50 protein-coding genes, 3 tRNA genes and 1 pseudogene (1 of these 54 only partly in view) are annotated in these 56,007 nt (G+C 66.6%); 24 read left to right on the top strand and 30 right to left on the bottom strand.

Annotated features, from left to right (window positions below; translation table 11 throughout):
- Positions 1 to 1,885, bottom strand: partial view of an alpha-1,4-glucan--maltose-1-phosphate maltosyltransferase gene (locus VXJ37_RS19290; RefSeq protein ID WP_331324643.1) — the 5' portion only. It extends 158 nt beyond the left edge of the window; 1,885 of the gene's 2,043 nt are visible here — the first part of the coding sequence; it begins with the start codon at positions 1,883 to 1,885; the stop codon falls past the left edge of the window.
- A gap of 191 nt (positions 1,886 to 2,076) precedes the next feature.
- Between VXJ37_RS19290 and glgP the strand changes: the two genes are divergently transcribed.
- Both glgP and VXJ37_RS19280 read left to right on the top strand, forming a co-directional pair.
- On the top strand, positions 2,077 to 4,695 hold the full coding sequence (gene glgP / locus VXJ37_RS19285; protein WP_331324638.1) for an alpha-glucan family phosphorylase: 2,619 nt from the start codon (positions 2,077 to 2,079) through the stop codon (positions 4,693 to 4,695).
- A gap of 12 nt (positions 4,696 to 4,707) precedes the next feature.
- The gene (locus VXJ37_RS19280; protein ID WP_331324637.1) at positions 4,708 to 4,968 is read left to right on the top strand and encodes a hypothetical protein; all 261 of its coding nucleotides are present in this window, start codon (positions 4,708 to 4,710) and stop codon (positions 4,966 to 4,968) included.
- 15 nt (positions 4,969 to 4,983) lie between these two features.
- Here the strand turns inward: VXJ37_RS19280 and VXJ37_RS19275 are convergent, their stop codons facing one another.
- The 8 genes from VXJ37_RS19275 to VXJ37_RS19240 all read right to left on the bottom strand — a co-directional run bounded on the left by VXJ37_RS19275 (position 4,984) and on the right by VXJ37_RS19240 (position 12,484).
- Entirely contained in the window at positions 4,984 to 5,340 is a 357-nt protein-coding gene (locus VXJ37_RS19275; protein WP_331324636.1) for a barstar family protein, read from the bottom strand.
- Positions 5,341 to 5,346: 6 nt separating this feature from the next.
- Positions 5,347 to 5,835, bottom strand: coding sequence for a ribonuclease domain-containing protein (locus tag VXJ37_RS19270; RefSeq protein WP_331324635.1), 489 nt, complete (start codon positions 5,833 to 5,835; stop codon positions 5,347 to 5,349).
- Positions 5,836 to 7,941, bottom strand: a complete 2,106-nt coding sequence (gene glgX, locus VXJ37_RS19265) for a glycogen debranching protein GlgX (RefSeq protein ID WP_331324634.1) — start codon at positions 7,939 to 7,941, stop codon at positions 5,836 to 5,838.
- Positions 7,942 to 8,032: 91 nt separating this feature from the next.
- Complete coding sequence (gene rlmB, locus VXJ37_RS19260) at positions 8,033 to 9,022, bottom strand: 23S rRNA (guanosine(2251)-2'-O)-methyltransferase RlmB (RefSeq protein WP_331324633.1); 990 nt, start codon at positions 9,020 to 9,022, stop codon at positions 8,033 to 8,035.
- Positions 9,023 to 9,113: 91 nt separating this feature from the next.
- Positions 9,114 to 10,580 (bottom strand): cysteine--tRNA ligase, encoded by a 1,467-nt coding sequence (gene cysS / locus VXJ37_RS19255; protein WP_331324632.1) that lies wholly within the window; start codon positions 10,578 to 10,580, stop codon positions 9,114 to 9,116.
- A gap of 9 nt (positions 10,581 to 10,589) precedes the next feature.
- Entirely contained in the window at positions 10,590 to 11,102 is a 513-nt protein-coding gene (ispF, locus tag VXJ37_RS19250; protein ID WP_331324631.1) for a 2-C-methyl-D-erythritol 2,4-cyclodiphosphate synthase, read from the bottom strand.
- Positions 11,099 to 11,881, bottom strand: coding sequence for a 2-C-methyl-D-erythritol 4-phosphate cytidylyltransferase (gene ispD / locus VXJ37_RS19245; RefSeq protein ID WP_331324630.1), 783 nt, complete (start codon positions 11,879 to 11,881; stop codon positions 11,099 to 11,101). The genes ispF and ispD overlap by 4 nt, the downstream gene beginning before the upstream one ends.
- A gap of 120 nt (positions 11,882 to 12,001) precedes the next feature.
- Complete coding sequence (locus VXJ37_RS19240; RefSeq protein ID WP_011690592.1) at positions 12,002 to 12,484, bottom strand: CarD family transcriptional regulator; 483 nt, start codon at positions 12,482 to 12,484, stop codon at positions 12,002 to 12,004.
- 271 nt (positions 12,485 to 12,755) lie between these two features.
- On the opposite strand from VXJ37_RS19240, the gene VXJ37_RS19235 reads away from it, so the two are divergent.
- The gene (locus VXJ37_RS19235) at positions 12,756 to 13,331 is read left to right on the top strand and encodes a hypothetical protein (protein WP_331324642.1); all 576 of its coding nucleotides are present in this window, start codon (positions 12,756 to 12,758) and stop codon (positions 13,329 to 13,331) included.
- A gap of 85 nt (positions 13,332 to 13,416) precedes the next feature.
- Here the strand turns inward: VXJ37_RS19235 and VXJ37_RS19230 are convergent, their stop codons facing one another.
- Both VXJ37_RS19230 and VXJ37_RS19225 read right to left on the bottom strand, forming a co-directional pair.
- On the bottom strand, positions 13,417 to 14,097 hold the full coding sequence (locus tag VXJ37_RS19230; RefSeq protein ID WP_141943665.1) for a response regulator transcription factor: 681 nt from the start codon (positions 14,095 to 14,097) through the stop codon (positions 13,417 to 13,419).
- The gene (locus tag VXJ37_RS19225) at positions 14,094 to 15,353 is read right to left on the bottom strand and encodes a sensor histidine kinase (protein ID WP_331324641.1); all 1,260 of its coding nucleotides are present in this window, start codon (positions 15,351 to 15,353) and stop codon (positions 14,094 to 14,096) included. The genes VXJ37_RS19230 and VXJ37_RS19225 overlap by 4 nt, the downstream gene beginning before the upstream one ends.
- A 205-nt stretch (positions 15,354 to 15,558) precedes the next feature.
- Between VXJ37_RS19225 and phoU the strand changes: the two genes are divergently transcribed.
- Positions 15,559 to 16,221, top strand: coding sequence for a phosphate signaling complex protein PhoU (gene phoU, locus VXJ37_RS19220; RefSeq protein WP_141943667.1), 663 nt, complete (start codon positions 15,559 to 15,561; stop codon positions 16,219 to 16,221).
- Positions 16,222 to 16,293: 72 nt separating this feature from the next.
- Here phoU and VXJ37_RS19215 read toward each other — a convergent pair.
- Positions 16,294 to 16,380, bottom strand: a pseudogene (locus VXJ37_RS19215) (phosphoglyceromutase); the annotation flags it as partial.
- A gap of 39 nt (positions 16,381 to 16,419) precedes the next feature.
- Positions 16,420 to 17,166 carry a phosphoglyceromutase gene (locus tag VXJ37_RS19210; protein WP_331324629.1) on the bottom strand — a complete coding sequence of 249 codons (747 nt, stop codon included), beginning with the start codon at positions 17,164 to 17,166 and terminating at the stop codon, positions 16,420 to 16,422.
- A gap of 109 nt (positions 17,167 to 17,275) precedes the next feature.
- Here VXJ37_RS19210 and VXJ37_RS19205 point away from each other — a divergent pair, with 109 nt between their 5' ends.
- Positions 17,276 to 18,121 (top strand): class I SAM-dependent methyltransferase, encoded by an 846-nt coding sequence (locus tag VXJ37_RS19205; RefSeq protein WP_331324628.1) that lies wholly within the window; start codon positions 17,276 to 17,278, stop codon positions 18,119 to 18,121.
- Between the two features lie 40 nt (positions 18,122 to 18,161).
- On the opposite strand, the gene VXJ37_RS19200 is transcribed toward VXJ37_RS19205, so the two are convergent.
- Both VXJ37_RS19200 and VXJ37_RS19195 read right to left on the bottom strand, forming a co-directional pair.
- A complete protein-coding gene (locus VXJ37_RS19200) occupies positions 18,162 to 18,515 on the bottom strand; it encodes a DUF2516 family protein (RefSeq protein WP_331324627.1) in 354 nt (117 codons plus the stop codon).
- 9 nt (positions 18,516 to 18,524) lie between these two features.
- Positions 18,525 to 19,715, bottom strand: coding sequence for a trans-sulfuration enzyme family protein (locus tag VXJ37_RS19195; protein WP_331324626.1), 1,191 nt, complete (start codon positions 19,713 to 19,715; stop codon positions 18,525 to 18,527).
- A gap of 133 nt (positions 19,716 to 19,848) precedes the next feature.
- On the opposite strand from VXJ37_RS19195, the gene tmk reads away from it, so the two are divergent.
- From tmk to VXJ37_RS19175, 4 genes are all read left to right on the top strand, one after another.
- Positions 19,849 to 20,556, top strand: coding sequence for a dTMP kinase (gene tmk, locus VXJ37_RS19190; RefSeq protein ID WP_331324625.1), 708 nt, complete (start codon positions 19,849 to 19,851; stop codon positions 20,554 to 20,556).
- A complete protein-coding gene (locus VXJ37_RS19185) occupies positions 20,553 to 21,716 on the top strand; it encodes a DNA polymerase III subunit delta' (RefSeq protein ID WP_331324624.1) in 1,164 nt (387 codons plus the stop codon). The genes tmk and VXJ37_RS19185 overlap by 4 nt, the downstream gene beginning before the upstream one ends.
- A complete protein-coding gene (locus VXJ37_RS19180; protein ID WP_331324623.1) occupies positions 21,713 to 23,281 on the top strand; it encodes an alpha/beta hydrolase in 1,569 nt (522 codons plus the stop codon). Before VXJ37_RS19185 ends, VXJ37_RS19180 begins: the two co-directional genes overlap by 4 nt.
- A gap of 106 nt (positions 23,282 to 23,387) precedes the next feature.
- Positions 23,388 to 23,460, top strand: a tRNA-Thr gene (locus VXJ37_RS19175).
- Positions 23,461 to 23,702: 242 nt separating this feature from the next.
- On the opposite strand, the gene VXJ37_RS19170 is transcribed toward VXJ37_RS19175, so the two are convergent.
- Positions 23,703 to 24,941: a coiled-coil domain-containing protein gene (locus VXJ37_RS19170; protein WP_331324622.1), complete on the bottom strand. Its 1,239-nt coding sequence runs from the start codon at positions 24,939 to 24,941 to the stop codon at positions 23,703 to 23,705.
- Positions 24,942 to 25,208: 267 nt separating this feature from the next.
- Here VXJ37_RS19170 and VXJ37_RS19165 point away from each other — a divergent pair, with 267 nt between their 5' ends.
- Positions 25,209 to 25,382: a CsbD family protein gene (locus VXJ37_RS19165; RefSeq protein ID WP_307309882.1), complete on the top strand. Its 174-nt coding sequence runs from the start codon at positions 25,209 to 25,211 to the stop codon at positions 25,380 to 25,382.
- Between the two features lie 302 nt (positions 25,383 to 25,684).
- Complete coding sequence (locus VXJ37_RS19160) at positions 25,685 to 25,825, top strand: hypothetical protein (RefSeq protein WP_331324621.1); 141 nt, start codon at positions 25,685 to 25,687, stop codon at positions 25,823 to 25,825.
- Between the two features lie 92 nt (positions 25,826 to 25,917).
- Here the strand turns inward: VXJ37_RS19160 and VXJ37_RS19155 are convergent, their stop codons facing one another.
- A complete protein-coding gene (locus VXJ37_RS19155) occupies positions 25,918 to 26,853 on the bottom strand; it encodes an FUSC family protein (protein ID WP_331324620.1) in 936 nt (311 codons plus the stop codon).
- 308 nt (positions 26,854 to 27,161) lie between these two features.
- Complete coding sequence (locus VXJ37_RS19150) at positions 27,162 to 27,374, bottom strand: hypothetical protein (RefSeq protein WP_331324619.1); 213 nt, start codon at positions 27,372 to 27,374, stop codon at positions 27,162 to 27,164.
- Positions 27,375 to 27,693: 319 nt separating this feature from the next.
- Here VXJ37_RS19150 and VXJ37_RS19145 point away from each other — a divergent pair, with 319 nt between their 5' ends.
- Positions 27,694 to 28,680, top strand: a complete 987-nt coding sequence (locus VXJ37_RS19145) for a polysaccharide deacetylase family protein (protein WP_331324618.1) — start codon at positions 27,694 to 27,696, stop codon at positions 28,678 to 28,680.
- Positions 28,681 to 28,802: 122 nt separating this feature from the next.
- The gene (locus VXJ37_RS19140) at positions 28,803 to 29,441 is read left to right on the top strand and encodes a hypothetical protein (RefSeq protein ID WP_331324617.1); all 639 of its coding nucleotides are present in this window, start codon (positions 28,803 to 28,805) and stop codon (positions 29,439 to 29,441) included.
- Between the two features lie 55 nt (positions 29,442 to 29,496).
- Here the strand turns inward: VXJ37_RS19140 and VXJ37_RS19135 are convergent, their stop codons facing one another.
- Positions 29,497 to 30,738 (bottom strand): NAD(P)/FAD-dependent oxidoreductase, encoded by a 1,242-nt coding sequence (locus VXJ37_RS19135; RefSeq protein ID WP_331324616.1) that lies wholly within the window; start codon positions 30,736 to 30,738, stop codon positions 29,497 to 29,499.
- 128 nt (positions 30,739 to 30,866) lie between these two features.
- Here VXJ37_RS19135 and VXJ37_RS19130 point away from each other — a divergent pair, with 128 nt between their 5' ends.
- The 3 genes from VXJ37_RS19130 (at position 30,867) to VXJ37_RS19120 (ending at position 33,306) form a co-directional block, all read left to right on the top strand.
- Positions 30,867 to 31,880 (top strand): hypothetical protein, encoded by a 1,014-nt coding sequence (locus VXJ37_RS19130; RefSeq protein ID WP_331324615.1) that lies wholly within the window; start codon positions 30,867 to 30,869, stop codon positions 31,878 to 31,880.
- Between the two features lie 64 nt (positions 31,881 to 31,944).
- Entirely contained in the window at positions 31,945 to 33,039 is a 1,095-nt protein-coding gene (locus tag VXJ37_RS19125; RefSeq protein WP_331324614.1) for a hypothetical protein, read from the top strand.
- Between the two features lie 81 nt (positions 33,040 to 33,120).
- Positions 33,121 to 33,306, top strand: coding sequence for a hypothetical protein (locus tag VXJ37_RS19120; RefSeq protein WP_331324613.1), 186 nt, complete (start codon positions 33,121 to 33,123; stop codon positions 33,304 to 33,306).
- Between the two features lie 139 nt (positions 33,307 to 33,445).
- On the opposite strand, the gene VXJ37_RS19115 is transcribed toward VXJ37_RS19120, so the two are convergent.
- From VXJ37_RS19115 to VXJ37_RS19075, 9 genes are all read right to left on the bottom strand, one after another.
- Complete coding sequence (locus tag VXJ37_RS19115; protein ID WP_307309399.1) at positions 33,446 to 34,291, bottom strand: aldo/keto reductase; 846 nt, start codon at positions 34,289 to 34,291, stop codon at positions 33,446 to 33,448.
- Between the two features lie 107 nt (positions 34,292 to 34,398).
- A complete protein-coding gene (locus VXJ37_RS19110; protein WP_331324612.1) occupies positions 34,399 to 34,851 on the bottom strand; it encodes a hypothetical protein in 453 nt (150 codons plus the stop codon).
- A 7-nt stretch (positions 34,852 to 34,858) separates the two neighbouring features.
- On the bottom strand, positions 34,859 to 35,485 hold the full coding sequence (locus tag VXJ37_RS19105) for a bacterial proteasome activator family protein (RefSeq protein ID WP_331324611.1): 627 nt from the start codon (positions 35,483 to 35,485) through the stop codon (positions 34,859 to 34,861).
- Positions 35,486 to 35,563: 78 nt separating this feature from the next.
- Positions 35,564 to 35,767 carry a YbdD/YjiX family protein gene (locus VXJ37_RS19100; protein WP_331324610.1) on the bottom strand — a complete coding sequence of 68 codons (204 nt, stop codon included), beginning with the start codon at positions 35,765 to 35,767 and terminating at the stop codon, positions 35,564 to 35,566.
- Positions 35,767 to 38,064, bottom strand: coding sequence for a carbon starvation CstA family protein (locus VXJ37_RS19095; RefSeq protein WP_331324609.1), 2,298 nt, complete (start codon positions 38,062 to 38,064; stop codon positions 35,767 to 35,769). The genes VXJ37_RS19100 and VXJ37_RS19095 overlap by 1 nt, the downstream gene beginning before the upstream one ends.
- Positions 38,065 to 38,210: 146 nt before the next feature.
- Positions 38,211 to 41,066 carry a hypothetical protein gene (locus tag VXJ37_RS19090; protein ID WP_331324608.1) on the bottom strand — a complete coding sequence of 952 codons (2,856 nt, stop codon included), beginning with the start codon at positions 41,064 to 41,066 and terminating at the stop codon, positions 38,211 to 38,213.
- Entirely contained in the window at positions 41,066 to 41,803 is a 738-nt protein-coding gene (locus VXJ37_RS19085) for an ABC transporter ATP-binding protein (protein WP_331324607.1), read from the bottom strand. The genes VXJ37_RS19090 and VXJ37_RS19085 overlap by 1 nt, the downstream gene beginning before the upstream one ends.
- Positions 41,800 to 42,402: a PadR family transcriptional regulator gene (locus tag VXJ37_RS19080; protein ID WP_331324606.1), complete on the bottom strand. Its 603-nt coding sequence runs from the start codon at positions 42,400 to 42,402 to the stop codon at positions 41,800 to 41,802. The genes VXJ37_RS19085 and VXJ37_RS19080 overlap by 4 nt, the downstream gene beginning before the upstream one ends.
- Positions 42,403 to 42,523: 121 nt before the next feature.
- Positions 42,524 to 43,507: an NAD(P)H-quinone oxidoreductase gene (locus tag VXJ37_RS19075; RefSeq protein WP_331324604.1), complete on the bottom strand. Its 984-nt coding sequence runs from the start codon at positions 43,505 to 43,507 to the stop codon at positions 42,524 to 42,526.
- A 109-nt stretch (positions 43,508 to 43,616) separates the two neighbouring features.
- On the opposite strand from VXJ37_RS19075, the gene VXJ37_RS19070 reads away from it, so the two are divergent.
- Positions 43,617 to 43,704 (top strand) — tRNA-Ser (locus VXJ37_RS19070).
- A gap of 187 nt (positions 43,705 to 43,891) precedes the next feature.
- Here the strand turns inward: VXJ37_RS19070 and VXJ37_RS19065 are convergent.
- Positions 43,892 to 45,823 (bottom strand): FAD/NAD(P)-binding protein, encoded by a 1,932-nt coding sequence (locus VXJ37_RS19065; RefSeq protein WP_331324603.1) that lies wholly within the window; start codon positions 45,821 to 45,823, stop codon positions 43,892 to 43,894.
- 85 nt (positions 45,824 to 45,908) lie between these two features.
- On the opposite strand from VXJ37_RS19065, the gene VXJ37_RS19060 reads away from it, so the two are divergent.
- The 3 genes from VXJ37_RS19060 to VXJ37_RS19050 all read left to right on the top strand — a co-directional run bounded on the left by VXJ37_RS19060 (position 45,909) and on the right by VXJ37_RS19050 (position 50,005).
- Entirely contained in the window at positions 45,909 to 48,158 is a 2,250-nt protein-coding gene (locus tag VXJ37_RS19060) for a prolyl oligopeptidase family serine peptidase (protein WP_331324602.1), read from the top strand.
- Positions 48,159 to 48,273: 115 nt separating this feature from the next.
- A tRNA-Ser gene (locus VXJ37_RS19055) sits at positions 48,274 to 48,362 on the top strand.
- Positions 48,363 to 48,478: 116 nt separating this feature from the next.
- Complete coding sequence (locus tag VXJ37_RS19050) at positions 48,479 to 50,005, top strand: MFS transporter (protein WP_331324601.1); 1,527 nt, start codon at positions 48,479 to 48,481, stop codon at positions 50,003 to 50,005.
- Here VXJ37_RS19050 and VXJ37_RS19045 read toward each other — a convergent pair.
- Positions 49,929 to 52,130 (bottom strand): RecQ family ATP-dependent DNA helicase, encoded by a 2,202-nt coding sequence (locus VXJ37_RS19045; protein WP_331324600.1) that lies wholly within the window; start codon positions 52,128 to 52,130, stop codon positions 49,929 to 49,931. The genes VXJ37_RS19050 and VXJ37_RS19045 overlap by 77 nt on opposite strands.
- 150 nt (positions 52,131 to 52,280) lie before the next feature.
- On the opposite strand from VXJ37_RS19045, the gene VXJ37_RS19040 reads away from it, so the two are divergent.
- The 4 genes from VXJ37_RS19040 to VXJ37_RS19025 all read left to right on the top strand — a co-directional run bounded on the left by VXJ37_RS19040 (position 52,281) and on the right by VXJ37_RS19025 (position 55,966).
- A complete protein-coding gene (locus VXJ37_RS19040) occupies positions 52,281 to 53,699 on the top strand; it encodes a phosphomannomutase/phosphoglucomutase (protein ID WP_331324599.1) in 1,419 nt (472 codons plus the stop codon).
- A gap of 6 nt (positions 53,700 to 53,705) precedes the next feature.
- Positions 53,706 to 54,203: a hypothetical protein gene (locus VXJ37_RS19035; RefSeq protein ID WP_331324598.1), complete on the top strand. Its 498-nt coding sequence runs from the start codon at positions 53,706 to 53,708 to the stop codon at positions 54,201 to 54,203.
- Positions 54,204 to 54,218: 15 nt separating this feature from the next.
- Positions 54,219 to 54,668, top strand: a complete 450-nt coding sequence (locus tag VXJ37_RS19030; RefSeq protein WP_331324597.1) for an RrF2 family transcriptional regulator — start codon at positions 54,219 to 54,221, stop codon at positions 54,666 to 54,668.
- Between the two features lie 137 nt (positions 54,669 to 54,805).
- On the top strand, positions 54,806 to 55,966 hold the full coding sequence (locus VXJ37_RS19025; protein WP_331324596.1) for a globin domain-containing protein: 1,161 nt from the start codon (positions 54,806 to 54,808) through the stop codon (positions 55,964 to 55,966).
- The last annotated feature ends 41 nt before the right edge of the window (positions 55,967 to 56,007 follow it).

Here is a 56,007-nt window from a genome sequence, read left to right as displayed (position 1 = left end):
GGGCTGCCAGGTCCAGCGCCACGCTGCATTCCTTGGTGACGTGCGGGTCCACGTTGACCACCACGATGATGGTGTCCTTCGACCCGTCGGGAAGGGTCTTGTGCTTGGAGTAGACCACGGTGGACTCATCGGTGCTCTGGTGGACGGTCAGGTTCTGCAGGTCCAGCAGCGCGGGATGGTCGCGCCGGATGTGGTTCAGCCGGGTGATGTAGGGGGCCAGCGAGCGTCCGGATTCGGCCGCCGCATCCCAGTCACGGGCCTTGTATTCGAATTTTTCGTTGTCGATGTACTCCTCGGCGCCCGGCCGGGCAACGTGCTCGTAGAGTTCGTAGCCGGCATACACGCCCCAGAGCGGGCTTCCGGTGGAGGCCAGCACGGCGCGGATCCGGAATGCAGCAGGTCCCCCGTACTGCAGGTATTCCGTGAGGATGTCCGGGGTGTTGACGAAGAAATTGGGGCGGAAGAACGCCGGGGATTCGTGGCTGACTTCATCGAAGTACGCCTCGATCTCCTTCTTGGTATTGCGCCACGTGAAGTACGTGTAGGACTGCTGGAAGCCCGCGCGGCCCAGCGCGTGCATCATGGCCGGCCGGGTGAAGGCTTCGGCGAGGAACACCACGCCGGGGACCGCTTTGTTCACTTCCGCGATAAGCCATTCCCAGAACCAGACGGGCTTGGTGTGCGGGTTATCCACGCGGAAAATCTTTACGCCATGGCTGACCCACAGCAACACAATCCGCAGAATTTCCTGGGAAAGGCCTTCCGGGTCATTGTCGAAATTGAGCGGAAAAATGTCCTGGTACTTCTTTGGCGGGTTTTCCGCATAGGCAATGCTGCCGTCAACCCGCGTGGTGAACCATTCCGGGTGCGACTGCACCCAGGGGTGGTCCGGGGCTGCCTGCAGTGCCAGGTCCAGTGCGACTTCCAGGCCAAGCTCATTGGCCCGGGCCACGAAGGCGTCAAAGTCCTCGAAGGTACCGAGGTCGGGGTGGATGGCGTCGTGGCCGCCTTCCTTGGCGCCAATGGCCCAGGGTGAACCAGGATCGTTGGGTCCGGCCACCAGGGTGTTGTTGGGCCCCTTGCGGTGCTGGACGCCGATGGGATGGATGGGCGGCATGTACAGCACGTCGAAGCCCATGGCGGCCACGGCGTCGAGGCGTTTTGCCGCAGTCCGGAAGTTTCCCGACGTCCAGGCCCCGGTGTTGTGGTCCTTCACGGCGCCTTCCGAGCGGGGGAAGAACTCGTACCAGGCACCGCGGCCCGCGCGGTCCCGCTCCACCAGCAGGGGGAACTTCCGGGACACGGTCACCAGTTCACGGATTGGCTGGCGCGCAACGATGTCCGCGATCTCCTGGCTGAAGCCGGCCGCGAGCCGCTCCTCCGTGCTGCGGGACTGGTCACCGAGTACCTCCGCCGCGTGCCGCAGGGCTGCCCGGTCCACTTCGTCACGGAAGTCCTCGGCGGACGCTTCACCGAGCAGCTTGGCGCCCTCGGCGAGCATCAGTTCGACGTCGATGCCGGCGTCGATCTTTACCTCCGCGTTGTGGTGCCAGGTGCCGTAGCGGTCGTGCCAGGCCTCGATGGCAAAGGACCAGTTGCCGGTTTCCGACGGCGTGAGCACGCCTTCCCAGCGGTCCGTCCCCATGCCGCGTACCCCGCGGGGCGGCGCGAGCCGCACGCGCTGGCGCTCGGCGCCGGAGGGGTCCAGCAGCACTGCGCTGACGCCGAGCTGGTCGTGCCCCTCCCGGAAGGCCGTGGCGCCTACCACGATGCCCTCGCCGGGCACCGCCTTGGCCGGAAACTTGCCGTCCTCGACGACGGGCTGCACGGCGGTGATGGGGAAACGCCCGAACTGCAGGCCCTCGGTGATACGGCGCTGGGGCATTTTGGTGGATGCGGCACTGGTTCCTGAGTTAGTCGTCACAGGCTCGACGTTAGCGAGAAATGACCAGGATTGCTAAGCCTGCTCAGTAAATTCGGCGTGCCGCCGCCGAATTTCTTCATGCCCCTGTCATTTACCCAAAAGAAACCGAAAGCTGGTTCCGGCCGCGCATGTTGTGGATTAGTGTGACGCAGGTGAAGGCAATCCGCAGGTTTACGGTCCGTACAGTCCTCCCCGAGCCCATCCGGCCCCTGGCCAGGCTTGCAAGCAACTTGCGGTGGTCGTGGCACCGCCCCACCCGGGAGCTCTTCGCCGCACTGAACCCGCGGCTCTGGGAGGAAAGCGGGCAGGACCCCATCGGTTTCCTTGGCATGGTCAGCCGTGAAGAGTTCCAGCAGCTGGCCGCTGACCAGACGGTGGTGGACAGGGTGCGCGCGGCCGAAGACGACCTTGACCGGTACCTCGAGGAGCCGCGGTGGTACCAAAGCCTGGGCGCGGACGCCCCCGCCGCCATCGCATATTTCTCGCCTGAATTTGGTATCACCGAGGTCCTCCCCCAGTACTCGGGGGGCCTGGGCATCCTGGCCGGCGACCACCTCAAGGCAGCCTCGGACCTGGGCGTTCCCCTGATCGGTGTGGGGCTGCTGTACCAGGCCGGATACTTCAAGCAGTCGCTCTCCAGGGATGCGTGGCAGCAGGAAACCTATCCCGTCCTGGACCCGGACGGGCTGCCGCTCACCCTGCTCCGCGAGCCGTCCCCCGACGGCAACGGCAAGGCCCTGGAGATCTCCCTCCCGCTGCCCAACGGCAGGCGCCTGCTGGCGCACATCTGGCGTGCCGACGTCGGACGTGTTCCCCTGCTGCTCCTTGACTCCAATGTCCCCGGTAACGACGACGCCGCGCGCAGCATCACAGACCGCCTGTACGGCGGCGGCGGGGACCACCGGCTGCAACAGGAGCTGCTGCTGGGCATGGGCGGGGTAAAGGCCCTTCGTGCCTTCCAGAAACTGACGGGCTCTGCAGCGCCGGAGGTGTTCCACACCAATGAAGGGCACGCCGGATTCCTTGGGATCGAGCGCATCCAGGAACTGATGTCCGGGGAGCAGGCCCTGACGTTCGATGAAGCCCTTGCTGCCGGGCGCTCCTCCACGGTGTTCACCACCCACACCCCGGTTCCCGCAGGCATCGACAGGTTCGAGATCAACCAGATCAACCACTTCTTCCAGGCCGGACTGGCGCCGGACGTGCCGCTCGACCGGATCCTGGAACTGGGCAGGGAGAACTACGCGGACGGCAACCCCTCCGTGTTCAACATGGCGGTCATGGGCCTGCGGCTGGCCCAGCGGGCCAACGGCGTGGCCAAACTCCACGGGGAAGTGTCCCGCGGAATGTTCTCGGCGCTGTGGCCGGGGTTCGACCACTCGGAGGTTCCCATCACGTCGGTGACCAACGGCGTCCACGTGCCCACGTGGGTGGACAGCCGCATCTCCAAGCTGGCCCGCGACCAGTTCGGCAGCGAGGCGGAAGCACTGGGCAAGTGGGACCTCGCGTACAACGTCAGCGACGCCGACGTGTGGGCGCTGCGGCGGGAAATGCGGGCAGCCCTGGTGGAAGACGTCCGGCGCAGGCTGCGCGCGGCATGGAAGAAGCGCGGTGCCGCGGATGCTGAGCTTGGCTGGACGGACAATGTCCTGGACCCGGATGTGCTGACCATCGGGTTCGCCCGCCGCGTCCCCACCTACAAGCGCCTCACCCTGATGCTGCGCGAGCCGGCCCGGCTCAAGGCACTGCTCCTGCACAAGGACCACCCCATCCAGCTGGTCATCGCCGGCAAGTCCCACCCTGCCGACGACGCCGGCAAGAAAATGATCCAGGACCTGGTGCGTTTCTCGGATGATCCGGAGATCAGGCACCGCATCGCATTCCTGCCGAACTACGACATCGCCATGGCGCGGACCCTGTTCCCGGGCTGCGACGTCTGGCTGAACAACCCGTTGCGGCCTTTGGAGGCCTGCGGAACCTCGGGCATGAAGGCGGCGCTCAACGGGTCGCTTAACCTGTCCGTCCTGGACGGCTGGTGGGATGAAATGTACGACGGCGAGAACGGCTGGGCCATTCCCACCGCCAACAACGACGCCTCGCCCGAAGAACGCGACGACATCGAGGCGGCCGCACTTTATGAGCTGCTCGAAACGCAGGTGGCGCCCCGCTTCTACGGAAGCACGGTGTCCGAAGGCGCAGGCTCTGCCGGGCCGTCCACCATCAAGAACGAGACGGTGCCGACGCACTGGGTGTCCATGATCAAGCACACCCTCTCCCACCTCGGACCGGCCGTCTCCGCGGAACGCATGCTTCGCGACTACGTGAACATCCTGTACCGCCCCGCTGCGGAAGCGGGCCGCAATGCCACCGCCAACTCGTACGCTCAGGCACGCGCCCTGGCCTTCTGGTCGGCGAAGGTCCGCGGCGCGTGGCCCCAGGTGCACGTGGAACACGTGGATTCGGTGGGCGTGTCCGAGGATCCGCAGATCGGCGACACACTGCAGGTCAACGCCTACGTGGCGCTGAACGCCCTTACCCCTGAGGACGTCTGCGTCGAGGTGGCCTACGGCCGGGCCGAAGAGAACGACGCGCTGGCGGACATCACCATGATGGAGCTGCAGGTGAAGGAGGACCTCGGCAACGGACGCCATTTGTTCAGCGGTTCCCTGGTGATCGACCGCTCCGGACCGTTTGGCTACACGGTCCGCGTCCTGCCACGGCATGAAGCCCTTGCCTCAAAAGCGGAGCTGGGACTGATCGTCAACGCTTAGCCCGCGCGTCCGATGGGTAAGGCTCCTGGCAGGCAACGCAGGAACCGAAACCCGGAGCTGATCGCCAATGCCTGGGACCAGGCCTTCGCGGCGGACTGCCCCGTGGTGATCGACGTGCTGACCGACCCCGGCGTTCCACTGCTTCCGCCGTTCCCCGCGGGGCGGCAGAAGGCGGAGAGCATGCGCAAGGACCTGGCAGCGGAGGACGACGGCGGCAGGGCCTCGGCGCTGCTGGACACGTACGTCTCACACGAGGAGGGTCGGGAGGCGTAACGGCGGCCTGTTGCCTTAGAGCAGCACAGCGGTCACGGTAAGGTCCTTGCCCGCGTATCGTTCTGCGTCCTGCAGGATTTCACAGATGATGCCGAACGACCTGTCGGTGCGGAACGGGGCGGCAACCTGCCACAGGACCGTGACGGGCGGGTTGCCGTTCTCCGTGATGCTGTCCGCGAAGTCGTGGAGCGAGTCATTCAGGGCGTCGAGGTTCACCCCGTAGTGCTCCGGGAAGCTGAGGACCTCACCGAAAGTTTCCAGGACTGCGCGCTTGCTGTCCGCCGGGGGGACCACCACGCTGCGGCGTCCGGCGTCGGCCACCTGTTCCTGCAGTTCTTCCAGGGTCCAGGTGTCGCCGGAAAAGATCTTCATGGGGTGCTAGCTGCCTTCCGCTATGTACTTGAACGTTGTGTAGTGGTCTCCGGTGTAATACTTTTCCCCGCCGTTGCCCGCGACGATCCGGCGCGCACCCCGGTCCCCCTCCCCGGGAGTGGGCACCGTGTACTCGCGGTAGTAGCCCCGGTCGCGGACGGGCAGGACACGCTCCAGGTTGCCGAACACCTGGTCATCCTGGCTGTACTGGTACGGGCCGCCGGCGCGGATCAGCGCCAGCACCCGGCGTGCCTCGGCCGGAAGCGCCGATTCCCGGATCTCCGGCAGGCCGGACGGGTTGGCCGCCCGGTGGGGGCCGGACTGCTTCGACGGCGCGGACGTTGCCGCACCGCCCGGAGCGGCCGTGGCACCCGAAGCCGTTCCCGGCGTCGTACTTTCCGTCTGGCCGCCCAGCAGCCCGGCACCGCCGAACGCCACTATGGCCAGCACCACCAGGGTGGTGAGGATCAAGGGCAGGATGGAACGGTTGCGCATTTACGTCCGATAGATGCTGATGGAGTTCGCCTCGGCAAGGTCCGTTTCGCCCGAGGCCACCTGGATGCCCTGCCGCTGCTTGTGATGCGGTGACGTGGTGAGCCGAAGCTCGAACAGGCTGGGCGCCTGCCTGCCGGCATCCGGGAGGGTGACCCGCACGTCCGTGGCACTGCCATTCACCACCACCAGGCCGGCAAGATCCCCGCCGTCGTCGCCGAGCAGGAGCTGCATGACGCGGTGATGGGGATCGTTCCAGCGTTCCGCCGACATGGGCTCGCCGTGCTGGTCGAACCAGTAGAGGTAGGACTGCTCATCGCGGACGGGGAAGTCGTGCGGCTGGGCCGCCAGGAATTCCTTGCGCAACCGGATGTACCTCTTGGTGCTGCGCAGCATCTCGTGTGCCTCCGCCGTCAGCGTCCAGTCCAGCCACGTCATGGGGTTGTCCTGGCAGTACGCGTTGTTGTTCCCCTGCTGCGTCCTCGCCAACTCATCCCCGGCAGTAATCATGGGGACTCCCAGCGACACCATCATCGATGCCATCAGGTTGCGCCTCGACTGGGCGCGCCGTGCCAGGATGGCCCCGTTCTCCGTCGGGCCCTCCACGCCGTGGTTATAGCTGCGGTTGTCCCCGTGCCCGTCCCTGTTCTCTTCGCCGTTGTCCTCGTTGTGCTTGCGGTCGAAGGACACGAGGTCGTTCATGGTGAAGCCGTCATGGGCGGTGACGAAGTTGACCGACGCCAGGCGCGAGCGGCCGGATCCCTGGAAGAGGCTGGCGGAACCGGACAGGGCGTCCGCAAGCCTGGCCATGGTCCCGCCGTGTCCGCCGGACTCAATCGCAGCCCTGTCCGCGAGCCAGAAGGTGCGCACTGCATCCCGGAAGTGGTCATTCCAGTCCACCCACCCGGGCGGGAAGCGGCCGGTCTGCCAGCCGTCATAACCGATGTCCCAAGGCTCGGCGATCAGCTTGACCCCGGACAACACGGGGTCCGCGGCAACGGCCTTGAGGAAGGGGTGGTGGGGGTCGAACTCGTTTGCGGCGTTCCGGCAGAGCGTGACGGCAAGGTCAAACCGGAAACCGTCGATGTGGAACTCGTCCACCCAGTACCGCAGCGAGTCAGTGACCAGCTGGACCACCCGCTGGTCAGCGAAGTTCAGTGAGTTGCCGCAGCCGGTGGTGTCGATGAGCTTTCCATGGCCGTCAACCCGGTAGTACGTGTCTGCCCCGAGGCCCTTGAAATTCAGGACCGGCCCATCCGCTCCACCCTCCGCCGTATGGTTGTAGACGACGTCGAGGATCACTTCCAGCCCGGCCGCGTGCAGGGCTTTCACCATGGCCTTGAACTCGTCCTGCACGGCCTGCGCGCCGGCTTCCTGGGCAGCACGCGTGGCGTAACCGGGGTGCGGGGCAAAGAAGGCAGCGGTGTTGTAGCCCCAGTAGTTGTTAAGCCCCAGGTCCTGCAGGTGCGGCTCGTCAATGTGGAAGTGCACGGGCAGCAGCTGGACGGACGTAATGCCCAGGCCGGTGAGATGCTCCACCACGGCAGGATGGGCCAGGCCGGTGTAGGTACCCCTCAGTTCTTCGGGGACGTCGGGATGCAGCATGCTCTGGCCCCGGACGTGAGCTTCGTAGACGATGGTGTTGCGCCAGGGCAGGCGCGGCCGCTCATCCGTGCCCCAATTGAAGTCGTTGGCCGTCCGGACGCTGGTGAGGAGTCCGTCGCGCTGCTCCACTCCCCTGCCGTAGGGATCCAGGAGCAGGGGCCTGGCGGCGGACCCGCTGCCATTGGCCGCCTGGACGACAGGCGGCAACGCCAGGTTGTCCCGGGACGGGCGGAAGCCGTAGCGGGATCCGTAGGGCAGGTCCTCCACGATCCCGTGGTGCACGCCGTTTGTGATGTTCGCCAGGGTCTGGGCCTGCCACTTCCCGCCGGGAGGGCAATAGACGATGTCCAGGCTGGACACGGCAGGCGCCAGGCAGGCAACGTTTGCCCGGCCGCCGGCGTGGTGACGCGTGCCCCCTGAATCAGCGCGCGGGACGCTAACACCGAGGGGAACGGCCGAGGAGGCGTCCATGGTGGATGCGGTGTCGAAAAGCGGCATGACCATCACCTAAATAGTATCGGTCAGCGGCACTTGACCTGCCCGTTCGCCCCTGCGGCGCCGGAAAACCTGCCCGGAATGCCGGGCGCTCCAGCTTCTAGCGGGCGGCGCGCTGGCGCGAAACCTCATACAGCGAAATGCCAACGGCCATAGAGGCGTTCAGCGACTCCATGGCTGAATCGATGGGAATGGAGACGATCTGGTCGCAGTTTTCCCGGACCAGGCGGCTGAGGCCTTTCCCTTCGGAACCCACCACGATGCACACCGGTTCGGTGGCCAGGGTGAGGTCCGGCAGCGAAACGTCGCCGTCGCCGTCGAGTCCCAGCACGAAGATGCCCATGTTCTTGAACTGCTTCAGGGCGTTGTTCAGGTTGGAGGCACGGGCCACGGGCACGCGGACCGCCGCGCCGGCGCTGGTCTTCCAGGCCGCCGCGGTGACGCCCACTGAGCGGCGCTCCGGAACGATGACGCCGTGGCCGCTGAAGGCGGAAACGGAGCGGATGATGGCACCGAGGTTGCGGGGGTCCGTGATGCCGTCCAGGGCGACGAACAGAGGGGCGTTGGCGATGTGCCCCTTCTTCCACTTCTCCACGGTTTCCTCGGCCAGTTCGTAGGCGTCCTGGTACTCATAGGGCGGAATCTGCAGCACCAGGCCCTGGTGCACGGCGTCGTCCGTCATGCGGTCAAGTTCAGGCTTGCCGGTTTCAAGCAGCGGGATGCCGCGTTCGGCGGCCAGCTTCAGTGATTCCTTGACGCGGTCGTCCATCTCAATGCGGATGGCAACGTGCAGGGCTTTGGCGGGGATGCCCGCGCGCAGCGCCTCCACGACCGAGTTGCGTCCGGTGACCACTTCCTCCGTGGCACGCCCCTTGGGGCCGGATTTGGCGGCGCCGGCACTCCGGGCGCCGGTACCGCGCTTGGCGGCAGAGCGTTCAGCAAGCTGCCTGGCCTTGTGCGCTTTGTGGTAAACGCGGTCCTCCGCCTTGGGCGTGGGGCCCTTGCCCTCGAGGGCCTTGCGGCCATGGCCACCGGTACCGACGGTTGGGCCCTTCTTCGCTTTAACCGATCGGCGACCATTGTTGGCCATGATGTTCCACCCTTGATTGTGCTGACTGAGTCTGCCTACCAGTCTACTGACCCGAAAAAAATCGCGAAGGCAGCAGCCCGTTCAGCCGGGTTCAGTCCCGCTTGAGGCTCCAAGTGGCGCCGTCCGGGCCGTCTTCCACCACGACGCCGGCCTGGTTGAGGGTGTCGCGGATCGCGTCGGAAGCTGCCCAGTCCTTTTCCGCCCGCGCGGCGGCGCGGGCGGCCAACTGGGCCTCCACGAGGACACCCAGCGCCTCGGCTTCACGGGTGCTCACAGCGTCGGAGCCCGCTACGGCGTTCAGCCCCAGGGCGTCGGTCATGAGGATGACTGCGTGCAGCGCGTTCCGTGCGGCGTCATCGTCCCCTTCCGCGAGGGCGGTGTTGCCCGCGCGGACCGTCTCGTGCAGGGCGGCCAGGGCGCGGGGGACGTTCAGGTCGTCGTCCATGGCTTCGCAGAATGCCTGCACGTTTCCGTTGGAGGATCCAAAGCTTCCGGCGACGAACCCGAAGTCGGTGCCAAACCGGGCGGCAGCCTTGGCCAGGAAGCCGTCGATGCGTTCCACAGCGGCAGCCGCCTCCTGCAGCGAGGTGGGCCGGTAGTCCAGCACTGAGCGGTAGTGCGCCTGGCCCAGGTAGTAGCGGACCACGCGGGGCGGTGCCAGCTCCAGCATTTCCGTCGGACTGATGGTGTTGCCGATGGACTTGGACATTTTTTCGCCCTGATAGGTCACCATGCCGTTGTGCATCCAGAAGTTGGCGAACGGGTGCCCGGCCGCCTGCGACTGCGCCATCTCGTTTTCATGGTGCGGGAAGCGCAGGTCCAGGCCGCCACCGTGGATATCGAAGGCGGTTCCGAGGTATTTGGTGACCATCGCGGAGCACTCAAGGTGCCAGCCGGGCCGGCCCGCGCCCCAGGGTGAGGTCCAGCTGGCGGTGGCAGGCTCGCCTTCCTTGGAACCCTTCCACAGCGCAAAGTCGCGGGGGTCCTTCTTTCCCCGGGGATCGGCGTCGGGCGCCGCCTGCATGTCGTCGATGTTCTGCCGGGTCAGCGCGCCGTACCTGTCCCAGGAGCGCACATCGAAATAGACGTCCCCCGAATCGTCCAGGGCGGGGTACGCGTGGCCGCGGTCGATCAGCTGCTGGATCAGGGCGTGCATCTCCGGGATGTGTCCGGTTGCCCTGGGTTCGTAGGTGGGGCGGGAAACACCCAGGGTGTCGTAGGCCTTAAGGAACTCGCGTTCGTAGCGGTACGCCAGCGCCCACCACTCTTCGCGGGGCACCTCGCCGGATTCCGGGGTGAAGTCCGGCGCGAAGGAGGCCTCGGACTTGGCCAGGATCTTGTCGTCGATGTCCGTCACGTTCCGGACCACCGTGACGCGCAGGCCCCGGAATTGCAGCCAGCGGGTGAGCTGGTCGAAGGCGATGGCGGAACGGATGTGGCCCACGTGCGGCATGCCCTGCACGGTGGCCCCGCAGTAATACAGGCTGACCTTGCCCTCTTCGATGGGAACGAAGTTCCGGACTTCGGCGGAGGCTGTGTCATAGAAGCGCAGGGTCACCGCTCCAGACTAGCCGATGGGTTCGGGGTGCCGCGGGTACACCAGGGCGGTGGCCATCGCCGAAATGCCCTCACCGCGTCCGGTGAATCCCAGGCCGTCGCTGGTAGTGGCGGTGACGCTTACCGGTGCGCCTGCAGCATCCGAAAGGACATCCTGCGATTCTTCCCGCCGTGGACCGAACTTGGGCCGGTTGGCCACGAACTGGACCGCCACGTTGCCGATCTCGAAACCGGCCGCCCGGACGATCCTTGCTGCTTCGGCGAGGAGGGTGGTGCCGGAAGCGCCGGCGAATTCCGGACGGTCGGTACCAAAGTGCGTGCCAAGGTCACCAACGCCGGCTGCGGAAAACAAGGCATCTGCCGCTGCGTGCGCCACGGCGTCGCCGTCCGAATGGCCGGCCAGGCCCCGTTCTCCGGGCCACAGGAGGCCACCGAGCCAGAGCGGGCGCGGCGCATCCTCCGGCGCAAAGGCATGGACATCGATTCCGACTCCCGTGCGCGGAAGGGACACCTCCGGGCTCATCCCTCCACCCACCTGGCGCCGAGGGGGCCCTCCAGGAGCCCTTCGGCGAAGATCAGGTCCAGGGGCGTGGTGATCTTCAAGGATTGCGTCGATCCCCGGACCGCATACACCGGCGTGCCCAGCACTTCCACAAGCATGGCGTCATCCGTGACGGCGGCCGCCTGCTCCTGGTCCATGGCCTGCGCCGCCTGATGCGCCTGCACAAGAGTTTGGACGGCGAACCCTTGCGGCGTCTGCACCGCGCGCAGTTCTTCACGGCGGGCCGTGCCGGTGACAACTTCGGGGGCCAAGGCGGCGCTGTTCCCCGCCGTCGGGGATACCGTCTTGATGGTGTCCACCACGGGAAGCACGGGGATGACGGCAGCGGCACCGGCCGCGAGGGCGTCAGACACCCGGTGGAAGACGGATTCGGGGGTCAACGCGCGGGCGGCGTCGTGGACCAGCACCGCTTCGATGCCCTCCATGAGCCCGGCGATGCCAGCACGGACTGAATCGGCCCGGGTTGATCCGCCGTCGACAAGTGTCAGGAGGGGACCGCCGTCGGCAAGTTCCTCGCGGAAGTCGTCACATAACCGACGCAGTCCCTGGTCGCCGGCGGGCAGCGCCACGCAGACTTGGCTGGCGATGCCTGACGCGACAATTCCCCGCAGGGCATGCATCAGGATCGGTTCGCCCCCGAGCGGCACCGCGGCCTTGGGCATGCCATAGCCAAGGCGTTGCCCTGAACCGGCAGCCACGAGGATGACGGCCGCAACCAGGCGTGGAGGTGTATCACTCATGCGGACAAGCCTACGACGCCGGCACTCAGGTTGAGTGCCCGCGACACTGCAGGGTTGCAGCCAGGGAATCCGGGCAAAAAGAAGCCCCGGCGGCACTTGCGTGCTGCCGGGGCTCAATTCTTAGGAAGCCAGGACCTCGTCGAGAACGCTTGCAGCCTTCTCCTCGTCGGTCTTTTCAGCCAGCGCCAGTTCTGAAATCAGAATCTGGCGGGCCTTGGCCAGCATACGCTTCTCGCCTGCGGAAAGGCCCCGATCGTGATCCCGGCGCCACAGGTCGCGAACAACCTCTGCAACCTTGATGACGTCACCGGAAGCAAGCTTCTCCAGGTTTGCCTTGTACCTGCGTGACCAGTTGGTGGGTTCCTCGGTGAACTCGGCGCGAAGCACATCAAACACGTGCTCCAGGCCTTCCTTGCCCACTACGTCCCGGACCCCAACAAGGTCAACGTTCTCTGCTGGAACTTCAATGGTCAGATCACCCTGGGCCACCTTGAGCTTGAGATACATTTTCTCTTCGCCCTTGATGGTGCGCATCTTGATTTCTTCAATCTTCGCAGCACCGTGGTGAGGGTAAACTACTGTCTCGCCGACCTCAAATACCATGTGGACATTTCCCCTTTCCCGCAGACCAGTTTATCACGATTCAGGCATATGACCGGCCGGAGAAAGGTCCCGCAACCGCGAAAATACGCGGGAAAATGGCCCAATCCACCCCCTCCACCCCCTTGACGGATGCTCGGATTAGTGCATCAGGTGAGCGCTCCCACGTGGGTTGTGACGGCACCGAATCCTCGTTTGGGGCTCTTTACGGATAGGCTATGGCTGAAAAAGACTTCAAATTTCTTGAGGAGTACGTGACGTGCGTTCCACTGCGATGAACCGGGCCCAGCGCGGCAAACTGGCACTGACGGCGGCTGCCCTTGGCGCCAGCCTGCTGACCGCGGGCTGTGGTTACATCACGCCCCAGCAGACCAGCCACCAGTACTCCGCCTCGGACGGCATCCGGACGGACCTCGGGCCCCTGCAGCTTCGGAACATCCTCATCGTCTCCAACGGCGAAGACGAGCCAGGCCGCCTGATCGGTGCCGTCTACAACTCCTCCTCGAAGGACGTCACGCTCACGGTCAATGGCGCAAAGGGCTCGCAGACCCAGGTCCCGGTAAAGGCCAACTCCTACACCCTGCTCAATGACAAGGCCGATGCCGCCATCCTGAGCACCACCGGCGGCAAGCCCGGCTCCATGGTGGACGTCAAGATCACCGAGAACGGCACCAACGTCAGCAACACGGTCAAGGTTCCCGTCCTGGACGCCACCTTGAAGGAGTACAAGGACTACGTGCCTACCCCCAGCGCCTCGGCAACGGCCACGCCGTCGTCGTCCGCTTCTGCAAGCGCAGGCGCAACCTCGAGCGCCAGCGCAACGGCCTCGGCTACCGCAACAGGCCGCTAAAGCCAGCACGGTCCGCAGGGACACAGCAAAAAGGGAGGAGCCGCCGGCTCCTCCCTTTTTGCTGTGTCCGTTCTCCGCTGCCGGTTTACGGCTCGAACTTGTACCCCAGGCCGCGGACGGTAACCAGGTAGCGGGGAGCGGATGGATCCGGTTCAATCTTGCCGCGCAGGCGCTTGACGTGGACGTCCAGGGTCTTGGTGTCGCCCACGTAATCGGAACCCCACACCCGGTCGATCAGCTGGCCGCGGGTGAGCACGCGGCCCGAGTTCCGGAGCAGCATCTCCAAGAGCTCAAACTCCTTCAAAGGAAGCAGGACCTGCTCGCCGTCCACACTCACCACGTGGCGCTCAATGTCCATGCGGACCGGGCCCGCCTGGACCGTTGAAGAGACCAGCTCCTCCGGCTCGCCCTGGCGCCGCAGCACGGCCCGGACCCTGGCCACCAGCTCACGGGAGGAGTACGGCTTGGTCACGTAGTCATCGGCGCCCAGCTCCAGGCCCACGACTTTGTCGATCTCGGAGTCCTTCGCGGTCAGCATGATCACGGGAACGCTCGACCGCTGGCGCAGCTGGCGGCATACCTCCGTGCCGGACAGGCCCGGGAGCTGCAGGTCGAGCAAAACCAGGTCGGCCCCGTTGCGGTCGAACTCGGTGATGGCGTCGAGGCCGTTGTCCACTACCTCAACCTCGAACCCTTCCTTGCCCAGCAAATACGACAAGGGGTCGCTGAACGATTCCTCGTCCTCCACAATCAAGATCCTGCTCAAGCGTTAGCTCCTTGTTCTGTAGCGCCCGGTTCTGTTGCACCGGCGGCGCGGGGTACCTGGGTAAGAGTTGGCGGGTTGGGTGTCTCCCGCGCGGCCAGCGCCGCCGCTTCCGCAGCCTGGGGGGCGGCGTCGTTGTCCTGCCCTTCCATCTCGGGCAGCCGGAGGGTGAAGGTGGACCCCTGCCCCGGCTGGGACCACAGCGTCACCTCGCCGCCGTGGTTGGAGGCCACATGCTTGACGATGCTCAGCCCCAGGCCAGTGCCGCCGGTGTGGCGGGACCGGGCGGCATCCACCCGGTAGAAACGTTCGAAGACGCGCTCCTGGTCCTCGGGGCTAAGCCCCTCCCCCTGGTCGGTCACAGAGATGGAGACCAGGCCTTCCCGGGACCGCACCCCGATTCCCACCCGGGTGTTGGCCGGTGAATAGCGGATCGCGTTGTCGATCAGGTTCCGCAGCGCGGTCACCAGCAGGTCCTGGTCGCCGAATACCTTGCCGTCGGTGCGCCCGCCCACCACGATGCTGATGTTCTTGCTCTCCGCGGGAAGCTGGGACCGGTCGACGGCTTCTGCGATGACGGCATTGATGTCCACGGGACCGCCCTGCTGGGTGACGCTGGCACCCTGCAGGCGGGAAAGTTCGATGATGTCCTGGACCAGAGCGGCGAGCCTGGCGGACTCCTTGTGCATGCGCTTGGCGAAGCGGCGGACGGCTTCCGCGTCATCCGCCGAGGATTCGAGTGCCTCCGCCAGCAGGGAGATGGCGCCCACCGGGGTCTTCAGTTCGTGCGATACGTTGGCGACGAAGTCGTTGCGGATCTCTTCGGTCCGCGTAATCTCCGTACGGTCATCGGCCAGGAGGAGGATGTATTCCTCGCCAAGCATGGCCGCCCTGACCTGGACGATGATGGTGCCCTGCCCCAGCGGACCCCGGGGAAGCTCCAGCTGCTTTTCCAGGATGACTCCGTCGCGCCGGACACCGGCGGTCATGTCCAGGAGTTCCTTGTGCACTACGGTATGGCCACGGACCAGGCCGTACGCATACGCTGCGGGACTGGCACGGACCACGCCGTCGACGTCGTCCAGCACCACAAAGGCGCGCCCGACGACGGCCAGCACCTCCGCGGCGCCCGCCGGCAGGGCGGGTTCTCCGGCGTCCACGTCCAGCAACTCGCGCTGCTTCTCGCTGACCCGGTAGGCAAGCACGCCGAAGGTGCCAAGCGCCAGGCCGATAAGGCCGGCAACCAGACCAATGAGCATAGGATCCACAGCTCCACTTTATGCTCATGGCTGCCGCGTCCCGCCGCCCAGGGGTGCTTCCGGGAAACGGTTCAACTAACGTTCATCTGTGTGGGCATAATCGTTTACCGGGCGATGGCAAAGTGTGTGGTTAGAGCGCCCAACGGCGACACGATTCCTGCTGCCCTGGAGCGGCCGGCGGGAGTTCCAAGGAAAGGACGCCTACGTGCGTAAGGTTTTTCAGGAAGAGCTCACCCAGGTCGGTGACCAGTTGGTGGAGATTTCCCGGCTCGTCAGCGAAGCGATGGACAAGGCCACCACCTCATTCCAGGTGGCGGACGTGGACCTCGCCCAGGATGTCATCGCCGCCGATGCGCGCATTGACTTCCTGCAGAACAGCCTTGATGAGCGGGCCATCGACATTCTGGCGCTGCAGGGTCCCGTCGCCAGCGACCTGCGCATGATCGTGGGTTCCCTCCGGATGAGCGCGTCCCTGGAGCGGATGGGCGACCTGGCGCGCCACATCGCCCAGCTCGCCCGCCTCCGCTACCCGTCCACCGTGATTCCGGCGTCCATGACGGAGACCTTCAACAAGATGGCCGAACTGGACCAGGAGATCGCCGACAAGCTCACGGTCCTGCTGGAAAGCCGCGACCTTGAGGTAGCCCGGGACATCCTGAAGGCCAATACGGCCATCAACGATCTGCACCTGAGCGTCTTCAAAGCCATCGCTGCTCCCGAATGGTCTGAGTCCCCCGCCACCACCGTGGACGTGGCCCTCGCAAGCCGCTACTTCGAGCGCTTCGCAGACCATGGCGTTTCCGTCGCCCAGAAGGTGACCTACCTTGTCACCGGTGCGTGGCAGCCGAACGCCACCGAGCACAGCTGATCCCACTTCGGGTAAAACGACGGCGGGCTGGTCACCCAAGGTGACCAGCCCGCCGTCGTACGTGTTTAAGCCTTACTTCTTGCCCTGGTTGGCAACTGCAAGGATGGCCTGCTCGGCAGCCTCGGGATCGAGGTAGGTGCCGCCGGGCTTGACGGGCTGGNCCCGGGCCCCCCCCCCGCCGTCGTACGTGTTTAAGCCTTACTTCTTGCCCTGGTTGGCAACTGCAAGGATGGCCTGCTCGGCAGCCTCGGGATCGAGGTAGGTGCCGCCGGGCTTGACGGGCTGGAAGTCCTCATCCAGTTCGTAGACCAGCGGGATGCCGGTGGGGATGTTCAGGCCGGCGATCGCCTCGTCACTGATGCCGTCGAGGTGCTTCACCAGCGCACGGAGCGAGTTGCCGTGGGCCGTGACCAGGACGGTCTTGCCGGCCTTGAGGTCTTCCTTGATGTCCGATTCCCAGTACGGGAGGAGGCGCACCAGGACGTCCTTCAGGCACTCGGTGCGCGGGAGGGCGTCCCCCAGGTCCGCATAACGGGGGTCATGGGCCTGCGAGAACTCGGAGTCATCGGACAGGGGCGGCGGCGGGGTGTCGTAGGACCGGCGCCATTCCATGAACTGCGCTTCACCGTATTCGGCCAGGGTCTGGGCTTTGTCCTTGCCCTGCAGAGCACCGTAGTGGCGTTCGTTCAGGCGCCAGTCACGCTTGACCGGGATCCAGCCGCGGTCGGCTTTGTCCAGGGCAATGTTGGCGGTGTTGATGGCCCGCTTCAGCAGGGAGGTGTAAAGGATGTCCGGCAGGATGTTGTTCTCCACCAGCAGTTCACCACCACGCGCTGCTTCCGCGCGCCCCTGGTCGTTCAGGTCGACGTCCACCCAGCCGGTGAACAGGTTCTTTGCGTTCCATTCGCTGTGGCCGTGGCGCAGCAGAATCAGCTTGTAAGTCATGATTTTCATCCTAGCCGAGCAGTGTTGCCGGGCGCCCAGCGTTACAAGGCCGGGCGTTCCAGGACCCTGCGGTGGCGGCCCTTCCCCGCCCTGGCGATAGGGTGGGGCGGTGGTTCAAAAGGCTGAACGGGTCAACGCCCCGCAACTTTCCGGCAGGACATCCGATGCCAGGCACGGGCGGCCGGTGGGCAACGTAACCCGCGGCACCACCAATCCCAACCGCATGCGCCGGGTGGACCGCTGGCTGACCGGACCCCAGGCCTGGCGGCTGCGCCGGGCATCAGACCCACTGGTTGTGGACCTGGGCTACGGCGCAACGCCGGCCACCGCCGTCGAACTTCATGAAAGGCTCGCCGTGATCCGCCCCGACGTCAGGGTCTGCGGAATCGAAATCGAGCCTGAGCGGGTCCGTGCGGCACTTCCGCTGCAGCGGCCCGGACTGACTTTCCACGTGGGCGGCTTCGAACTGCCCGTCCCGGGGCGCCCTGTGGTGGTCCGGGCCTTCAATGTCCTGCGTCAGTATGAGGAGGCCGATGTTTCCGGCATCTGGCGGCTGGTGCAGGACCGGCTGGCCCCTGACGGGCTGTTCGTCGACGGTACGTGCGACGAGATCGGGCGGCGCGTGACCTGGGTTGCGCTCGACCAGGACCGGCCGTTGTCCCTGGGCATAGCGGTCCGGTTCGGGAGCTTCGACCTGCCGTCAGCCGTGGCCGAACGGCTTCCCAAGGCACTGATCCACCGCAACGTCCCCGGTGAACGGATTCACGCTTTCATGCAGGCAATGGACCGTGCGTGGCTTGAGAGTGCGCCGCTTGCATCCTTTGGCAACAGGCAGCGCTGGGTGGGCATGTGCCGGAGCCTGCGCGACGCCGGGTGGCCCATCCAGGACGGTCCGGCCCGTTGGCGGCTTGGCGAGCTGACGGTGGGTTGGGAGTCTGTGGCGCCCCGCGATTAGCCGTTCCCGTGCCCGGGTGTTTCCACGTCGCCGGCGGGGATCACCAGGGGCCGTAGGGGCCCATGTTGCGGCTGCCGCCGCGGCCTGCGTCCTTTACGGCCGGCCGGACATCGGCAAGGTAGACGGAGGCGGCAACCACTGCCGCCAGCCCGAACAGGCCGAGGGTGCTGAAGAGGCCTCCGCCGGCCCCGAACAACGAAATGACGCCAACCAATGCCGAAGCGCCGGTGAGGGCGAGCCAGAACGTCTTGGTCCGCTTGCCGGTGGCTTCGAAGGCGTTTGGCTTGTGCCGGGCACAGTCCACAAACGCCCACAGCTCAAGCGCCAGGGCCACGAGGCCGAGGATGAAGAACACTGCCTGTTCTACGTACGCAATGATTATTCGACCGTCCACAAGCCCAGCCTAGCCGTCCAGCGTGTCCAGCGCCTGTTTCAGGTCGGCCCACAGGTCCTCAACGTTTTCCACGCCAACGCTCAGGCGCACCAGGTTCTCCGGCACGCTGGCGGGTTCGGCCGAATGCCGGCGCCGGCGTTCGATCAGGGACTCGACGCCGCCCAGGGACGTGGCGGGCAGCCAGAGGTCAAGCGCCTGCACCAGTTTGTCGGCGGCGTCGGCCCCGCCCAGGCCTGCCGCACGGGCCACCTGGACGCAGATGATGGAGCCGAACCCCTTCATCTGCTTCTTGGCGCGGATGTGCCCGGGATCGGTGCTGAGGCCCGGGAAGCGGATGGATTCGATGGCGGGGTGCGCGGCAAGGCGTTCGGCCAGGACCATGGATGACTCCTGGGACCGCTCCACCCGCAGCGCGAGGGTCCGCAGCCCGCGCAGCGCCAGCCACGCTTCGAAGGGACCGGCGATGGCGCCATGGATGATTCGGTGGTGGAGCAGGGCGGCGCGGATTTCCGGGTTGGAGGTGACCAGCGCGCCGAGGACGACGTCGGAGTGCCCGGCCAGATACTTGGTCACCGAATGGAGGACCACGTCGGATCCGAGCAGCAGGGGTTGCTGCACCAAGGGTGTGGAGAAGGTGTTGTCTGTGACGACAACCGCACCTGCGGCGTGTGCTGCCGCTGCCACGGCCGTCATGTCGGCGATGCCCAGCATGGGGTTGGTAGGGCTCTCCAGCCAGAGCATGGACGCGGCTTTGCCCGACGGGCCGCCGGGAGCGAGTGCTTCCTTGACGGCGCCGGTATCGGCGATGTCCACGGTCCGGAGCTCGATGAAGCCCTTTTGGGCGAGTTCCGAGGCCATCACCAGGGAACCGGAATAGCTGTGATTGGGCATGACCAGCACGCCGCCGGCAGGAATCAGGGACAGCGCCGAACTGACCGCCGCCAGGCCAGAGGCGTAAAGCAGGCCGGGCAGCGCGGACCCTTCCAGCTGGCCCAGCGCCTCTTCGAAGGGATCCCAGGTGGGGTTGGAGTACCGGCCGTACCCCCGGTCGCCGTCGCCGAGCGGCCCCGTACCGAAGTAGGTGGAGGAAAGGGTAATGGGCGGATTGACCGGCTGATCCCTTTCGCGCGGCGGACGCCCGGCCGCCACCACCACAGTCTCGGGTGAAAGGGACGCGGCCTGGTGCTCGGAAAGACTCATGGTCAAAAGATTACTGTTCCTGCCGATTAGGCCGGAAAGCAGTGTCGCTTTGTGGACGCCTGTACATCCACCCGTCCTGCACAGGGTATGCACCAAGGCCAAAAATGTCGCTATGCCTCGGTAGGCTTGAGAAGTGAACAAACAGAAGGCCGGGGTATTCATCGCATTCGAAGGTGGCGATGGCGCCGGCAAGTCCACCCAGGCGGCCCGGCTCGGGGCAGCACTGGAGTCCCGCGGCTACACCGTGCTCCGCACCCGGGAGCCCGGCGGCACCCCTGTTGGCGAAAAACTGCGCTCGCTGGTGCTGGACCACGGCAACGGCGAGATCGATGCCCACACCGAAGCCCTCATCTTTGCCGCTTCCCGCGCGGCCCACGCCACCCAGGTGATCCGCCCGGCACTGGCCCGCGGCGAGATCGTCCTGACAGACCGGTACATCGACTCCTCCGTGGCGTATCAGGGCGCGGGCCGCGGCCTCGGCCAGGACGCAGTGCAGTCGCTCAATGAGTGGGCCACCTCGGGCCTCCAGCCACACCTTACGGTCCTCCTTGACGTTGATCCGCAGTTGGGGCGGCGGCGCCGCACTGCCGGGCCATCGGCCGAAGACCGCCTCGAGTCGGAGGCGGACGAATTCCACACCCGCATCCGCGACGCTTTCCTCGACCTCGCAGCGGACCGCCCTGCCTCATACCTGGTTCTCCCTGCCCAGCTGCCGGTTGATGAGCTGGCGGGGCGAATCCTCGCCCGGGTTGATGTCCTGCTTGGTACCCCTGCCCCGGCGGAAGGGAAGGAAACTGCACTGGCAGTGCCCGAAGCCGGCGTCAAGGGCAGCAGGCCATGACCGTCTGGGATGACCTTCAGGGCCAGCCCGCCGTCGTCGAGCAGCTGCGCCAGGCCGCCGGCGGCGACAGCCTCACCCACGCCTGGCTGTTTACCGGGCCGCCCGGTTCCGGCCGCTCAAACGCCGCCAAAGCCTTCGCAGCGGCGCTGAACTGCGACCAGGAGGACGTGGGCCTGCGCGGGTGCGGACAGTGCCACGCCTGCCATACGATCCTGGGCGAAACGCACTCGGACGTGACCTTCGTACGTACCGAAAAAGTCACCATCACCATTGACGAGGCCAGGGAACTGGTGGCCGCAGCCGGGAACCGGCCGTCGTCAGGGCGCTGGCGGATTATCGTGGTGGAGGACGCGGACCGCATGGCCGAACGCACCACCAACGTGCTGCTCAAGGCCATCGAGGAACCCACGCCCCGGACCGTGTGGATGCTGTGCGCGCCCTCCCCTGCCGATGTCCTGGTCACCATCCGGTCCCGCTGCCGCAGCGTCGCCCTGCGGCTGCCGCCTGCCGCCGACGTCGCCGCACTCCTGGTCCGGCGCGACGGTGTTGACCCTGCCCTGGCGGAGCAGGCGGCCCGGGCAGCGCAAAGCCACGTGGGCATTGCCCGCCGGCTGGCGCGGGATCCCGCAGCAAGGGAACGGCGGCTGGAGACAGTCCGCTTTCCGCTGGGACTGCGCGGTGTCACGGCTGCGGTCATGATGGCGGACAAGCTGGTCAAGATCGCCACTGCGGAGGCCAACAGCTCCAATGAGGAACGGGACGCCGCAGAGAAGGCCGCGCTGTTGGCCACCCTCGGGGCACCGGAGTCCGGAACGCTGCCGCCAGCCATGCGCAGCCAGGTGAAGCAGCTTGAGGACGACCAGAAGCGGCGGGCCAAGAGGTCCATCACGGACTCGTTGGACCGCACGCTCACGGACCTGCTGTCCTTCTACCGGGACGTGCTGATCATCCAACTCGGGAATGCGGTGGAATTGGTCAACCTTGAACTGAGGAGCGAGCTGGAGGAATTCGCGGCCCGCAGCACCGCTGAGACAACGCTGGCCCGCATGGACGCCATCAACAAGGCCCGTGAACGCATCACCACCACCAACGTAGCCCCGCTGCTGACCATTGAGTCCATGGCGGCCAGCCTGATCCAGCCTTCCAAGGAGACCCGATGACTGCCCGCCCCCTGCCCGCGCCAGCCAGGCCAATTGCGGTCACAGTCCGCGCCCTCGGTGCCATGGTCCTGGCTATGGTCCTGGCCTCATGCAGCCTGCTCAACAGCGGCGACAAGAACCCGCCGCAAGCGGCCACCGCCAAGGCCGACCCCTCCATCGTCGCGTCCGCGCCAGCCGGCCTGGAAAAGTTCTACTCCCAGGAGGTCGTGTGGCAGCCCTGTGAGGGGGAATTCCAGTGCGCCAAGGTGACCGTCCCCATGGACTACGCCAACCCCGGCGGTGACACCATCCAACTTGCCGCGCTGCGGGCACCCAGCACGGGCAAGAAGACCGGCAGCCTCTTGGTTAATCCCGGCGGTCCGGGCGCATCCGGGTACGACTTTGTCAAGGACGCGGCGTCAACCCATTTTTCCGCTGCCGTCCGCAACGCCTACGACCTTGTGGGATTCGATCCGCGCGGCGTGAAGCGGTCCGCTCCCGTCACCTGCATGACAGACGCGGAACGTGATGCCGCCCGCGCGAAGATCTATGACCTCCAGACCGACTCCGGACTGGCAGCGGCCCTGGCGGACAACAAGGCAATCGCCGCCCAGTGCGCTGCACAGACGGGCCCCGTGCTGGGACACATCGACACCGTGAGCGCAGCCAAAGACCTTGATGTGCTCCGCGCCGTGGTGAACGACACCAAGCTGAACTACCTGGGCTACTCCTATGGCACGTTCCTGGGTTCCACCTACGCCTCGCTCTTTCCGGACAATGTGGGCCGGATGGTCCTCGACGGAGCCCTCGATCCGTCGATCAGTAATGAGGACCTGACCAGCGGGCAGGCCCGCGCGTTCGAGAAAGCACTCCACAGCTACGTGGCCAACTGCCAGCAGCAGGGCAAGTGCCCCCTGAGTGGGGATGTGGACTCCGGAGTACAGCAGATCCGGGATCTCATCGCCGCCATCGAGCAGACACCCCGCACCGCGAAAGACGGGCGCCTGGTAAATGCCACCATGTTCGTCAGCGGGCTCATCACCCCGCTTTACAACGACCAGAGCTGGCCCGCCCTCACCCAGGCACTTGAGGCTGCGATGTCCGGAGACGTCAGCCTCATGCTCCGGCTTGCCGATCTTGGGGCAGACCGCGGGCCCGACGGAAAGTACACGTCCAATTCGACGTTCGCGTTCAACGCGATTAACTGCCTTGACTACCCCATGGTCTCCGACACCGCAGGCATGCGTGCCGAAGAAAAGCGGCTGGAACAGGACTCCCCCACCCTCGGCTACTACTTCGCCTACGGCGGGACCACCTGCGCTGACTGGCCCTACAAGAATGTGCGTACGCCCGCTCCTGTGGAATACAGCGGAAGTTCACCCATCGTGGTCGTCGGCACTACGGGTGATCCAGCCACCCCTGTCGACTGGGCGGCGTCGCTGCGCAAGCAGTTGGGGAATGCGTCGCTGCTGACCTGGCGGGGTGAAGGGCATACCGCTTACGGGCGGGCCAACAGCTGCCTGGAGGACGCGGTGGACAACTACCTGGTTGGCGGCAAAGTTCCGGCCGACAACACGGTCTGCTGACCACTCCAACGGCTTGCGCCGGCCTCATTTTGACCGGGGCGAGGAGACTCTATTAGAGTTGACTCTTGCATGAAGGGACCGGCTCCGCCGGGAAACTTCATGCGGTGCTTCCTTAGCTCAGTCGGTAGAGCGTTTCACTCGTAATGAAAAGGTCATCAGTTCGATTCTGATAGGAAGCTCGGGATAAACCCCGGACAGCCCCTTGTTTTAGGGGTTTCCGGGGTTTTTCGCTGGTTAACGGGCGGCCTTCAAATGAAGGCTGGACGCACTTACGGCACCGTTTCGCCTCCCTTCGCTCGCCGTTTCCATTGCGATGTGCCCGCGAATGCCATGCCCTGGATAGTTCCAGGCCACGGGAAGAATTTACCTTCGATACCGTGGCTCGGTCTCTCCTTAAGCCTCGGGCACGGAAGAGCTCAGCTCAGTACCAGTTGTTGGACACTTCGTGATCCCAGGCTCCGCACGGGGAGCCATACCGCGCCGCGATGTATCCAAGCCCCCAGTTGATCTGGGTGCGGTAGCTGGTCAGCCAATCAGCTCCGGTGGACGAATACTTCTCCGGCGGAAGGGCCTGGGCGACACCGTAAGCTCCACTCGAGGGGTTTGTTGCGTTAGTCATCCAGCTCGATTCCTGATTCCACAGCTTGAGCAGGCAGGTCATTTGGTCCCCGCCCCACCCGTGCGCACCTAACTGGCTGGAAGCGTAAGCCTGTGCACCAGCGGGATCATTGACCGCCCCGCCGGGAATGTTCGGCAGCAGCACGTCTTCCTGGGGGCGGACCGGGGACGGGGCAGCGGACTTGGCGGCCTCGGCCGCCGCTGCGGCTGCTGCTGCCGCCGCTTCTTCTGCTGCACGCTGGCGGGCGGCCTGCTGGGCCTCATAGGCGGCCTCGGCCTCGACCCCGGCACGGTAGTTCTCTTCAACGGCGGCGCTGGTGTCTTTCAAGGTGGCCAGCTGTGCATTGAGGGTGTCACTATGCGCCGTTTCCTCGGCCACCTTCTGCTGCGCGTCCCGTTGCGCGTCCTGTGCGGCAACAAGTTTTGATTGGGCGTCGTCGGCAAGCCGCTGGTTCTCCGCCTGCACCACCGCCTGCTGCGCATCCAGGGACGAGGCAACCGCCTCCGCAGCGCGCGAATTAGCGTAGAGATCGGTGGTCCGCTGGGTGACGATCTGCAGGACGTCCAGCCTCTGCAGCCCGTCCGGGCTCTGCAAGGTATTCATCACCGTCAGGGGTCCCAGGTCGTCTCCGCCTGACATGTAGTCCTGGGCCGCCAAGGCTCCTGCTTGCCGCTTCAGCTTTGCTGCAATTGCATGCGCCGTGTCTGTCTTGTCCTTGAGGGCGTTCAGTTTCGCGGTGGAGGCATCAAGATCATTGCGAGCCAGGGCGTAGGCCTGCCCCGCCTTGACCGCAGCGGCCCCGAGCGCGGAAGCCTGCTGCTCCAGTCCATTCAAAAGGTCGTTGATTTTTTGGATCTCGGCACTCTTGGCGTCGGCATTGTCTCTGGCGGCCTGGACGTCGGCCCACGAAGGGTAGCCGGAGGGCGGCCCATCGTCTGCGCTGGCCGTCGGCACGGCAGTGACCGCCAGCAGAGCGGCGGCCGTCAATGCCGCACAGATCTTGCTGGCGGATACTTTGCGCGTGAGTGTGAATCTGGGCATATCCCTCTGAGCCTACTGGGTTACCCAATCACAGCTGGTACCGTCCCGGGGTGTCGTACCCCGGGAGGCCCTCCCGATCACCGGCATTATCGCTGCCTGTACCCATCCTGGGCACCGGCAGGGGTACTTGGGGTGGCATATGAATAGCAGCAGCGACTTGTACTGCCGGCGGCCAAATCACCCCAGGGACTTGCATTCCAATTCCTAAGCATGCTTAGTATGGGTATAGCCGAATGCGAACGGCTACCAACCAGAGGAGGAAACACCATGGGATTGGGCGACAAGATTCAGAACGCCGCCGAGAAGGCCGGCGGCAAGGGCAAGGAAGCGGCCGGCAGCGCCACGGGCGATGAAAGCCTGAAGGCCGAAGGCCAGGCCGACCAGGCCAAGGGCGACGTGAAGCAGGCCGGCGAAAAGGTCAAGGACGCCTTCAAGGACTAACAGGCATACCGGGAAAGGCGCGCTCAGCGAACGGGGCGCGCCTTTTTCGTGCCCGGCTTCCGACAGCCAGCTGGCTGGGCTACGATCCCATCAACCTTGGAAGCGGCCGGGGTTGAACTGTTTGGGGGAACAAAGTGAAACGCTCCACCGGCTTTGGGCACATCCGGCACGGGAGACGGGCAGTAGGACTGGGCGTCGCGGCTTTATTGGCTTCGGCAACACTTTCGGGGTGTACAACAGCCTCTTCCATCCAGGCGAGCCCCTCAGCAGCACCGGTCAGTCCGCTCCCCATCTTCGGCCTCATGAGCGCCGTCTTCGCGATCCTCACCGTCGCGCTAGGTGTCCTGGCGGCATATGCCCTGGTCCTGCTCATCATGTTCCTGCGGCTGCGTATCGCCGAACTCAGGCGGGCGGCGCCGCCCAAGCACAGGCCCCAGGACTGACGGCTGCCACGACGCGGATCAGGCGCCGGCCACGAACCCCGAATGGGCGCAGCTGTACCGCCAGGGTATTCCTGCCTCTGATTCCTCTTCGGTCAGCTCGACCGCAGCCTGCCACGGCCAAGGAGGAGGACGGCGACCACCATGCCGATGACGGCGCCGATCAATGTTTCAAGTCCGCGGTCCATGATCAGGGTGCCCGGATCCATCGGGTGCGCCAGGAATGTCATTATCAAAATCAGGGGTGTGAAGAACACCAATGCCAGGCCGTAGTGCCGGGTCATGAACAGCTCGGAGGGGAACTGCAACGCGGCAACGCATACCACCAGAAGCACTGCGGCCGGGTGTTGGTACAGGATCAGCGCCGTTACGCCAAGGCCCAGGAACGTCCCCAGGATGCGATTGAGTCCACGACGGATACGGCCGGCAAAGTCTGCGCCGGCAAGGGGTACAGCAGCGGCAGCCATAGCCCAATACCCATGGCCGTCACCGGTGAGTTGTCCAGCGGCGCCGGCCGCACCGACCGCCAGGATGTAGGCCAGGGCGTGAAGCAAGGCTACGCGCAGCCTTGCCCCTCGCAGCACCGGCACAACCCGCCGGACCCCGGCCTCCCAGGACGGCCGTCGACGCGCCCAGCCGGCGAAACCGACCGCAACCGAGAACGCAGCGGCTACTGCTGCCACCGCGACAACGTCCAGCACCGGGGCTATCGGCGGAACTGACGCGCAGGCACCGAGGGCGAAGATGCAAAAGAAAGGGCCGACGGGTTTCAGGTTTGCCCGGTCCGCCGCCAAGGACGCGACCCCGGCGGCCAGTGGCTCAACGGCCAGGAGTCCCAGCGGACCGGCATGCGTTGCTGAAAGCACAGCCCCCACCGTGACCCCGGAGACGAGCAGGACTGCAGCCGTCAACTGGTGGAAGAGGCGCAGCTGGTGGCGTTCATCCCTTCCGTACATTCCAGTGAAGGCGCCGAAGACTGCGTAGATGGAAAGGTCCGGGCGCCCCATGGCCAGCAGGACTATCAAAGGCACCGCGACGCTGACCCCGACCCGGAGCGCCGCAAGATGATCGTTCGTCGCCGGACTGAGTGCAAAGTATTCGCCAGGAAACCTTGCCGCGCGCCGCGCCATACCTCTGCAACTCCTCGCTGTTGGCCGATGACCGGCCCCGCGCGGGCAGCCAATCCGTCAGGTCAAACCTACCCGGGCGCACTCCGGGTTAGACCGTTCCATCGCAAATGTAACCAAGCTCTCCCCCATGACCGCCCGGCCCAGCCGTTTCTCCGTTCGGATGCATGAGCAAAAGTGGCTGGGCGAATACCCGGCCTCTTGGCGCGTGCTCAGACGTTGCGCTCGTTGACCTTTGACCGGATGAAGTCCTGGTCCTCCCGTGAGATCGGCGCCTCTCCGTGGAGGCCGGTGGGAAGGTTTTCGCCTGTCTCTTTCGAGATGACTGCGGTGATTGTCCGCGGGAGTATCTGGCAGCCCGGGTTGTCCATGAACCACTTCCGGGTGGCAGGGTCGAGGTGGCCCCAACGATCTTTGAGATTCATTGCCTGGCACTGTCTCCTTTGCTCTCCTCCCGGGGCCCACAACTCCGGGAGTGGGCGCTCTGCCCGTTCCAACCCACAAGTAAACCCGGCCGGCAATGAGACGCACAGGGGCAAAAGTCCCGGTCTCCACGAACTCCAGTGGTCCTGCACCATCCGCTCAGCGTGCCCACGCAAAACGAACGAGATCCGCGGCGGCGCCCCGGCATCCACAGCGGGCAAGGAATCCCCAAACGGTGGCGAAAAGCCTTTGTTACACACGACGCCCCGGGTTCAGGCCAAGGTTCAGCAAACGGCAAGGCAGCCGGGGTATCCTCCCCACATGACCCCCCGCTTTCAGGCTGCTGTTCGGCGCCCAGACGCAGAACCGCCTGCACCGGGCAACGCACCCAGGCACCTTGGCCAGGACGGCAAAGGACCTGGCCGCAGGGCAGTCCTCCTGGCAGCCGTGCTGACATTATCGTCAGCCGTCCCGGACCTTGAGCCGCACCCACAGCAGGGACCGGAAGCACAGGGAGGAGCGGGGGAATATGACAACACTGCGGTCTCTTCGCCGGTCCTGGATACCGGACCCGACGGCGATTCGCCTGCACCGGCCCGTTCCGCGCCCCCGGCGGCATCGCGGGCGCAGATCGTGGACGCCTTTGGCAAGCGCCCGGCCCGCTACTGGGGCCTGGAAGCCCCCGGCGTTCTCACACGGTTACCAGCCTCACCACAGGGAATCGCCCTCACCTTCGATTTTTGCGGTGGTCCTGGCGGCAGCAGCCTCGACCAGGCACTGCTGGACACCCTGCGCCAGCGCCACATCCCCGCAACGCTCTTTCTGAATTCGCGGTGGATCAGTGCCAACCCCGCCGCGGCCCGGCAGCTGGCAGCCGATCCGCTCTTTGAACTCGCGAACCACGGCACCTCCCATAAGCCGCTGTCCACCACAGGCAACACGGCCTACGGCATCCCGGGCACAAGGAACGCCGGGGAAGTCTATGACGAGGTCATGCCCAATGACGGCGTGCTGGCCGGCATCACCGGCACGCGTCCGCGATACTTCCGGCCCGGCACGGCGTTCATGGATGACGTCGCTGCAGACATCCTGAAGGCATTGGACGTCAAGCCAGTGGGCTTCAGCGTCAACGGCGATGGCGGTGCAACCTACCCGGCCCCGGTCGTCGCCAGGGAAGTGGGAAAGGCCAAGCCCGGAGACGTGGTGATATGCCACGGCAACCATCCCAGCGGCGGAACGGCCGAGGGCGTGAAACAGGCCGTGGACAAGCTGCTGGCGGGAGGAATGTCCTTCACCCACCTGGCCTGAGAACGTCCTGCGGGTCCGGTGGCGGGCCACAGGCTGATCCGATACGTTGAAAGTGAAGCCCTGCCCATCAGCGGTGGATGCCAGGCCACGGTCCTGCTGCTGCCAAACGTTAGGAATTCCCCATGCCGGAACAGCAGAACATCCCAACGACCGGCTGGGTTCCTGCCTGGGCCGATCTCCAGGAACGTCCGGCCGAAGCGGCCAACCACGGGTTCGCCGTCGGGACCGGCGCGGAGCAGTCGTCCGAAGGCCTCGAGTACATAACGGGCTGGCCGGCCCCGGGCGCGGAGGAGCTTGCAGCCAAGGCTGCGGCCGAAGGGATGCGCCTCACCCTGGTTACCGCTGAATCCGGCCTCACGGACGGTCCGGCCCCCGAGGGCCTCACCCCGGTGTCCGAGCTGGTGCTGCTCATGGCCCCCACGGCGGAGCTGATCACGGGTGTGGAGTTGCCCGAGAATGCGCAGGTGGCGCTGGCACCCATGGAGACGTTCGACGCCGTCGAAATCACCCTCTTTGACCGCCCGGTGGCACGGGGGCGCATCCAGGTCCGGGACGATTTCGCGGCGGTGGCCATCGGGGAGCTGCCCGAGGGGCCGGAAAAGGAGACGCTGGAACGGGCGCTCTTCGCGGCCATGGCCGAGGAGGCCTTCATCCACGGCTCAGAGTACCTGCACATGGTGGTCGGGCAGGAGGCCGCGGCGTCCTACAAGGCGTCGGGATGGACGGCGGCGGCCCGGCTGGTGAGTTTCGAAAAGAAATAACGACGGCGGCGGCCCGGCCTCCGCAGCCCGGGCCGCCAGGGCGTCATGGCAGGAACTAGTAGGGCCTGCCCACCACTACCTGCGACGGGCTATGGGTGACGTAGCCGTTTGCCCAGGAGAACAGTGCCCGGACTTTTTGCTGGAAGCCCGGGAGCAGGGCAAGGTGGACTGCCAGCCACGATACGAATGCCAGCGGGCCCTGCAGCTGCAGGCGCCGGCGGCCCAATTCCGCCACCGCTGCTCCGCGGCCCACCATGGCCATGTACCCTTTGTCCCAGTACCGGAAGGGCTCCCGGACGCCGCCGGTCAGGTCCGCGTAAATGTTGCGTGCAGCCCACTTTCCCGACTGCTGGGCCACCGACCCCAGCTGGGGAAGTTTGTTACCGTCGGCATCGGTGATGTTGGCGGAGTCGCCCAGAACGTAGACGCCCTCGAGGTCAGGTGCGGTCAGGTCAGTCTGCACGTCCACACGGCCGCCCCTGCCCTGCTTCAGGCCCGACTCGGTGATGATCCGGCCAGCCTGGAGGCCCCCCGCCCACACAACGATCCGTGCAGGGATGACGGTCCCGTCCTTGAGCGTCACTCCGTCGGTGCGCACTTCACCCACTGGCTGGCCCATATGCAGCTGGACCCCTAGTTTGGTCAGCCGGTCGCGCGCATAGGCCTGCGACTTCTCCGAAAAAGCAGCCAGCACGTTGGGGACCATGTCCACCAGGTGGACATGGCAGCGGGCTGCCAGCCCCGGTGAGAAGTACTTTGGCACGAGGTACTTGACGTTCTCCGCCAGCGCCCCGGCAGTCTCCACGCCGGTGGGGCCTCCTCCCACCACGATCACGTCAGCTTCGGCGGACGGCTCGCGATCGGCCTCGTCCAGGGCTGCGGTGATGGCAGCGCTCAGCCGCGTTGCGTCGGCCACTGAGTACAAAGGATAGGCGTGCTCATCAGCGCCGGGGGTGTTGAAGAAGTTCGGCACCGCCCCCGTGGCGATGACCAGGATCCGCGCGCGGTAACTGGACCCGTCCGCGGTGGTGACCGTCCGGTTGGCCGCGTCAATCGCGGTCGCTTCCGCAGTCAGGACGCGGACGTTATTGATCCTGCGGAACTCCGACCGGAGTGGCCGGGTGACTGCGGAAACACCAATCTGGGATGCAGCCACTTGGTAAAGGAGCGGCTGGAACTGCTGGTAGTTGTTCGCGTCGAGCAGCAGCACCCGGACGCCCTTGCGGCCCAACTCCTCAGCCGCCGTCTTTCCCGCGAAACCGCCGCCAACCACGATGACCTGGTATGAATCGTCCATTCGAGCAACATACCCCTCCCAGCCGGTGAGTAACAGGGGCCCGGGGCGCTGCGCCACCTGGACGTTCACCGGGCTGCAGGCGCGGAAGCCTGCGGGGCCCCCGCCCGGCGGGCACCTAAGATGGCGGCATGGAAGACGAAGCCCTGGCGGACATTGCCGACCGCCTGTATGCCGGGGCGCTGGAGAACTTCGTGTCCGCCCGTGCCGCCGCGGCCAAGGAGGTGGCACGCCGGGACAAGGATTTGGCGGCGGCGGTCCGCGGCCTGCCAAAGCCGTCCGTCGCCGCGTGGGCAGTGAACATGCTTGCACGGCGCCGGCCGGACGTTCTGGCGGGGCTGGGCGAACTCGGGGAACGGATGCGGTCAGCCCAGGACTCGCTTGATGCTCCCGCCCTGCGTGAGCTGGGCCGTGAACGCCGCACCATGCTCGCCGACGCCGTGGACACCGCCCGGTCCGTCGCCCGGGAACAGGGCCGGCCCATCAGCGACACGATGGCTTCCGATGTCGAGGAAACCCTCCGGGCCCTGACGGCAGACCAAGGCGCGGCCAGCGCCGTCGGCAGCGGGTGCCTGTTGAAAGTCCTCTCTGCGGACGGCGTCAATGACGTCGACCTGGAAGGGGCGGTTGCCCTCCCCGGGCTTCCAGCGCCGTCCACGGAAGACGCGGGCACTGCCCGCCGGGCCCCGGGGACAACAGCGCCAAAGACAACTACGTCCAGGGGGCCAGCGGCAAGGGAGCCGTCGGCAAAAACGCGGACGACGGCGGTCCCTGGACCGGAACCGAAACCAGGCAAGCCCCGGCTTGAGGCCGTCCGGCAGACTCCGAGGGCAGCCTCACCGCCAGCGCTGGAACGGGCCAGGGCGGCCCTGGCGCAGGCGCAGGCCGACGAAGGAGAGGCATCCCGGCTGGCCGCTGAACTGCAGGAGCAGGAAGAACAAACCCGCGGCAGGATTGTGGAACTGCAGCAGGAGACCGCGGAGCTGCGCGCCCGGCTCAAGTCAGCGGAAGAAAGCCTGGAGCGCGCCCGCAAGCAGGTCGCGGGCACCTCCGCCGAAGCGAAACAGGCGAAGCGTGCGGCAGAAAAAGCCAGCCGCACAGCCATCCTTGCGCGGGAGAGGGTACTTCGCCTGGACAGGCGGTGAAGTCCCTTGGCTCCGGTCCGGAAACCCTCTCGCCCTGGACGCCGCCCGGATTTACTGTTGACCTATGGATGCCGCAGCAACCCATGCTTTCGCAGTACCACCTGTTTCAGTCCACCGCCCCACAACGGCCGCTGAAGACGTCGTCACCCTCGCGGCCGGTGTCTGGCTCCTGGCCGGCACCTATGTTGACGGCTGGGCCCACAACAACCTCCGCGGGCTCGAGACCTTCTTCACCCCATGGCACGCGATCCTCTACTCGGGCTTTGCAGCCTGTGCCGTATGGATCGCGGCCCTCACCTGGCGCCGGCACGCCCCGGGCACCCCGTGGACGGAAGCCGTTCCCGCCGGATACGGGGCTGCGGTTGCCGGCGTGGCTCTCTTCCTGGCATCCGGGCTGGGTGACTTCGCCTGGCATTCGGCATTCGGTATTGAACAAAACATCAGTGCCCTCTTCAGCCCGTCCCACCTGGGGCTCGCGGCAGGCGGATTCCTCATTCTCGGCGCCCCGTTCTCCGCGGCCTGGAACGCTCCCACGCGGCCATGGCAACAACTCATCCCCGCCGCGGTGAGCGCCATGCTCGCAGGAATGGTTGCAGCGTTCATCCTGCAGGAGTTCGCCGTCTTCGCCCGCCACGGGCTGATCCAGACGTACGCCGCCACAGGAGGGGCACAGCCCACGGTGACCGGCCCGACGTCGTCAAGCATCATGGTCTCGCTGGCAACGTTCCTCGTCTCCACGGTGGCGCTCTTCGTTCCGGTCCTGTTGGTGTCGCTGCGGTGGCGCCTGCACGCCGCGGTACCTGCCGCCATGGTGCTGCTCCCCTCCGCAGCCCTGCAGACCATGGTGGCGCTGCGGGACGCCTGGCTTGTCCCGACAGCCCTCGCCGGTGCCCTCCTGGTGGGCCTGGTGTGGGCTCTGGTGCGTCCGGCTCCCGACCGCCGGGGAAGGATCATGGGCGCCGCAGGCCTCTGCCCCATCGTGTTCTGGGGGCCCTATTTCGCAGGGGTGGCGATCCATGACGGCGCGCTCAGCTTCCCGCCTGAAATCTGGAGCGGAACGCTCGTGTGGACGGGGCTTGGGATGCTCGCCTTGGCTGCGCTCACGCTGAAGGTGCGGGGAACGGCAGTCCCCGGCCCGGCACTTGAAGAGGCCCGCTGATCCAGGCTTTACTGGCCCCCGACATGCCAACACGCGGCCCTGGTTCCACAGAATGTCAGACCCCGGTTGCAGACTGGATTCATGGAAAACCAGGCAGTACAGGAATTTCACGTAACGTACTTTGACGCCGATTGTGGCCGGGCCCGTTCCGAGGTCTTTGAGACGCTGGAGGAGGCGGAGCGCTTCGCCTGCCGCCACTGCCATGGCGAAGACAGCTGGGCCGTGGTGGACGCAATAACCGTGGAGCACATCCGGGCGGCTGCCTGAGCTCTCGCCGGAACGCCCTCCGCGGGTCCAGGACCCTTAACGGCGGTCAGCCTGTGCTGACCGGCGGTGGCCGGCAGCACAGGCTGACGTTGGTTTGGCGGCGTATACCGGCCGGTTGGGCCGGTGCCGCCGTCGCGGCCTAGGCGAAGTCGGAGACCGCGGGATCGGCACCGATGCGGCCTTCGCCGCCGGCGGTCCGGTCCAGGTTGTTGATGGCTTCGACATCCTCGGCGTCCAGGGACACCTCGAGGGCTGCGAAGTTCTCCTTGATGCGTGACTCGGTCACGGACTTGGGAATGACCACGTTGCCGATCGCCAGGTGCCAGGCGATGACTACCTGGGCCGGAGTGGCCTGGTGCTTCTCGGCGATGGATGCGATGGTGGGGTCCTTCAACAGCTCGCCACCCTGCCCCAGCGGGGACCAGGCCTGGGTCAGGATGCCCTTTGAGGCTGCGAACTCACGCAGTTCGCCCTGGTTGAAGTACGGGTGCAGCTCAATCTGGTGGATGGCCGGCACTACGCCCGTTTCGTCGATGATGCGCTGCAGGCCCTCGACGGTGAAGTTGGAGACGCCAATGGACTTCACGCGGCCGCGCTTCTGGAGCTCGATCAGCGCCTTCCAGGTATCAACGTACTTGTCCTGCTTGGGCTGCATCCAGTGGATCAGGTAGAGGTCCAGCGTTTCCAGGCCCAGCCGGTCCATGGATTCCTCGAATGCGGCGAGGGTCGACTCGTATCCCTGGTCCGCGTTCCACAGCTTGGTGGTGATGAAAATCTGCTCCGGCGACAGGCCCGAGCCGGCGATGGCGCGGCCCACGCCGGCCTCGTTGCCATAGATCTTTGCCGTGTCGATGTGGCGGAAGCCGGCTTCGAATGCCTGGCGGACAACCTTTTCAGCCACGTCGTCCTCAACCTGCCACACACCGTAGCCGAGCTGGGGAATCGTGTTTCCGTCGTTGAAAGTCAAGGTAGGTGAAAGAGTCATGACTTCATCCTGCCAAAGCCGCCGGACCCGGCGCTGCCATTTAGGGCCCTGTCAGCCAGGCGCTTAACCCGAAAGTATGCTTCCGAATTGGGAATAATTCGCCGCGGCTAAGCCAACTGGCCACCGCGCAGCTGCCGCTCGGCGTCGTCCACCTGCTGGAAGACGGCCTCGGCACGGCGCCGGACCGACGCCGCACCTACGGGTACGGGTCCAACGGCCAGCCGAAGCATGGCTGCTGCCTCGGCAGTCGTGGCAAGCGAATTGCCCGCCTTGGAGAGGGACCGGTGCACGTCCGCGAGGGCTGCCGGGATGTCCAGGCCGTCGCTGGGTGCCCGCCGCTGGGCCTCCATGCACACCGCCCTGACCCGCTGCAGCAGGGCAGCAAGTTCATTGGCGATCTCCACCAGCTCGGCGTACAGCTGGTCATCCTCCACGCCCTCCAACACCTGGTGGAAGCGGTCCAGGCCGCGGTGGAAGCGGTCGTGGGCGCGGCGCCACAGCCCCTTGCCCAACTCCGCGTCGTCCCTGCGTCCCTGCCTGGCAGCACTGAAAAAGCCCAAGCGGAACCTACAGGTACTGCCCCGGACCGTGGTCCGGCTCGTCACGTTGACCGGACGGGGCAGGTGCGCCCTGCCGTGCGCCGGCGGGGGCACGCTGCGGCTCACCGTTCTCGCCAATCACGACGCCGGGCGCAATCATGGTGCCCGGCGGCAGCTGGCGCAGCTGCATCTGAGCGGCGGCCTGCTGCTGGGCGGCGTGCTGCGCCGCGATGGCCGTCTGGATCCCGTGGAAGAGGCCCTCCAGCCACCCCACCAGCTGGGCCTGGGCAATCCGCAGCTCAGCGTCCGAGGGTGTGGCCTCGTCGGAGAACGGCAGGCTGATCCTGCCGAGTTCTTCGACCAGTTCAGGCGCCAGCCCGTCCTCGAGCTCCTTGATGGAACGCTCATGGATCGCTGCCAGCCGGCCCCGGGCAGCATCGTCGAGCGGCGCGGACTTCACCTCTTCCAGGAGCTGCCGGATCATGGTGCCAATCCGCATCACCTTGGCGGGCTCGTCCACCAGGTCCTGCAGGTTGCTTCCCCTTGGCCTGCCGTCGCTGCCGGTCGGGACCGGTGCCGGCTCCTGGGAATCGTCGACGGGAGTGCCTTCCACCGGGAGGTCCTCAGCTGCCTGAGTGTCTTTGGGATCGCTCATGCGTTCATACTCTCACGGCCCGTCCGGCGCAGGCCCACCCGGAACGCCCTCCGGACGCCTTGTCCGCTGCGGGCTCAATCAGCAGCACCTGCCCTGCGGGGTGCTGTCCTGGCGGTCCGTGCGGTCCCGCCAGAACTCCCGCTCGTTGAGCGGCGCTTCCTGGTGCCCCTCCGCCTTGTGGTGTTCCAGGTACTTGGCGTACGCGTCCGCGCCCATGACGCCGCCAAGGTACCGGGCGAAGCCGCGGAAGCCGTTGGCCACCAGGGCGATGCCGCTGCCCATCAGTGACCGGCCCGTTCCAGGCGGGCGTCCGCCGGTACTTTCTCCCATTCGGCGGCCAGCTCGCGCTCAGCAGTGGTGGGCACCAGCCCGGCCGGGGCAAACACCCGTGACGGAACAAATGGGTCCTCGTTGTCCGTGGTGGCCGTGCCTGCCGCCCTGTCACGGAATGCCTTGGCCGTGGCGAGGATTGCCGTCACGATCACGATGATGCTCAGCACCACGAAGATCACGGACAGCCAGCCCTGGATGGCCGTGTTGCGGACCACTGCCTCCATGGCGGCCACGGTCTTGGCGGTGCCGAACTCGGTCTTGCCGTCAGCCAGGGCCTTGCTGAAGGCTGCGTTGTTGGCGAAGTACCCCACGGCCGGGACGGGCGAGAAGATCTTCTGGTAGCTCGCGGTGATGGTCACCACGGCGGCGAAGGCCAGAGGCAGGGCGACAATCCACAGGTACTTGAAGGTTCCGCGTTTGGCGACGATGGCCAGGACCACTGCCAGCGCGATGGCGGCGAGCAACTGGTTGGCGATGCCGAACAGCGGGAACAGGGTGTTGATTCCGCCCAGCGGATCGGTGACGCCCATCAGCAGCACGGCACCCCAGGCGGCCACCATGACGGCGGTGCAGAGCCAGGCACCGGGACGCCAGGAGGCCTCCTTGAACTTGGGGACGAAGTTGCCGATCGAGTCCTGCAGCATGAACCGCGCAACGCGGGTGCCGGCGTCCACTGCCGTGAGGATGAAGAGCGCCTCGAACATGATGGCGAAGTGGTACCAAAAGCCCATCATGGCCGTCCCGCCCACGAACTGGTGCATGATGTGCGCCAGGCCCACGGCCAGGGTGGGTGCACCGCCGGTGCGGGACACAATGCTCTGCTCCCCCACGTTCGCGGCCGTTTCGCTGAGCAGGCCCGGGGTGATGTTCACGCCGCTGAGGCCCAGGCTGTTGACCCATGTGGCTGCCGTCTCCGCGGTTCCGCCGGTAAGCGCTGCGGGGGCGTTCATGGCGAAATACAGTCCGCGGTCGATCGAGATCGCGGCAACGAGGGCCATGATGGCCACGAAGGATTCCATCAGCATGCCCCCGTAGCCGATGTACCGGGTCTGCCGTTCCTTTTCAATCAGTTTGGGGGTGGTTCCGGAGGAGATCAGGGCGTGGAATCCGGAGAGGGCACCGCAGGCGATGGTGACGAACAGGAAGGGGAACAGGGCGCCGGAGAACACGGGCCCGTTCTCGCGGCCGGCGAATTCGCTGAAGGCCGGGACGGTGATTTCGGGCCGGACCGCAACGATGGCCAGCGCGAGCATCACGATCACACCGATCTTCATGAAGGTGGAGAGGTAGTCGCGCGGGGCCAGGAGCAGCCACACCGGCAGGATGGCGGCGATGAAGCCGTAGATGATCAGGCCCCAGGCGATGGTTACCTTGTCCAGATGGAACACCGCGGCGCCCCATTCAGTGCCGGCAACGGCGCCGCCGCCGATGATGGCTGCCATCAGCAGGACGAAGCCAATGATGGAGACTTCCATGACCTTGCCGGGGCGCAGGTAGCGGAGGTAGACACCCATGAACAGGGCGATGGGGATGGTCATGCCAACGGAGAACACACCCCACGGGCTTTCGCCCAGGGCATTGACGACGACGAGCGCCAGGATGGCCACGATGATCACCATGATGAGCAGGGTGGCGATGAGGGCGGCCGTGCCGCCGATAACGCCGAGTTCCTCCCGGGCCATCTGGCCGAGTGAGCGGCCGCCGCGGCGCATGGAGAAGAACATGACCAGGTAGTCCTGGACGGCGCCGGCGAGGACTACGCCGACAATGATCCAGATGGTGCCGGGGAGGTAGCCCATCTGGGCGGCGATGACCGGGCCGACCAGCGGTCCGGCCCCCGCGATGGCGGCGAAGTGGTGGCCGAAGAGGACATTGCGGTCGGTGCGGACGTAGTCCTTGCCGTCGGCCTTGTACTCGGCCGGGGTGGCGCGGCGGTCGTCAGGCTTGGTGATGTAGCGCTCGATCACCTTGGAGTAGAAGCGGTAGCCGATCAGGTAGGTGCACACTGACGCGAAGACGAACCAGATGGCGTTGACGGTTTCACCGCGGACAATGGCCAGCATGAACCAGGCGACGCCGCCCAGCAGGGCGATCGCGGCCCAGAGGGCGATCTTTGCCGGGGTCCATTTCCGGTCTTCGGCCTCCAGCCTGGCCTCGTCCACAGCGGGTGGCGGAAGATTCGGATCCGTAGCCAGCCCGCCCTCCGCCCAGGATCCGTTGTTCCGTTGGTCAGGCACTCCGGCCATGTCTCCTCCTTGAGAGTTATCCCACTTTTGCTACTGGGCACCCTACCAACGCCCGTTCCTCCTCAGAGGGCCGACGGCGGCGCAGCGCCGGGCCGTGCGGTGAGCGGCAGCGACCCGGCGACGAACGACGGGGCGGAGCTTTCCCGCTACGCCATTCCCCCCCGGGACAGCGGCAGGCGGGCGGGCGTGAAGGCCCAGGCAAGCACCGCGCCGGACACCGGAACGGCCAGCACTAGGGCCAGCAGGTGGAGCCACGGAATTTCCAGGGCTGTGCGCATGTCCGTGGACAGGACCACCAGGACGGCCGGCACCGATCCCGCCAATGCTCCCAGGACGGCTCCGGCGCCACCGATGAAAAGTGCCTGGGACCCGGCCAGGGCCTTGCGCAGCCGCGGCGCGGCGCCCACCCCGGCAAGCGTGGCATGGTCGGCACGGGCGTCGGCCAGGGACAGGCCGGTGGTGATGCCTGCTGCGCTGAACGTGATGAGCGCAGCCACAGCGACGATGGACCATGTGGCCCATTGTGCGTCCCGGGAAATTCCCGGCTCTGCCCGGACGGGAATGCCGGGTTGCCCGTACACCGCAGCCGCGGCAGCGGAGGCCGCATCTGCCTGCGCGTCAGAGGGGTATCCGGCAAGCTGGACCAACAGCCCGGCCGGTGCCGCATGGAGGTCCAGGCGCGCGGCCGTTTCCGCTGAGACAACGCCGTAATAGGGAACGGGGACGGCTGGTTCAAGGACGGCCGCGGCGAGGGAATCCCTCCTGACCGTTTGGTGGACAGAGGCCCGCCCGGCCGCCGACGGCACCTGGGTCCGCACATCCTGCGCCTCCACCGTGACCTTCCCCTCCGTGACGAACACCGGGTTGGTCACCACCATCCCGCCGGCGTCCAGCACAGCCAGCGCTGCCGCGGAGGGTTCACGGCCCAGTACCGCCCGGATGTCGTCCGCGCCGCCCACCAACAGGGCGCGGTCGGACGGTTGTTCCCCCACCAGGGACCCGCGGCATCGCCAGTCACCCGGGTCAGCCATCCGTCCCTGGGGTGTCCGCGGGCACTGGTTGGCTTCCGGCGTGGCCAGGGAGCGCAGAAGGCAGTTGGAGGTTGCCGTCCTGGGAGGCAGGGCCAGGTCGGCAGGTCCGTCCGCGCAGGTGCGGAGGCTTTCCGGGGCCATCAACACGTGCGTCCATTCGACTGTCTCGAGGGCACCGGAGAGTGCGGCGGACAGTGCCTCCGCGTCCACCTGCCGGGACGGTGGCCTGCTGCCATCGGATGACGCCGGCTGGTCCACAGTAAGGGGCAGGTACGCCTGGTTCTGCAGGGCACCCCAGTAATGCGATTGCCGCAGTCCCGCCTGTTGGCTGGCAGACAGCACCAGCGCGGCGCTGGCCAGCGCGGCAGCGGCAAGGACGGCGGCGATGGCAGGAACGCTGCGTCCGCGGTTCCGGGCCGAGTCCCGTGCCGCCATGCGAAGCGACAGTGAGAGCCACTGGGTCCGCGAGGTAAGCCGCTGGATCAGCCAGCCGGTCAGCAGCACCAGGGCGGCTACAGCCAGCACGGCGCCAACGATCAGCATCGTGACCACCAGCGGCAGCAGCTCCGCCTGCCGGTCAGGGTCCGCGGTGGACAGGCCCAGCAGCCGGCCGGCTGCCAGCAGCACGGCCGCAAGCATCAGCACGACGGCGCCCGCGACTGTGGTCCGCCGTCCCTTCGGTGCCGGCGCCCGGCCGGATGTGAGTGCTCCCAGCACCGCCTGCCGTGACACTTGGCGCGCGGGCACCATCGCCGCGAGGGAACAGGCAGCGAGGCCCATGGCCATGGCCCCCGCGGTCAGCAGGAACTCAGGATGCAGGCCTGCGAAGCGGACCGATCCGGTCAGCCGGGCCACATTGACGACGACGGCCGCGGCTGCCACCCCAGCTGCGGCCCCCGCTGCGACAGCGATGCCGCCAAGCCACAGGCCGCCCGCCGTGACGACGGCGCCGATGGTGGAGCTGTCCGCTCCGGCGGAGGCCAGCAACGCCAACTCACGTACCTGGCGCTTGGCTCCGACGGCAAAGGCAGCACCGGCAAGCAAACCGACTTCCAGCAGGGCCAGGGTGCCGATCAGGCCGACGGCGGCATAGACCCCCACGAGCGTCGGAGTATCGTCCCGCGGCCGGGAACCGGGAACGGTGCGCTCCGCAAGGGGTGGGGCGTGCAGCACCACGCTGCGCGAGAGGATGCCCACCCCCTTGCTGTTGGCCTCCTTGGTCTGCTGCCAGGTGACCGGTTCCGGACCCACCAGGTAGTAGGACACGGACTGGTGCGTCAGCGGTCCCTGGGCGAGGTCTGCGGGGACCTGGCTTGCCTGCAGGTACAGGACGCTGTTGCTGTCGGCGGCGCCGGCGTCGCGGAGCGTTCCCACCGGGACAAAGGTTCCTGCCGACGTCGTGAACTCCTGTCCCAGGGTGAGGTGGAAGCGGACCATCAGCCCGGGTGACGCCAGCACCTCAGTCCCGCCGCGCGGCGCCCGGCCGTCCAGGAGGCTGAACTTGCCGGTGAAGGCCGGGTTGAGTGCATCCACCTCCCTGCCCTGCAGTGAAACACGCGCATCGCCCACGCCGGTGGTCAGGGGGAGCATCCGTTGCCTCAGGATCCCGTAACCCGGGGGAACCAGGTCAAGCGGATCGCTGGGCCGGAACGCTGGATCCACACGGCCCGTGCTGGAGGCGACCATGGCGTCGTTCAGCGGGTCCTGAAGGGAATCGGCGCTTGGCACCGGAAGCGCGCTGAACCTGGCCTGCGTGGTGCCCAGCTCGTAACGGACGATCTCTTCCGGTGTCCGCTGGGAGCTCTGGTAGAGGGTGACGGCACCGGTCATGCCGGCCACGGGCAACATGATCAGCAGGATGATGAGGAGGGACCGTCCCTTGTGGCGGCCGATGTCGCGGCGGGCCAGCCGGAGGGCAACGCGGTGGCCGCTCCGGCGCCCTTGGGGCACCGGAGCGAGGTCCAGGGGCATCAGAGGCCGGCCTGCGTGAGGAGCATCGTGGGATCGTGCATGGCCGCTGCCTGGTCGATGACGCGTCCGTCCCTGAGGAAGACCACCCGGTCCGCCCAGGCGGCGTGCCTGGCCTCGTGCGTAACCAGCATGACGGCGGCCCCAGCGTCGGCGCGGGCCCGCAGGACTTCCATCACGCCCTGGCCTGTAGTCGAGTCCAGGGCACCTGTAGGTTCGTCCGCCAGGATCAGCCGCCGCTGGCCAACGATAGCCCGCGCGATGGCGACACGCTGCTGCTGGCCGCCGGACATCTGGTCCATGAACCGGCCCGCGAGCTCCGGAATGCCCACCTGCCGGAGCGCGTCGGCGGCCTGCCGGTGCGCCTTCCTGGCCGAGGTCCCGTCCAGTTCCAGCGGCAACGCCACGTTTTCCGCAGCCGTCAGCGTGGGAACCAGGTTGAAGTCCTGGAAGACGTAGCCGACGGCGCGCCTGCGCAGCCGGGCGAGTTCGTTCAGGCCGAGCCCCGCCAGGGGCGTGGACTCCACGAAAACAGCGCCCGACGTCGGCCGGTCCAGGCCGCCGGCAAGGGCCAGGAGCGAGGACTTGCCGGAGCCCGACGGGCCCATGACAGCAACGAACTCACCCGCACTGATGGCGAGGTCAACGTCGCGGAGGGCGGCCACCGCCGTCGCGCCTTCCCCGTAGGTCCTGCCCACTTTGGCGAGTTCCAGGACCTGTTGCGGCCCCTGCACGCTCATCGGCGGGCATCCGCGTTGAACGGGGCGTCTTCCGAGGCCCCGTTGGACGGCTTCCGGGCTGCGGCGGCGTTGGCCTGGGCCTGCTGGACCATCCGGGCTTCGCAAAGGTCCAGCCAGCGGACTTCGGCCTCCGTCTGGAAGATCAGCGAGTCGAGCACCAACAGCCACGCCGTATCCGCGGCCCGTTGGTTCGCTGCCGTGTCACGGCGGGCCTTGGTGTAGTCCTGCAGTGCGCGGATGGATGCCACGCGCTGGGCCTGGATGATGGCCTGCACGTCCACTCCGGGCAGGGTGACGGCGAGCGCGAGCTTGATGGCGAGCTCGTTGCGTGGCGGGTTGTTCCGCTCCACGGGGGCGGCGAACCAGTTCCGTACCTCGGCCTTGCCGGCGGGGGTAATGCTGTACACCACGTGGCCTTCGCCGTCATCGCCTTCCTTGGCCACCAGGGCATCGCGCTCAAGGCGGTCCAGCGTGGTGTACACCTGCCCGATATTCAGGGGCCAGGTGGCTCCCGTACGGTTCTCGAACTCGACCCGCAGCTGGTAGCCGTAACGCGGCTGGTCCTGCAGCAGGGCGAGGAGGCTGTGGCGAATGGACATGTTGCTCCCCCGGGCTAGTCACTCCGGCATGCACAGGCCCCCAAGACCCGTGCATACCGCGTATATCGAGCCTAGCGCGCAAGACCCGTGAGGGCAATACCGGGTATGCACTTCGGGCTGGTCACATGACCAGAAGGACCTTGCCCACATGGTCGCCGGAGTCGAAGTAGCGGTGGGCTGCCGCCACCTGGTCCAATGGGAAGGTCTTGGCCACCAGCGGCCGGATCCTGCCGTCGGCGACCAACGGCCAGACGGCGTCCCGGACAGCGGCCATGATGGCACCCTTTTCCGCCACGGGCCGGGGCCGCAGGGCTGTGGCCACCACGGCAGCGCGCTTCTTCAGCAGCAGCCCCAGGTCCAACTCCCCCTTGGCGCCGCCCTGCAGTCCAATCACCACGAGGCGTCCGTAATCAGCCAGGGCGTCGATGTTTTGGGCAAGATACTTGGCACCGACCACGTCCAGGATCACATCCGCCCCCTTCCCACCGTTCTGGCGCCGGAGGCTCTCCGGGAAGTCCTCATCCTTGTAATTGATGGCGATGTCCGCGCCGAGGAAGGCCTTGGCGGTGCTGACCTTCTCTTCAGTGCCGGCAGTCGTTGCCACCTTGGCGCCGAACGCCTTGGCGAGCTGGATGGCCATGGTGCCGATGCCTCCGGTGGCCCCATGGATCAGGACCGTCTCGCCAGGCTGAAGCTGCGCGGTCATGATGAGGTTCGAGTACACGGTGGCAGCCACCTCAGGGAGGGACGCCGCGGTGACAAGGTCCACTCCTTCAGGCACCCGCAACACCTGCTCGGCAGGCACCGCCACCTGCGTCGCATACCCGCCGCCGGCCAGCAGGGCGACTACCTTGTCCCCCAGGGAGAAAGGCTTGCTGACGCCCGGGCCGAAACCCGCTATCCGGCCGGACACTTCCAGCCCAGGGACCTCCGACGCGCCGGGCGGCGGTGGATAGAAGCCGCGGCGCTGCTGGACATCGGCCCGGTTCAGGCCGGCCGCCACCACATCGATCAGCACTTCGCCCTGGCCGGGCACCGGAGCATCCACGTCCCGGACCTCCAGCACTTCCGGGCCGCCCGGTTCCGATATGTAGACGGCTTTCATGGACTTCTCCCGTTCGTGATTCAAATCCTGGCTGCAACCAGTGTGCACCGGGCACCGTCCCTGGTCCTGTTTTGTTGCAGGCAAGTGCCTATGAAACACTACTAGCTGAGGAAGGTTGTCCGAGCGGCCGAAGGAGCTGGTCTTGAAAACCAGTGTGCGGTAACCCCGTACCAAGAGTTCGAATCTCTTACCTTCCGCAAGGGAACCCCTGGCAGCCGGCACCGGCCGCCAGGGGTTTTTTGCTTTAAGCTCTCCGGCCGCCGTGTTGCGGCCAGGCCATGGCTGCCTATCAGTCCTGCCTGCGAGGCTAAAACACCGGATGCGCCATCACTTTTGGTTCTTATTCCGCCGGTTTAGGGACCAAAAGTGATGGCGCATCTTTCGTTAAGACCTGTTCAGGATGGCGGCGGCGATCTCGTCGGCATCACGCAACGTGCGCTGGCCGCTGCGGTAAGCGGGGCTTCCGTCCTGGACCGCCTCAGCAGCGATCGCAGTTCCCCATTGGGCGGAAGACAACTGCAGCCCCAGCACAAAGAGGCCTTCGGTAACGGAGCCGTTGGCGGCCACCGGACGGTAGGGGTGGGGTTCTACGTCCAGGCCGGTCGACTCGACGGGGGCACCTTCGGGGGTCATCATGAGCTTGGGCCGCACCAACCCGTCGGACAGCAGCTGCGCCAGTACCGGCGAGTCATTGGCCGAGACCCGGTTGCCTGGTGCCAGTGCTTCCACCATGGCGCGGGCGGACGCCGGCGGGCCCGCGACCCACGGGGAAGAAGCGGTGAATACCCCCGTTTTACGGTCCACCCCAAACTTCGGGTCCGGCCCCACGAAACTCACCACCCCGGCCCGTGCCAGTGCGGCGAGTTGTTCGGACCGCAGCGCCGGGGGTCCGCTGGCCAGGCCCTCCACAAAGGACTCGAACCAGCCACGCAGCCCGGCGACCCACGACTCATCGGTGATGCCGCCGTCGGCCACTGCTGTCTTGAGGACGGCGCGCCCGTGGTGCAGCGCCGCGATGGCCATCTTGACGGGATCGTCCTCCCCCAGGGCGGAGCGGCGTGCATCGTCAAGCAGGAACTCCACCACGGCGGCATCGTGCTCGCGGCGGGAGGCGAAGGACCGGCCCGCCAGCGGAGCCGCCAGTCCAGGCAGGTCAAGCCGGTGGCGGGGGCCAACGTGGATGGCCAGGACGCTTTCCACGCTGTCTTCCCAGTTAACGGAGCTGTGCGCGTGCGGCTGGAGTGCTTCCTCCAGCGCTGCAAGGAATGCCGCAGCGTCAGCCACGGCGCCGGGCTGCGAGCGCACCAGTGTGGAGTAATAGGCCCACAGGGCGTCCCGGTGCAGCAGCGGCCAGAGATCATGGTCGAAGGACGGGCGGATCCCGGTTTTGGCCAGCCGCTCGATGGCCCCCTCGGTGAGGTAGCGCAGGGTGATGGACGAGGCGTAGTAGCCGTTGAGTGCCGCCTTCGCCCGGTACGGCATTCCGCGCCGGGATGCTGCGATGATCAACGGTTCCTGGCCGGAGGGCTCGTATTCGACCCGCCTGCCGTTGGACACGAATTTTCCCCCGCGGCCTTCGGTGAGCTGGCCCATGGTGTCGAAGAAGTTCAGTCCCATCCCGCGGACCAGGACCGGTTCGCCGGCCGGGATGCGGGACCAGTCGACGTCCGCTGGCACGGCAGGGGGAAGGTACTGCAGCCCCAGCTGGGCGGCTGAGGCTTGGAGTCCGCGCTGCTCCGGGTTGAGCCGGGATGGAATGTGTCCCAGTGCCAGCACCACGGAGTTGGCGCGGATGGCTGCTCCGGTGGCCAGGCCGACGTCGAATCCTCCGCTCGCAGCCGGGCGCACGGACAGTGCCGACGTTTCGTGGAAGTCGACTGTGACGCCGCCGGGCGCCTTGCCCAGCAGTTCGTCAAGGGTGCTGCGCAGGTAGCGTCCGTAGAGGGCGCGGCTGGGGAAATCAGTGGCCTCCAGGACCGCCAGTTCCGCCAGTTCCCCGGTGCTGAGCGCGGGCAACGGGTCCCGACGCTGCTTCAGGCGCCACTGGTCGAACGTGGTGCCGGCAACCGGCGCGGGAAGTGACGGGTCCTGGGGAATCAGTGTGGGATAAAAGGACTGGGTGTTCATGAGGAACAACCGGGACTGGTCCGGCTGCCATACATGCCCGGGACCTGCAGGATAGGGATCCACGACGTCGATGTGGAGCCGCACGGAGCGTCCCGCGGCAGCGGCGTGGGCGAGCAGCCGCTCCAGCACGCTGGTGCCACGGGGGCCGCCGCCGATGATGACAGCCCGGATGCTCTGCGATTTTTCCACGGCATCCAGCGTACGGGCTGGAACGGGGTTGCGCTCCGGAACGCTTGACTTGCCAGCGTGTGGCCCAGTTGTTTGGATGGGGCGCATGACCACCACAGCAGCTGATCAAGCGTCCGTTCCCGGTTCCGGCCGGGACACCGCCGGCACCGCCTCCCTGGACAAGGCGCCGGAGCCCGTCGACGAAAATGTGTGGCTGGAGGACATCTACGGCGAGGAACAGCTGGCCTGGGTGAGGGAGCAGAACTCCCGTACCGAGGACCTTTTGGAGGACGCAGACTACGCCGGGCTGGAGGCCAGCATCCTGGAAGTCCTCGACTCCACCGAACGGATCGCCATGGTGGGCAAGCGTGGGGACTGGTACTACAACTTCTGGCGCGACCAGCAGAACCCTAAAGGCCTCTGGCGGCGCACCACGTGGGAGAGCTACTGTACTGATTCCCCGGAATGGGACGTCCTGCTGGATGTGGACCGGCTGTCCCGCGCCGAAGGCGAAGAGTGGGTATTCCACGGTGCAACGTTCCTGCGCCCGGCGGCCGGCGAGCCCTACCGGCTGGCGCTGCTCGCACTTTCCCCCGACGGCGGCGACGCCAACCGCTACCGGGAGTTCGACGTCGAGGCACGCGGCTTTGTCGATCCCGCCCAGAGCGGGTTCGACCTGCCAACGGCGAAGGGCAACGTGTCCTGGCTGGATGCAGACACGCTGCTGGTGGCTTCCACGGCGGACGGCCTGCCCAAGACAGCATCCTCCTACGCCCGCACGGCGGTAACACTCAAGCGCGGCGAATCCCTGGCCACAGCACCCCGCCTTTTCGAGGTGCCCGAAGACCACATGATGGCCGTGGCCGCGCACGACTCCACCCCCGGCTTTGAGCGGACCTTCGCCGTGGATTACATCGACTTCTTCAACCGCACCAACTTCGTGCTGCGGGACGGATCCTGGGTGTCCATTGACGCCCCCACCGACGTCAACGTGAGCGCGCACCGGGAATGGCTGCTCTTCCGTCCGCAGCAGGACTGGGTGCTGGACGGCACCACCTACCCCTCGGGATCGCTGGTTGCCGCCAATTTCGAGGACTACCTCGCCGGCAGCCGGAAGCTGACCGTCCTGTTCACTCCCGACGCCCACACCTCCCTGCAGTCCTGGAGCTGGACGCGGAACTTCCTGCTGCTCAACCTGCTCAAGGACATCTCATCCGAAATCCGGGTGCTGGACCCGTCCCGTCCCACCGGCAACGGTGACGGCGGCTGGGCGGCCACGGTCCTGGATGCCTGCCCGCCGCTGCATGACGTGAACGCGTACGCGGTGGACGACGAGGACGAAGAACCCGCCAATGGCGGCGCCGGGGACGACTTCTGGCTCGTCGCCACCGGCTTCACCACACCCACCACCCTGATGCGCGGCACGCTGGAACGCGGCCCGGAGGGTGCCGGGACATCCGGCGTGGTGAGCCGGCATGCGTCGGTGAAGGCCTCGCCGTCGTTCTTTGCCGACGGTGACTACGAGGTGGAACAGCACTTCGCCGTGTCCGACGACGGCACCCGGGTCCCCTACTTCCAGATCGCTCCGCGCGGCCTGCCGCTGGACGGGCAAAACCCCACCCAGCTCTCCGGCTACGGCGGGTTCGAAGTGTCCCGGACCCCGGCCTACAGCGGCACGGTGGGCCGGGCATGGCTGGAGCGGCGGACCGCCCTCTCCGACGGAAGCGACGGGAAGGCTCCGCACTCGCGCGGCGGGGTATACGTGGTGGCGAACATCCGCGGCGGCGGCGAATACGGACCGGGCTGGCACCGGGCGGCGCTGAAGGAAAACCGGCACCGTGCCTACGAGGACTTTGCAGCAGTGGCCCGTGACCTGATCTCGCGCGGCGTTACCTCGCCGCGGCGGCTGGGCTGCGTGGGCGGCTCGAACGGTGGCCTCCTGGTGGGGAACATGCTCACCCGCTACCCGGAACTGTTCCGTGCCGTCTCCTGCGGAGTGCCCCTGCTGGACATGCGCCGGTACACCAAGCTCTCCGCCGGGCACTCCTGGATTGCCGAGTACGGGGATCCGGACGTGCCCGAGCAGTGGGAGTACATCAGGACCTTCTCGCCCTATCACCTGCTCAAGGACGCCGTGGAGTACCCCGAAACGTTTATCTGGACCGCGACCTCGGACGACCGGGTGGGCCCCGTCCAGGCCCGTAAGATGGCCGCCCGGATGCTGGCCATGGGCATTCCCAATGTCTGGTTCCACGAAGCCCTGGAAGGCGGCCACGCCGGCGCCTCCGACAACCGGCAGGCGGCCGCGCTGCAGGCCCGGAGCCAGCACTTCCTGTGGAAGGCACTTGCCGGCTGAATCCTATGGAAACCCCTGCGCGGCTCTCTGTCGTTGGGCCTGACGCCCTTGGCGGGGACGGTTTTGCACTGCGTGGCCGGATCTGCGTATCCTTGGTGGGCTAGGAATAGCAATTGGAGACGTGCCAGAGCGGCCGAATGGACTTCACTGCTAATGAAGGGTCGGGGTTAAACTCGACCGGGGGTTCAAATCCCCCCGTCTCCGCGTTTGGCCCCGGTCTTCGGACCGGGGCTTTTTGCGTTTCGGCAGACATATGGAACGCGCTGTCCGACCAACGGACGCGGCGGGCGCCCCCGGTGCCGCGGTGGCAGGATTACCCCATGGCGGCACGCACCCACCCACACCAACCGGACAGCACGCGTTCGGGCTGGAACCCGCGCCTGGCGCTGCTGGTGGCGGCCACGTTCTTCATGGAATTCCTGGACGGCACGGTCCTGACTACTGCCATTCCCAGCATCGCGGCCAACTTCGCCATCCCTGCCGCCGACGTCAACATCACCATGACGGCCTACCTGCTGACGGTGGCCGTGGGAATTCCCATCAGTGGCTGGCTGGCGGAACGGTTCGGCGCCCGGCGCATCTTCTGCTCAGCTATCGCAGTATTCACCCTCGCCTCGCTTGCCTGTGCCCTCAGCCAGGATCTGGCCACCCTTACCCTGAGCCGGATAGCCCAGGGCGCCGGCGGGGCAATGATGGTCCCGGTGGGAACCCTGGTGGTCCTGCGCGGCACTCCGAAGTCCGAACTGTTGCGGGCCACCGCCTTCCTCGTGTGGCCCGGGCTCCTCGCGCCTGTCCTTGCACCGCTGGTGGGCGGGGCACTGACCACCTACCTGTCATGGCACTGGATCTTCCTGGTCAACATTCCCCTCGGCGCGGCCGCGTTCATCGCCGCCCTGCGCCTGGTTCCGGTCGCAGCCGGGGATCCCCGGCGCCGCCTCGACTGGCCCGGGACGGTGCTGACCACCGTGGGTGTGGGTGCGCTGGTAACAGGACTGGAACTGGCGAGCAGCCACCCGGAGCTGCCCTGGGCCGGAATCAGTGCCGTGGCAGGGGTTGCGGCCCTGATAGGCGCGGTGGCCTGGATGCGCCGGGCTCCCCATCCCCTGTTCAACCTGCAGGTCTTCCGCACACGGACGTTCCGGGCCATGGCCACCGGCGGATTCGTGTACCGGGTAACCATCAGTTCGGTGCCGTTCCTGCTGCCGCTCATGTTCCAGACGGGATTCGGATGGTCGCCCCTGCAGGCCGGCGCCATGGTGGCGGCGGTGTTCGTGGGCAACATCGGCATAAAGCCGGCCACCACCCCGTTGATCAGGAAGTTCGGCTTCAAGGCGGTGCTGGTGTTCGCCTCGCTGGCATCAGCCACCACCTTCGCCCTGTTCGCCCTCCTGACGCCGGAGACCCCGGAAGCCCTGATGTTCGTGCTGCTGGTGTGCAGCGGCGCGTTCCGCTCCATCGGCTTTTCGGCATACGCCTCGGTTCAGTACGCGGACATCCCACCGGCGCAGCTCACGTCCGCCAACACTGTCTCCGCCACGATGGTGCAGCTCGGCACGGGTTCGGGCATCGCCATCGCAGCACTGCTGATCCGGATCTTCGGTGCGCAGGACGTGGTGCTCAACGACCCGGCCGGGCCCTTCCGCGGCGCCTTCATGGCAATGGCTGTCCTGATGCTCGCCAGCACGGCGGACAGCCTGCTGCTCCCCCGGCATGCGGGGGCAGCAGTGAGCCAGCGGGGTCACAGGCAGGATCAACCAGCCAAGGCCGCCGTCAGCCCGCCTGAGCCAGAACCAGGGGAAGCACCGCTCCCGCCCCGGCCTGACGAAGGGCGCGCCCGGCGACGGTAACCGTCCACCTGCTGTCCGTCAGGTCATCGATCAGCATCACGCTCTGGCCCTGAACTGACTGGAGCGCGGCTTCGAGCTCCGGCCCCACCACCAGCCGGTCCCAAACGCCGGCCAGCCGGTATGCGCTGTTACCTCCGAGGCTTCCTGTGGGGCCGCCGTGGGCCAACTGCAGCTCTCCCAGGTAGGGGATGCGTCCGATCTCGGAGATCCCCCTGGCGAGCGACCCGACCAACTGCGGCTTGCTGCGGGAGGGGATGTTCACAATGGCGGCCGGCCTGCCCGCACCGCTCCACCCCGGATTACGGCTGTCGCCGGCGCCCCATTCACGCAGGACCTGCACACAGGCCTGCAGCATTCCAGGGTCCACCGGCCGGTCCTCCGCACCGGCGGCGAACAGCTCCCGCAGGGCTCCGCCCCAGCCAAGGTCCGTGAGGCGGGCCAGGACACGGCCCTCCGAGACGCCTTCGCCCGGCTTGAGTTTCCCCTTCACCGGCACTCCCAGGCGGTCCATGCCGCTGGGCCACTGCAGCCGCGGTTCCAGGACGCCGCCCGCCCGGCTCAGCGTCTGTCCGGCCGCCTCCGTGGCGCCGGCTGCCACGTCCACCGGGAACCACCGGCCCGCACAGTTGTCGCACCGCCCGCAGGGACGGGCTGTCTCATCATCCAGCACCGAGGTGATGTACTCCATCCGGCAGCCTGCCGTGTCCTGGTAGATCACCATCGAGTCCTGCTCATCCACCCGGGCTTCCGCGATACGGCTGTAGCGCTCGGCGTCATACACCCACGGGTGGCCGGTGGACCGCCATCCCCCGCCAACCCGTTCCACGGCGCCGTCGACTGACAACACCTTCAACAGCAGCTCGAGCGGCGTGCGTCGAAGGTCAACCCTCGCCTCCAGCGCAACCGTGGACAACGCCGTTCCGGCTTCGGCCAATGCCGTCAGCACGGCCGCTGCCTTCTCCTCTGAGGGCATGGACGCAGTGGCGAAATACTGCCAGATGTCGCGGTCTTCGGACCCGGGCAGCAGCAGGACGTCCGCGTTGGCAGCGCCACGGCCGGCACGGCCCACCTGCTGGTAGTACGCCACCGGGGAGGACGGTGCCCCCAGGTGGACGACGAAGCCAAGATCGGGCTTGTCAAAGCCCATGCCGAGCGCCGACGTGGCCACCAGCGCCTTGACCTGGTTGTCCTTCAGCAGCTGCTCTGCCCGCTCCCGGTCCGCCGGATCGGTCCGCCCCGTGTAGGCAAGCACGTTGTGTCCTGCTTCGGACAGCAGCCGGGCGGTGTCCTCCGCCGCGGAAACGGTCAGGGTGTAAATGATGCCGCTGCCGGGAAGATCGGCCAGGTGCGTCAGCAGCCAGCCCAGCCGGGCTTTGGAATCGGGCAGCGACAGGACTCCCAGTCGCAGCGAGTCCCGGCCCAGGGAACCACGGATGGTCAGGACTCCGGCGCCGAGCTGCTCCTCGATATCGTGCACCACCCGTGAGTTGGCGGTGGCGGTGGTGGCCAGGACCGGTACCGAGTCCGGCAAACGGGTGATGAGGTCTGCGATGCGGCGGTAATCGGGACGGAAGTCATGGCCCCAGTCCGAAATGCAGTGGGCCTCGTCAATAACCAGCAGCCCGGTACGCCGCAGGAGTTCGGGCAGCTGGGTTTCCCGGAACGCCGGATTGGTCAACCGCTCCGGGGAGACCAGGAGGACGTCAACCTCATCGGCTGCCAACTGCTCACGGACCGTGTCCCACTCCAGCTGGTTGGCGGAGTTGATGGCGACCGCGCGTACCCCGGCACGCGCGGCGGCGGCCACCTGGTCCCGCATCAAAGCCAGGAGGGGCGAAACGATCAGCGTAGGGCCCGCTCCCCGGCGCCGCAGCAGCAGGGAGGCCACAAAATACACAGCAGACTTGCCCCAGCCGGTTCGCTGGACCACCAAAGCCCGCCGGCCGCCGTCGACCAGCGCCTCGATGGCTTCAAACTGCCCGTCGTGGAACACGGCAGCGGCGTTCCCCACCAGGCCGCGCAGGACGTCCAGGGCCTCGGCGTGGGTTGCGGTCCCCGGAGCGTCCGGACCTCCGCGGTCTGCATCTGCGGTGGAAACTGTGGAAGCGTACTGGTTATTGGCCATTGATTCAGTATCCCAGCACCCTCCGACAGCCTGGACAGAGCAGGGCTGTTATGTGGAAACAGCCCCAACAGGGGGCACAAAGCCGTGCTGTTACGCAAGTTCCCATAAAGCCCCCTTGGCCACATGCGCCGCACACGTAAGATAAAGCCCGTGACTAGCGAACAGACAACGACATTTGATCTCTCGGCATCCTTCAAGGCCTACGACGTGCGTGGGATTGTGGGCGAGTCGATCACCGCCGAAATCGTCGAAGCCGTGGGGGCCGCGTTCGTGGATGTCCTGCAGCTCGAAGGCCAGACCATCGTGGTGGGCGGCGACATGCGTCCCTCCTCCCCCGAGTTCTCCAAGGCGTTCGCCAACGGGGCGGCAGCACGGGGGGCCAGCGTGGAACTGCTGGACCTGATCTCCACCGACGAGCTGTATTTTGCCTGCGGCTTCCTCAACCGCGCGGGCGCAACGTTCACCGCCAGCCACAACCCAGCCGAGTACAACGGCATCAAGATGGCGAAGGCAGGCGCCGTCCCCATCTCCTCCGAAACCGGGCTCAAGGAGATCCAGGCCCTCGCGGAGCAGTACCTTAACGCCGGTTCCATCCCCGCGGCGGGCACCCGGGGCCTGATCAGCGTCCGGGACGTGCTCAAGGACTACTCCGAGTACCTCCGCAAGCTTGTTGACCTTTCCGCGTCCCGTCCGCTGAAGGTCGTGGTGGACGCAGGGAACGGCATGGCAGGCCTGACTACCCCGGCCGTGCTGGGTGACACCCTGCTGCCCAAGCTGCCCTTCGACATCGTTCCGCTGTACTTCGAACTGGACGGATCGTTCCCCAACCACCCCGCCAACCCGCTGGAGCCGGAAAACCTCCGGGACCTGCAGGCAGCCGTCATTGAACACGGCGCGGATATCGGCCTGGCCTTCGACGGCGACGCCGACCGCTGCTTCGTGATCGATGAAAAGGGCGAGCCCGTGTCGCCGTCGGCGATCACCGGCATGGTGGCCCGCCGCGAAATCGCCCGGGCCAAGGCCCAGGGCGAAGAAACCCCCACGATCATCCACAACCTGCTCACCTCCCGCGCCGTGGCGGAGTTGGTGGAGCACGACGGCGGACGCGCCGTCCGGACGCGCGTGGGCCACTCCTTCATCAAGGCAGTCATGGCCAAGGAAGGCGCAGTGTTCGGCGGCGAGCACTCCGCGCACTTCTACTTCCGCGACTTCTGGAACGCGGACACCGGCATGCTGGCGGCCATGCATGTCCTGGCAGCGCTGGGCGAGCAGGATGGTCCGCTGTCCGAGCTGGCCCGTGAATACGAGCCGTACGTCAGCTCCGGCGAGATCAACTCCGAGGTGGAGGACAAGCCGGCAGCGGTGGAGCGCGTCCGCCAGGCCTTCGCGGACGAGGACCTCACCATCGACACCCTGGACGGCAGCACGTTTACGGCCAATGACGGCAGCTACTGGTTCAACCTGCGCCCGTCCAACACCGAGCCGTTCCTGCGGCTCAACGCCGAGGCCACAGACCGGGCAACGATGGAACGCGTGCGCGACCGCGTCCTGTCCCTGGTGCGGGCCTAGCACCGGATGGCTGGACATACCGGTCAGGCAGCGGACGGAAACGGCGGCCAGGACAGCTGGCGCGATTCCGTCTCCGAAGCCACGGCAACTGACCTGGAAAACCTCCTGGGCACGGGTGTCAGCGCGGCCCAGGAGCAGCTCCAGCGCAACGGTGGCTTCCTGCCCTTCGCACTGACCGTGCAGAACGACGGCGAGGTGCGGCTGGTTGCCGTTTCCCCGGCGGATGCCGGGGAGGGCAGCGACGGGGACTTCGACGCCGACGCCATGATCAGCGACCTGCAGGCCCTCCTCCGCCAGAACCGGGAGGATTTCCGGGCGGCCGCCGTGGTGTGCGACATCCTGCTGGTGGAGGATGACTCGGACGCCATCCACGTGGCAGCGGAACACCGCGATGGGTCCCTCTTCGCCGCGGTGCTCCCCTACTCGGCCAACGCCACCACCCAGTCCTGGGAATTCGGCGAGCTGGGGGCTGATGCCAGCGAGCCCGTCATCTGGGTGGACTAGACCGGACCTGCTGCCATGAAGATCAATGCCTTCGCTGACGTGAGCCTGCGCGCACTCATGGTGCTCGCCGCTGTTCCGGATGGCACCCTGCTTACCACGCAGAGCATCGCAGACTCGGTGGGGACACCGTACAACCACGTCAGCAAGGCCATGGCCAAACTCCGGAGCTTGGGGCTGATCGAGGTGGTCCGTGGCCGTTCCGGCGGCTCCCGGCTCAGCCATGCCGGGCGGATCGCCACGGTGGGGCAGATCCTCCGGCAGCTCGACAGCCGCACCGATCCCGCCGACTGCGTGTCTCCCGCCGGCAATTGCCCCCTGATCACCGAGTGCAGACTGCGCGGTGCCCTGGCCCGGGCGCGCGAGGCCTTTTACGCCGAGCTCGATTCGGTGGTGATCGGGGAACTTCCCCAGGCACGGCAGATGGCGCCGGTCTTCCAGATGATCGGCCTCCGCCCGGGGCTTTAGCCCGGAATCCGGGTGCCTGCTCCCGGTTTGATTTCAAACTTCTACAAGGTGTAGAACTGAGGCAGAAATACTTGTATTTGAAATACGAGTTTTCCTCCGGCCGGACGAAGGCCCCGGCCATAACCTCAGGAGTACAGATGCTCTCGGACAAGTCCCGCCCCGTCATCGAGGCCACCCTGCCGCTGGTCGGCTCCCGGATCGGATCCATCACCCCGAACTTCTATGCCCGTCTTTTCGCGGCGCACCCCGAACTGATGGATGGCCTGTTCAGCCGCTCCAACCAGCGCTCCGGGAACCAGCAGCAGGCCCTCGCCGGGAGCATCGCAGCCTTCGCCACCCACCTGGTCAACAACCCGGGCACCCTGCCGGAGACGGTCCTTTCCCGCATCGCACACCGCCACGCCTCCCTGGGCATCACCGAGCCGCAGTACCAGGTGGTCTACGAGCACCTGTTCGGGGCAATCGCCGAAGACCTGGCAGAGGTGATCACCCCCGAGATCGCAGAAGCCTGGACCGAGGTGTACTGGCTGATGGCAGACGCCCTGATCAAGCTGGAGAAGGGCCTCTACGCGGCGCAGGCAAATGACAGGATGTGGACGCCGTGGCGCGTGGCCGCCAAGACCGCTGCAGGAACCGGGTCCATGACCTTCACCTTGGAGCCCGCGGACGATACTCCCGTCACCGCGGCCCTTCCCGGCCAGTACATCAGCGTGAAGGTGCCGGTCGCCGACGGCCTGCGCCAGGTCCGCCAGTACTCCCTTTCCGGGGACGCGGGCACCAGCCGCACCTTCACCACCAAGCTGGACGACGGCGGCGAGGTCTCCCCCGTGCTGCACAACACTGTCCAGGTGGGCGACGTCGTCGAAATTTCCAACCCCTATGGCGAGATCACGCTCAAGGAGGGCGACGGCCCCGTGGTCCTGGCCTCCGCCGGCATCGGCTGCACCCCCACCGCCTCCATCCTCCGCTCCCTCGCCGAGTCGGGCTCCGACCGCCAGGTCCTGGTGCTTCACGCGGAAAGCACCCTGGACAGCTGGGCCCTGCGGAGCCAGATGACGGACGACGTCGAACGCCTGGACGGTGCCGAACTGCAGCTCTGGCTGGAGAAGCCGGTGGACGGTGCCAAGCAGGGATTCATGACGCTGCGTGAAGTGGACCTGCCCGCGGATGCCTCCCTGTACCTCTGCGGCCCGCTGCCGTTCATGAAGAACATCCGCAACGAAGCCATCAACGCGGGCATCCCCGCAACCCGGATCCACTACGAGGTCTTCGGGCCGGACATCTGGCTCGCCAGCTAGCTGTATTGATCTGAGAGGTTGGTGACGCGGCTGGCTGGCGT

Source organism: Pseudarthrobacter phenanthrenivorans (assembly GCF_036455295.1).
GTDB classification, from domain to species: Bacteria; Actinomycetota; Actinomycetes; order Actinomycetales; family Micrococcaceae; genus Arthrobacter; species Arthrobacter phenanthrenivorans_C.
The sequence above is the reverse complement of the archived record's forward strand: the minus strand, read 5'-3'. Positions and strand labels throughout refer to the sequence as shown.

What these genes read in the sequence shown, in the direction of transcription:
- VXJ37_RS19280 (WP_331324637.1), top strand. Translation starts at nt 4,708, where the DNA reads ATGGGTAAGGCTCCTGGCAGGCAACGCAGGAACCGAAACCCGGAGCTG.
- VXJ37_RS19275 (WP_331324636.1), bottom strand. Translation starts at nt 5,340, where the DNA reads ATGAAGATCTTTTCCGGCGACACCTGGACCCTGGAAGAACTGCAGGAA.
- VXJ37_RS19270 (WP_331324635.1), bottom strand. Translation starts at nt 5,835, where the DNA reads ATGCGCAACCGTTCCATCCTGCCCTTGATCCTCACCACCCTGGTGGTG.
- glgX (WP_331324634.1), bottom strand. Translation starts at nt 7,941, where the DNA reads ATGGTCATGCCGCTTTTCGACACCGCATCCACCATGGACGCCTCCTCG.
- rlmB (WP_331324633.1), bottom strand. Translation starts at nt 9,022, where the DNA reads ATGGCCAACAATGGTCGCCGATCGGTTAAAGCGAAGAAGGGCCCAACC.
- ispF (WP_331324631.1), bottom strand. Translation starts at nt 11,102, where the DNA reads ATGAGCCCGGAGGTGTCCCTTCCGCGCACGGGAGTCGGAATCGATGTC.
- ispD (WP_331324630.1), bottom strand. Translation starts at nt 11,881, where the DNA reads ATGAGTGATACACCTCCACGCCTGGTTGCGGCCGTCATCCTCGTGGCT.
- VXJ37_RS19240 (WP_011690592.1), bottom strand. Translation starts at nt 12,484, where the DNA reads ATGGTATTTGAGGTCGGCGAGACAGTAGTTTACCCTCACCACGGTGCT.
- VXJ37_RS19235 (WP_331324642.1), top strand. Translation starts at nt 12,756, where the DNA reads ATGAACCGGGCCCAGCGCGGCAAACTGGCACTGACGGCGGCTGCCCTT.
- VXJ37_RS19225 (WP_331324641.1), bottom strand. Translation starts at nt 15,353, where the DNA reads ATGCTCATTGGTCTGGTTGCCGGCCTTATCGGCCTGGCGCTTGGCACC.
- VXJ37_RS19210 (WP_331324629.1), bottom strand. Translation starts at nt 17,166, where the DNA reads ATGACTTACAAGCTGATTCTGCTGCGCCACGGCCACAGCGAATGGAAC.
- VXJ37_RS19195 (WP_331324626.1), bottom strand. Translation starts at nt 19,715, where the DNA reads ATGAGTCTTTCCGAGCACCAGGCCGCGTCCCTTTCACCCGAGACTGTG.
- VXJ37_RS19185 (WP_331324624.1), top strand. Translation starts at nt 20,553, where the DNA reads ATGACCGTCTGGGATGACCTTCAGGGCCAGCCCGCCGTCGTCGAGCAG.
- VXJ37_RS19180 (WP_331324623.1), top strand. Translation starts at nt 21,713, where the DNA reads ATGACTGCCCGCCCCCTGCCCGCGCCAGCCAGGCCAATTGCGGTCACA.
- VXJ37_RS19170 (WP_331324622.1), bottom strand. Translation starts at nt 24,941, where the DNA reads ATGCCCAGATTCACACTCACGCGCAAAGTATCCGCCAGCAAGATCTGT.
- VXJ37_RS19165 (WP_307309882.1), top strand. Translation starts at nt 25,209, where the DNA reads ATGGGATTGGGCGACAAGATTCAGAACGCCGCCGAGAAGGCCGGCGGC.
- VXJ37_RS19160 (WP_331324621.1), top strand. Translation starts at nt 25,685, where the DNA reads ATGAGCGCCGTCTTCGCGATCCTCACCGTCGCGCTAGGTGTCCTGGCG.
- VXJ37_RS19150 (WP_331324619.1), bottom strand. Translation starts at nt 27,374, where the DNA reads ATGAATCTCAAAGATCGTTGGGGCCACCTCGACCCTGCCACCCGGAAG.
- VXJ37_RS19145 (WP_331324618.1), top strand. Translation starts at nt 27,694, where the DNA reads ATGACCCCCCGCTTTCAGGCTGCTGTTCGGCGCCCAGACGCAGAACCG.
- VXJ37_RS19140 (WP_331324617.1), top strand. Translation starts at nt 28,803, where the DNA reads ATGCCGGAACAGCAGAACATCCCAACGACCGGCTGGGTTCCTGCCTGG.
- VXJ37_RS19135 (WP_331324616.1), bottom strand. Translation starts at nt 30,738, where the DNA reads ATGGACGATTCATACCAGGTCATCGTGGTTGGCGGCGGTTTCGCGGGA.
- VXJ37_RS19130 (WP_331324615.1), top strand. Translation starts at nt 30,867, where the DNA reads ATGGAAGACGAAGCCCTGGCGGACATTGCCGACCGCCTGTATGCCGGG.
- VXJ37_RS19125 (WP_331324614.1), top strand. Translation starts at nt 31,945, where the DNA reads ATGGATGCCGCAGCAACCCATGCTTTCGCAGTACCACCTGTTTCAGTC.
- VXJ37_RS19120 (WP_331324613.1), top strand. Translation starts at nt 33,121, where the DNA reads ATGGAAAACCAGGCAGTACAGGAATTTCACGTAACGTACTTTGACGCC.
- VXJ37_RS19115 (WP_307309399.1), bottom strand. Translation starts at nt 34,291, where the DNA reads ATGACTCTTTCACCTACCTTGACTTTCAACGACGGAAACACGATTCCC.
- VXJ37_RS19105 (WP_331324611.1), bottom strand. Translation starts at nt 35,485, where the DNA reads ATGAGCGATCCCAAAGACACTCAGGCAGCTGAGGACCTCCCGGTGGAA.
- VXJ37_RS19100 (WP_331324610.1), bottom strand. Translation starts at nt 35,767, where the DNA reads ATGGGCAGCGGCATCGCCCTGGTGGCCAACGGCTTCCGCGGCTTCGCC.
- VXJ37_RS19095 (WP_331324609.1), bottom strand. Translation starts at nt 38,064, where the DNA reads ATGGCCGGAGTGCCTGACCAACGGAACAACGGATCCTGGGCGGAGGGC.
- VXJ37_RS19090 (WP_331324608.1), bottom strand. Translation starts at nt 41,066, where the DNA reads ATGCCCCTGGACCTCGCTCCGGTGCCCCAAGGGCGCCGGAGCGGCCAC.
- VXJ37_RS19085 (WP_331324607.1), bottom strand. Translation starts at nt 41,803, where the DNA reads ATGAGCGTGCAGGGGCCGCAACAGGTCCTGGAACTCGCCAAAGTGGGC.
- VXJ37_RS19080 (WP_331324606.1), bottom strand. Translation starts at nt 42,402, where the DNA reads ATGTCCATTCGCCACAGCCTCCTCGCCCTGCTGCAGGACCAGCCGCGT.
- VXJ37_RS19075 (WP_331324604.1), bottom strand. Translation starts at nt 43,507, where the DNA reads ATGAAAGCCGTCTACATATCGGAACCGGGCGGCCCGGAAGTGCTGGAG.
- VXJ37_RS19060 (WP_331324602.1), top strand. Translation starts at nt 45,909, where the DNA reads ATGACCACCACAGCAGCTGATCAAGCGTCCGTTCCCGGTTCCGGCCGG.
- VXJ37_RS19050 (WP_331324601.1), top strand. Translation starts at nt 48,479, where the DNA reads ATGGCGGCACGCACCCACCCACACCAACCGGACAGCACGCGTTCGGGC.
- VXJ37_RS19045 (WP_331324600.1), bottom strand. Translation starts at nt 52,130, where the DNA reads ATGGCCAATAACCAGTACGCTTCCACAGTTTCCACCGCAGATGCAGAC.
- VXJ37_RS19035 (WP_331324598.1), top strand. Translation starts at nt 53,706, where the DNA reads ATGGCTGGACATACCGGTCAGGCAGCGGACGGAAACGGCGGCCAGGAC.
- VXJ37_RS19030 (WP_331324597.1), top strand. Translation starts at nt 54,219, where the DNA reads ATGAAGATCAATGCCTTCGCTGACGTGAGCCTGCGCGCACTCATGGTG.
- VXJ37_RS19025 (WP_331324596.1), top strand. Translation starts at nt 54,806, where the DNA reads ATGCTCTCGGACAAGTCCCGCCCCGTCATCGAGGCCACCCTGCCGCTG.